Below are 56,951 nucleotides of genomic sequence, written 5' to 3'. Positions count from 1 at the left end.
AGCGCAAGACCCAGCGGGCGCTGGAGAAGCTGGAGCTGCTGGTGACCCTGGACGTCACCATGTCGCTCACCTCGCGGCTGGCCGACTATGTGGTCGCGACGAAGATGACACTGGAGACGCCCGGCATGACCCAGCGCTCCGAGATGCTGAAGTACTACACCAGCGGCATCGGCTTCTCCGCGCCCTACGCCCAATACAGCCCGCGGATCGTCGAGCCGCCGGCCGGCTCCGACCTGATCGAGGAGTGGGAGGTCTTCCACGGCCTGGCCAAGCGGCTCGACCGGGATCTCACCCTGACGGTCTACTATGGCTTCGGGGCCTTCATGGAGGCGCCGCCGGTGCAGATCCCGCTGGGCCGGAACGACGCCCCGACCACCGAGGAGCTGTTCGCCAAGATGTGCGCCAGCGCCCGCATCCCGTTCGAGGAGGTCTGCCGGCATCCGCATGGGCAGGTGTTCGAGGTCGACGAGCGCGTGCAGCCGAAGGACGCCGACTGCCGCGAGCGGCTGGACGTCGGCGCCGCGCACATGATGGACGAACTCGCCGAGGTCGCAGCGTTCGACTTCGTCGCCGAGCGCAGCGACCCGGACTTCCCGTTCCGGCTGATCCCGCGCCGGGCCAACAACTTCCTGAACTCGACCGGGCTCCGCGCCGCGAAGCTGCATCGCGGGAAGATGTACAATCCGACCTTCATGCATCCGGACGACATGGCGGCGCTGGACCTGCAGGTCGGCGACCGGATCACCCTCAGCTCCAGGCACGACCGGATCCCCGGCGTCGTCGAGGCCGACGCGAGCCTGCGGCGCGGGGTCGTCACCACCCACCACTGCTTCGGCGGCCTGGTCGACGAGGACGACCGGTTCATGGAGCAGGGCGGCAACGTCGGCCGGCTGGTCGCCAACGACGCCGAGTATGACCCGATCACCGGCATCCCGCGCATGGGCAACGTCCCCGTGCAGGTCACGCTCGGCTGGCCCTGAGCCGCCCGGCCACGCGACCGCCCCCCGCCGCCTGATGGAACCCGGCGGGGCGACGCTGGTTGGGCGGGGAACACGGGCTGGAGTGGAGACGGGCCATGGCCAAGGGCGTCAATCGTCGGGTCGTGGCCTTCGGCGCGGCGGCCCTGCCCGCCGTCCTGCCGATCACCGGGGCCTCCGCCGAGACGATCCGCGGGGCCGTTCCCTGGCGCGAGGGCGCCGCGGCCGCACCGCCGGCGGTCACCGATCTGGAAGGCTACGTCTACTTCACCGCCGCCGAAGCCGCCTTCGTGGCGGCCGCGACCGGACGGCTGATTCCGGCGGATGAGCTCGGGCCCGGCGCAGTGGAGGCCGGCGTGCCGCTGTTCCTCGATCGCCAGCTGGCAGGCCAATACGGCCACGCGCGGCGCTGGTACATGCAGGGCCCTTGGGCGAAGGGCGAGAAGACCCAAGGCTATCAGTTGCGGATGACCCCGGCGGAGCTCTACCGCGCGGCGATCGCGGCGATCGATCAGGTCGTCGCCCAAAACGACCCGCGCGCGGCCTTCGCGAACCTCGCCGCCGCCGACCAGGACCGGCTGCTCGGCCAGCTCGAGAAAGGCCAGCTGGCGCTGCCCGGGGTCGACGGCCAGGCCTTCTTCCAACTGCTGCTGCAGAACACCCTCGAGGGCTTCTTCTCCGACCCGATCTATGGCGGCAACCGCGACATGGTCGGCTGGAAGCTGATCGGCTTTCCCGGCGCCCGGTACGACAACCGTCCGTTCGTGACCCGTTACGGCGAGCCCTACCCGCTGCCGCCGGTCGGCATCTCCGGCCGTCCTGACTGGCAGGGCCGGGGCTAGGCGATGGCGCGCAAGCTGCCCGCCGTCGACGCGGTGCTGGTGGGCTTCGGCTGGACCGGCGCGATCATGGGCCAGGCGCTGACCGACGCCGGGCTAGAGGTCCTGGCCCTGGAGCGCGGGCCCTGGCGCGACACGCCGACCGACTTCCCGCCGACCTTCGCCCAGGACGAGTTGCGCTACTACTGGCGCCACGAACTGTTCGAGCGCCTCGCCCACGACACCCTGACGATCCGCAACACCGCGAACCAGACGGCGCTGCCGATGCGGCATCTGGGATCCTTCCTGCCCGGAACCGGCGTCGGCGGGGCCGGCGTGCACTGGAACGGCCAGGTGTGGCGGTTCCTGCCGAGCGACTTCCAGGCGCGGAGCCACAACCTCGGCCGCTACGGCCGCGCGGCGGTCCCACACGACATGACCATCCAGGACTACCCCGTCAGCTACGACGAACTGGAGCCGCACTACGACACCTTCGAGTACCTGTGCGGGATCTCCGGCAAGGCCGGCAACCTGAAGGGCGAGATCCAGCCCGGCTGGCAATCCCTTCGAGGGGCCGCGGTCGCGCGAGTATCCCACCCCGCCGCTGGAGATGCCCTGGCCGCCGAAGCTTTTCGGCGAGGCCGCCGCCAGCCTCGGCCTGCATCCGTTCCCGCACCCGGCCGCGAACTTGTCGCGGGCCTACACCAATCCCCTGGGCGTGCAGCTCGGCCAGTGCAGCTACTGCGGCTTCTGCGAGAAGTTCGGCTGCGGCAACTACGCCAAGGCCAGCCCGCAGACCACGATCCTGCCGGTGCTGCTGCGCAAGCCCAACTTCACGCTGAAGACCGGCAGCGAGGTCCTGAAGGTCAACCTTGATTCCACCGGCCGGCGGGCGACCGGCGTCACCTACATCGACGCCGCCGGCGAGACCTTCGAACAGCCGGCGGAGCTGGTGATCCTGTCGGCCTACATCCTGCACAACGTGCGGCTGCTGCTGCTGTCCGGGATCGGCCAGCCCTACGACCCGGCCACCGGCAAGGGGCTGGTCGGCAAGAACTACGCCTACCAGATCACGTCGTCGGTGAACGTCTTCTACGACGACAAGGTGCTGAACCCGTTCATCGGCGCCGGCGCGCTGGGGACCATCGTTGACGACTTCAACGGCGACAACTTCGACCACGCCGGCAAGGGGTTCATCGGCGGCGGCTTCGTCGGCGTGGTCCAGACCGGCGCGCGGCCGATCGAGACCCATCCGACCCCGGAGGGGACCCCGGCCTGGGGCTCGGCCTGGAAGAAGGCCTTCGCCCGCGACTACCTGAAGACCGCCACCATCTCGACCCACGGCGCGGTGATGAGCCATCGCGGCAACTACCTGGACCTCGACCCCACCTACCGCGACGTGCTCGGCCGGCCGCTGCTGCGGATGACCTTCGACTTCACCGACAACGAGCACCGGATGTCGGACTTCCTCACCGACCGCGCCGCCGAGATTGGCCGGGCGATGAACGGCCGCGAGATCCGGATCAACCGGCGGACCGGTTCCTGGGACGTGGTCCCCTACCAGACGACCCACAACACCGGCGGAGCGATCATGAGCGCCGACCCGCGTTCCGGGGTGGTCAACCGCTACCTGCAGAGCTGGGACGTGCCGAACCTGTTCGTCCTGGGTTCCGGGGCCTTTCCGCAGAACGCCGGCTACAATCCGACCGGAACGGTCGCCGCCCTCACCTACTTGGCGGCCGGGGCGATCCGCGACCAGTACCTCAAGGCCCCCGGCCCGCTCGTGGCGGCATGAGCAGGGCTGCGCCTCGGGATCGGGCCTGGCGCGCCGCGGCGGCGGTCGCGCTGGTGACGCTGGCGGCGCCGGCCGGCTCGTCCGCCCGCGCGCCGAACGCCGCGCCGCAGCCCAGCGCAGCGGCCCCGGCGCCCACCGCCGCGGGCGCTGACCTCGTCGAGCGGGGCCGCTATCTGACCGTTGCCGGCGATTGCGCCGGCTGCCACACCGCGCCGGACGGGACGCCGTTCGCCGGCGGGACGCCGCTGCGCACGCCGTTCGGCACGGTGCTGTCGGCCAACATCACCTCGGCGACCATGGCGACCTGGTCGCCGGACCTGTTCTACCGGGCGCTGCACAGGGGGGGCGGCGGCAAGGGCGGCCACCTCTACCCGGCCTTTCCCTACGTCTACTATGCGCGGGTCACCCGGGCCGACAGCGACGCGATGCTGGCCTACCTGAAGACCACCCCGCCGGTGCACAACAAGCTCGACCGCAACCAGTTGCCGTTTCCGTTCAACAACCGCGGGCTGATGGTCTTCTGGAACGCGCTCTTCCTGCGCGAGGGCGAGTTCCGCCCCGACCCGGCCCGCTCGGCGGAGTGGAACCGCGGCGCCTATCTGGTCGAGGGCCTGGGCCATTGCGGGGCCTGCCACACGCCGAAGAACCCGCTCGGCGCCGACCGGCAGACGGCGCGCTACCAGGGCGGCGTGCTCGACAACTGGCTGGCTCCGGACCTGACCGCCAACCCGCGCTGGGGCCTGGGCGGCTGGAGCACCGAGCAGGTCGTCGAGTTCCTGAAGACCGGCCGCAACGCCCGCAGCGCCGCGAGCGGGGCCATGGCCGACGTGGTCACCCACTCCACCTCGCAGATGACCGAGGCGGACCTGCGGGCCATCGCCGTCTATCTGAAGAGCCTGCCGGCTTCGCACGGTCCGAGCCCGCCGGCGTCGAAGGCCGCGGCCATGCGGTCAGGCCAGGCGATCTTCGTCGACGCCTGCTCGGCCTGCCACCGGATGGACGGCAGCGGCCAGCCGGGGTTCTTCTCGCCGCTGCCTGCGAACGCGACCGTGCAGCAGCGCGACCCCGCCACCGTCGTCAGGATCGTCCTGAACGGCGCCCGCGCCGCGCCCACCGACACCCGGCCGACGCCGCTCAGCATGCCGGCGTTCGGCTGGAAGCTGGACGATCGCGAGGTCGCCGCGGTCACCACCTATGTCCGCAACAGCTGGGGCAACGCCGCGCCGCCGGTCAGCGCCGCCCAGGTCGCCAAGATCCGCAAGCGCACCCAGCCTGAACCGGCCACGACCCAGGCGCAGCGCTGACGCGCGCGGCGTCAGCGTCCGGGTTCGGTCATCGACGGCGGATCGCTGGCGGGAAAGCTCTCGTCCAGCGCCTCGTCGAGGCTGGCCTCCTGGGCGGCCCGCAGCCGCTTGTTCAGCGCCACGCTGGCGTCCATCCGGGCGAGCTGGTCCGGCGTCGCCTCGCTCTGGTGGCGCGCCTTCCACTCGGACTGCGGCATGCCGTAGATCGCCTCCCGCGCCTGGTCGCGGTCCAGCGCCCCCTCCGACGCCTCGCTGACCCAGTCGGCAAGGCAGTTCCGGCAGAAGCCCGCAAGGCCCATCAGGTCCACGTTCTGCACATCGGACCGCATCTGGAGGTGCTCGACGAGGCGGCGGAACGCCGTCGCGGCGAGGTGATCATCGATCTCGGCCATGAGGAGCCTCGGAAAAATGGGAGGTGGAATTGCTGTCTCGGCGTTATCCGACTCCGGCGACAGACGGAAGTTCCGCTTCCATCGCGGGGGCGGGGTCGGAGAACTACCCCCTCGACAACGGGCGGCTGATGCGCTGTTTGGCGGTGCAGATTGAACACCTGATCAAGTAGCCGAACGCCGGTCCGCTAGGATCGTGTCGTCGAACAGTCAGGCCGCAACAGGCCCGAGGAGAGGATCCCCCATGAGCGAACGCACACTCGATACGTCGGATATCGACCAGTACCTCGGCAAGCCGGTCGACTCTTCGCCGCTGCGCGAGGTGATCGCCAACAACGACATCCGGCGCTGGGCGCACGCGATGCACTACCCGAACCTGCTGCACTTCGACCCGGCGTTCGCCGCGGCGAGCCGCTTCGGCAAGCTGGTCGCGCCGCAGAGCTTCCCGATCGCCGCCGACGACGGCCATGGCGCCGCGCCGGCCTGCGTCGGCAAGATCCCGGATTCGCACCTGCTGTTCGGCGGCGATGAATGGTGGTTCCACGAGCCGCGGGTGTTCGCCGGCGACGTGATCTCCAATGAGCGGATCCCGTTCGACTACGTGGTCAAGCAGACCGGCTTCGCCGGGCCGACCTGCTTCCAGCGCGGCGACAACTTCTACCGCAACCAGAACGGCGAACTGGTCGCGCAGCAGCGCTCCACTTCGATCCGCTACTCGGCGGCGGCCGGCGGCGAGAACGTCAACCAGGACGATATCGAAGAGCCGGTCTGGACCGACGAGGAGATCGCGGCCCTGGAGGAACGCAAGTTCACCTGGATCCAGATGCTGCACGACCTCGGCCACAAGGAGCGCTGGTGGGACGACGTGAAGGTCGGCGACCAGCTGCCCGAGCGGGTCTTCGGCCCGCACTCGGTGGCCAGCTTCACCACGGAATGGCGCGCCTTCATCGTCAACACCTGGGGCACCATCAGCCTGCGCAAGAACGACCTCGAGGCGCTCGGCTTCACCCGCGAGATGGCGGGCTACGAGAACGATCCGGACATGATGCTGATCAATCCGGAGCTGACCGACGGCGCCTATTACGGCCCGTCGCGAGGCCACCTGTTCCCGCGCTGGGCGCGGCGGATCGGCATGCCGCGGGCCTACGGTTACGGCGCGTCGATGGGCGCCTGGGTGACCGACTTCCTGGGCGGCTGGGCCGGCGAGCACGGCATGGTCGTGCACTCGATCGCCAACTACCGCGGTCCGGCGCTCAGCGGCGACATCACCATCCAGACCGCCGAGGTCGTCGACAAGCTGGTCGACGACAAGGGCCGTCACGTGGTCCAGGTGAAGCACAAGATGGTCAACCAGAAGGGCACCACCATGTGCACCGGCACGGCCGAGATCCAGCTGCCGAAGAAGGCCGGCTGAGGACGGCCCGGTCCGCCAGCTGAGTTGAGCTGACGGAGTAGATCATCAGCCCCCGGCCTGCGGTCGGGGGCTGAATTTTTTGTCGGTCAGTCGACGTCCTCGACCATGTCGCGACGGATGTAGACCGCCGCAACCAGGAACGAGAGCGCGGCCAGGACCAGGCCGACGGGGACGATCAGCAGCGCGCGGCCGAGCGCCTCAGGCCCGAGGGTCGGGGTCAGCGCGTCGCTGATCATGCCGGCGAACAGCGGCCCCAGCCCGCCCATCATGGCGGTCCAGAACAGCAGGATCGCAGAGCTGCGCGCCCGCACCGCGACCGGCACGAGGCTGTGCAGGCAGGCCACGGTCAGCGCCAGGTAGGCGGTCGAGACGAGATTGCTCAAGGCGACGCAGAGGAGCGCCGCGCCACCCTGGGCGAACAGATAGGCGGCGATCCCGAACGGCACCGAGAACAGCGTCAACACCGTCAGCAGCGCCAACGGCCAGCGCGGATCCAGCCGTACGAGCCGGCCGCCCAGCCAGCCGACGCCCAGCATGGTGGTCATGCCCAGCGCCCCGTTCAGCAGGCCCAGATGCAGGCCGACGGTCCCTACCGACATGCCGTGCACCCGCATCAGGAAGGCCGGCGAGAAGGCGCCCGAGGCGTAGCCGCCGAAGGAGATGAAGCCACTCGCCGCGCAAAGCGCCAGCACGCTCGGCTTGCGCAGGATTCCGCGCAGGCTCGCGGTTTCCTGCTCGGCCTCGCGCTTGGGCAGCGGCTGCCCGCGGCCGATCGCCAGCAGCACGATCGGCGCCAGCACCAGGCCGATCGCGCCCATCAGCATGAAGGTGTAGCGCCAGCCGATCAGCTCGCCGACCATGCCGCCGGCGATCATGCCGGCCATCCCGCCGAGCGGCGCGCCCAGGGTCAGCACCGCCAGGGCGCTGGCGCGTCGCTCCGGCCGGAAGTTGCGCGAGATGTAGGCGTGGGCGGCGGGCGAGCTGCCGGCCTCGCCGAGCGCCACCCCGGCGCGGGTCGCCGCCAGCTGCCAGGCCGTGGTGACGAAGCCGCCGAGCAGGGTCATCAGGCTCCAGCCGGCCAGCGAGGCGCTGATCACCGTGCCGAAGCGGCCACGGTCGGCGAGCTTGGCGATCGGGATGCCGGCGACCGCATAGATCACCAGGAAGCCGACGCCGTTCAGCACGCCCAGGAAGGTGTCGCTGAGCCCGAGTTCGCGCTTCATCGGCTCGGCGAGGATCGCCGGCAGGAAACGGTCCAGATTGTTGAAGATCATCACCACCATGAGCAGCCCGACGGCCGCCCATGGATAAGCGGCCAGCACGCCCGAACGGGCGGGCGGGCAAGTCGCCTCTGCAGGCGAACGCGGGGCGCACGCTGTAATGGTTCGATCCTCCCCGGGCGCGTGCCGGACTGAGCGGATCGCCGCCCGGATCTTCGCGCCGTTATTGGTGGCGGCCTCGCAGGCCGGCCATCCTTTGGAGCGATATTGACCCGGTTATGATTTCCGCCACAAGGCCGCGCGACGATCCGCCCGCGAAAGGTTAGACTGGTCGTTCCGCCATCTGGGCAAGGCCGGTCGAGGGGCTGATCTGTTGTCGCAATGGGTGACCCGCGCGCCGGTGCAGCCACCGCTTCTCGAGGCGGTGATGGACCTCGACCAGGTCGTGCTCGATGCGCTGCCGATTGGCGTCTACGCCTGCGACCCGGACGGGTGCATCGTGCGCGTCAACCGCAAGGCCATGGAGCTATGGGGACGCGCGCCGCGCCTCCACGATGCGGCCGAGCGGTTCTGCGGCGCGTTTCGCGTCGAAAACCTGGACGGCCAGTACGTCCCGCCCGATGAGAGCCCGATGGCGCGCGCCGTTCGTCACGGCGAGAGCTTCGACGGCGCTGAAGCCGTCGTACAGAACGCCGATGGCCGCCGCTGGGTGGTGCGGGCCAATATAGCGCCGCTACGGGGCGCGAACGGCGCGGCCTTGGGGGCGATCAACTGCTTCCAGGATGTGACGCGCGAGCATGAGATGCAGTTGGCCGTCGAGCGGCAGCAGCGCAACTTCGACCTGGCGATGGTCGCGTCGCAGATGGGCACCTGGCGCTACAACCTCGCCGACAATATCTGCGTCTATGACGAGAACGCTCAGGGCCTTTACGGCCTGACCGAAGCCCGCTTCTTGCATGACGAGGCGGGCGTCAAAGCCAAGTTCCATCCGGACGACATGGACGAGATGTGGGGGCGCGTGGCGCTCGCGCTCGCCCCCGGCGGCGACGGCCGCTACGACGTCGAGTACCGGGTCAAACAGCTGGACGGATCTTGGCGCTGGCTCAGCGCCTGGGGCCTGGTGGAGTACGAAGGCCACGGCGCCGAGCGCAAGGCCGTCGCCATCGCCGGGGCCAGCCGCGACCTCACTGAGGTCAAGCAGGCCGGCGAGCACCAGGCGCTGCTGGTCAACGAGCTGAATCATCGCGTGAAGAATTCGCTGGCGACGGTGCAGTCGATCGTCAGCCAGACCCTGCGCGGCGCGACCGATCTGAGCGTGGCGCGCTCGGCGATCGACGCACGCATCGGATCCCTAGCCCGCGCCCACGACCTGCTGACCGAGCGCAACTGGGCCGGCGCCGAACTGGGGGATGTCGTCGCGCGCGCCGTCGAGCCGTTCGCGGCCAGCCAGGTCCGGCATGTTGGGCCCTCCATTCAGGTCTCGCCGCGACACGCGCTGGCGCTCTCCATGGCCTTGCATGAGCTGGCGACGAACGCTGCGAAGTACGGCGCCCTATCCTGTCGCGACGGCCTGGTGAATCTTGCCTGGACGGCCTCGGCGGGGGCGCTTGAAGTGCGCTGGCAGGAATGCGGCGGGCCGCCCGTGATCCGGCCCGAACGCCGCGGCTTCGGCACGCGGCTGCTGACCGAGGGGCTGGTGCGGGAGCTCGGCGGCGGGACGGAGCTCGACTACCGACCCGACGGCGTCTGCTGCACGATCACCGCCGCCCTCTAGCTTCGAACCGCGCCGCAGCCCCCTATTCCGCCGGCGGCAGAGCGATCGGCCGGCGCTCATGGTCGATGGCGACGAAGGTGAACACCGCCTCGGTGACCTTGCGCCGCTCCTCCGCGTGCCGTTCGCGCCGCCAGGCCTCGACCGCGATGCGCATCGAGCTGCGCCCGCGACTAACCAGGTCGGCGTAGACCGACACCTCGTCGCCGATCGCCACCGGCGACAGGAAGGTCATCGCCTCGACCGCGACCGTCACGGTCCGGCCGCGGGCGATCCGCATGGCGACCAGCCCCGCCGCAAGGTCCATCTGCGCCATCAGCCAGCCGCCGAAGATGTCGCCGCTGGGGTTGGCGTCGGCCGGCATCGCCGTCACCCGGATCGCCGGCTGGCGGTCGGCGCCGGGCGCCGGGGAATCGTCGGGCATGGTCGGACCTCAGGCGCTGAGCCGCGCGGCGTGCGCTGCAACCTGCGAACCCTTCACCGCCGAGCCGGCTTTCGCAACCGCTCACGTCCTGGGAGCACGACCGTGCGGCTTTGCCGTGCGTTGATGCCCATGACGACGACGCGGAGAGGACGATGGCTGAGATCTCCGGGACGATTGGGCGCGACGCCCTGACTGGGACGGCGGGCGCCGACATCCTGTCGGGCGGCGACGCGGGCGACCGGATCCTCGCCGGAGCCGGCGACGACGTCGTGCTTGGCCATAGCCTGGCCGATTTGCAGGCCGGCTCGGAGCGGATCGACGCGGCGCTGGTGGCCAGCGGCCTGGCGGCGCCGCTGTTCGCGGTCTCCCCGCCCGGCGATCCCGACCGGCTGTTCATCGTCGAACAGCGCACCGGGCGCATCCGCATCCTCGACCTCAACACCGGCCAGCTGAACGGCGACCATTTCCTCGACCTGCCGGACTCCGGCCTGGCCACCGGCAGCGAACAGGGCCTGCTGGGGCTGGCCTTCCATCCGGACTACGCCGCCAACGGGCGCTTCTTCGTCAACCTGACCAACGCCGCCGGCGACACCGAGGTGCGCGAATACCGCGCCGCCGACGCCAATCACGCCGACACCGCCTCCGCGCAGCTGGTGCTCGCTCTCGACCAGCCGTTCGCCAACCACAACGGCGGCTGGATGGCGTTCGGCCCGGACGGGATGCTCTACATCTCCAGCGGCGACGGCGGCTCGAGCGGCGACCCGAACAACAACGCCCAGAACCCCGACAGCCTGTTCGGCAAAATCCTGCGGATCGACGTCAACGGCGGCGACGCCTTCCCGGCGGACCCCGGCCGCAACTACGCCATCCCCGCCGGCAATCCGTTCGCCGGTCCGGCGGCGGGGGCCGACGAGGTCTGGCTGTACGGCCTGCGCAACCCGTGGCGGGCCAGCTTCGATGCGGCCACCGGCGACCTGTGGATCGGCGACGTCGGCGAGCGCGCGCGCGAAGAGATCGACGTCGCCCTGGCCGGACAGTCCGGCCTGAACTTCGGCTGGCGCTTCCAGGAAGGCTTCCAGCCATTCAGCGGGACGGCGCCCGGCGGGCTGACCAATCCGATCGTCGACTACGACCGCTCGACGCCGCTCTACAGCGGCTTCTCGGTGACCGGCGGCTACGTCTACCACGGGCCCGGCGGCATGCAGGGGCTGTACATCTTCGGCGACTTCGGCAGCGCCAACCTGTGGTCGCTGCGGCTGGAGAACGGCCAGGCGCAAGAGTTCCTGAACCGCAACGAACAGCTGGCGCTGACCGCCGGCGACTTCGATCAGCTGGCCTCGTTCGCCGTCGACGGCCGCGGCCGGCTGTACGCGATCGGCCTCGACGGCGAGATCCACCGGCTGACCCCGGGGGCCACGGTCGCCGACGGCGGCGATTTCCTACGCGGCGAGGATGGGAACGACCAACTGTGGGGCGGCCTCGGGCCCGACGACCTGCAGGGCAACACCGGCAACGACACCGTCAGCGGCGGCCTCGGCGGCGACTGGGTGGTCGGCGGCAAGGACGACGACTCGCTGTTCGGCAACGCCGGCGACGACATCGTCCTCGGCAACCTCGGCCAGGACAGCTGCGCCGGCGGCGCCGGAAACGACGTCGTGCGCGGCGGCCAGGGCCAGGACGTGGTCCGCGGCGGCCTGGGCGACGACTTCATATCCGGCGACCGTGGCGACGACGTGCTGACCGGCGGCGCCGGCGCTGACCTGTTCAACAGCTTCGCCCAGGCCGGCCTCGACCGGATCGAGGACTTCAACCGCGCCGAAGGCGACCGCCTGGTGCTGGAGGACCGTGCCGCCTTCGTGCTCACCCAGGAAGGCGCCGACGCCGTCGTCACCGTCGGCGGCGCAGCCCGGGTGGTGCTGGTGGGCGTCCAGGCCGCCAGCCTCACCGGCGACTGGATCATCGCCGGCTAGCTGTCGATCCGCCTTAGGTGACCACCACCCGCACCCGGCCGAGGTTCTGGACCCGGGCGAAGGGCGTGCCGTCGGCCTTGCGCTGGGCGGCGACCCGCAGGGTCGGGAAGTAGACCCCGGGCTTGGCGAAGCTATGGGTGCGCGTCAGCACCAGCTTTGGCGAGTGGGGCTTGGCCAGCGTCTCGGCGACCGGGAAGGCCCCGGCCCCGTCGAAGTCCCAGGCGGCGGAGACGATGACGCCGGCGTTCGGCGGGACCTCAGCCTCGGCGGTGAGCGTCACCGGCTGGCCGACTCGGACGTCGGCTCGCGTCTGGCCGTTCGCCCGCACCTGCACGACCGGCTGCACCGCCTTGCGCGCGGCGGCGGTCGCAGGGACCACGACCTGGCCGTCGTCGATCCTGTAGGCGGTCGACTCCGGCGGGGCGACGCCCTTCTCGACCCAGGCCGACACGTCGCGCAGCGCCTGGTGCAGCACGCCGAGGTAGCTGACGGTGCGGGTCGGATCCTCCTGCTGCTCGGAATCGCCATGCAGCGCGCGGTCGGTGAACCAGACGCGGAAGTTGCCGTCGAACCCGTCGCCGAGGTTCGCCTTCACCCGCTTGAGATACCAGTCGGCCTGCCAGGGGAAGGCCTCGCGGTCCCAGAGGCTTTCGACCAGGATCATCTTGCCCTGGAACTTGCCGCTCTGCGACGGGCCGCCGGCGGCGTTGGCGGCGAAGATCGGCCCCAGCAGCATGCGCCGCTGCGGGTAGATCGGCTGGCCGTCCGGCCGCAGGAACTGGTCCCAGACGTAGAAGTCGCGGCTCGGCGCCTGGTGGCGGTGATAGGTCTGCGCGGCGAGGAAGTTGCTGTTGTCGACCCGCACCTGGTCGCCCGGCTGGATTAAGCTGACGAGCTTGGCGCCCGGCGCGCTGAGGATGACCGTGTCGCCCTGGATCGCCCGCAGTTGCACGGTCTTGCCGGCCGCAGCCCCACTGAGGATCACCAGGTCGCCGCCGAGGAAATTCACCTCCGGCGGCGCGCCGGCGAGTTGGAAGGCGGCCGGAGCCTTCGCCGCCTGTTCCTGCATCGCCTGCCAGGCCTTGTCGGCGGTGCCGCGGGCCTGTCCGGGCATTCGGGCGACCGGCAGGCCGCGGCTCGCCGCCTCGCCGGCGGTGATCACCGCCTTGACCGTGCTGGGGTATTGCAGCCGCGCCTTGACCAGCGAGGCCGGCGGGTTGGCGCCGAGGTAGCCCGGGACCGTCCAGAAGTCGGTGAAATAGCTCGGGTCGGCCATGACGATGCCCGGATAGAGCACCGAGAAGGCGTGCACGCCCATGGTCTTGTAGCCGAACCACGACGGCGGCGGGAAACCCATGCGGGTGACCTCGCGCAGGGCGTCGCGCTCCTCCTCGTTCAGCCCGGCGTACATGTCGCCGCTGCCGCCGGCGTCGGTCGCGTCGACGATCTGCGGGAACTTGTCGTGCAGGATCCGCATCGCGTGCATGCGCACGGAGAACAGGTTGGGGATGGCGATCGGTGAGCCCATCACGAAGGGCACCGCCCCGTCCCAGACGCCGGTGGTCTTCTCGAAGCCGCCGATCGTGCGGAAGGCGCCGCCGCTGCCGCCGAAGACGTAGCCGTAGGGCCGGCCGCCGCCGAAGAACTTCTGGGCGACCAGGCGCGAATACTGCGCCGCCGCGGCGTTGGCGCGGTAGCCGCCGATCGTCTGGTCGGCGCCCATGCCCGGCATCTGCGCGCCGCCCGGCCCGCCGCCGTTGGTCTCGATCAGATAGGCGCCGCTGGCGACGGCGAAGCCGATCTTGTCTTCCTCGCCCTTGCCGTTCTGCGAGAGGTTTTCGCTGTCGGGAACCGGGGTGATGTATTGGAAGAAGCGGCCCTCGTACTTCTCCTTCGGCGGGAAGTAGAACGAGAACCGCGTGTCGGTGCCGGTGAAGCCGCCGTGCACGTAGCGGTGCCGCACCGGCGCGTCGCGCCATTCGTCGACGTCGATGTAGGGCTGGTTGAACAGCGGGTCGTTCAGCCCGCTCGACGGCGCGGCCGCCGCCTCGGCGGCGAACGCGCGGCCGGCGCCGGACAGGCCGAGCGCGGACGCTCCCAGCAGAAAGAGCGATTTGCGACGACTGATCACGGCGTCTCTCCTCAAAGCGAACCGAAGGTGTCGCGGGACGACTGTAGTCGCCCCGCCGAGGTCGAGGTCAGAATTTCTTGCTGACGCCGAGTTGGACGACGCGTCCGATGCTGGAGACCGCGTAACCGTCCAGCGAGTTCAGGACGCCGTTGTAGGCCGGCGGGTCCTCATTGAAGATGTTGTCGACGTTGAAGGTCAGCGACAGGTCCTTGGTCATCCCTTGGCCGTTGAAGTCGTATTCGACGAAGGTGTTGACGACGTTGAACGACTTGATGCGGCTCTGATTGAGATTGGACGCCAGCGGCGCGACGTCCCATCCGCCCAGGTGGTTGAGCGTGGCCTGGGCCCGCAGGTTGCCGACCACGGCGCCGAGCGTCGTCGACAGCTGGAACCGCGACTGGTTGTCGACCGTGTTGACGAAGGGCGCGCCGGCGACCGCCTTTTCCTTGCGGTCCAGCACATAATTGCCGCCGATGTTGCCGTAGACCGAGCCGAAGCTGGTGTCGGCCGTATAGCCGATCGAGAAGTCCAGGCCGTCGGTTTCGACTTCGGCTAGGTTGGTCCGCCGCCCGTCGGCGATGGAATAGACCTGTCCGGGCGCCACGGTGTAGGGCGCGACCATCGCCAGCCCGCCCGGCGCCTGCGCGGCCAGCGCCTGCACTTGGGCGATGGTCGGGTTCATGATGTAGTTGCCGGTAAACAGCGTGTAGAAGGTCGACGGATTGAAGACCGGCGGGATGTCGATCAGGTTCTTGAACTTGATGTTGTAGTAGTTGACCGTCATCGAGAGCCCCTCGACGATCGGCGGCTTGACGTCGAAGCCCAGCGACCAGGTGGTGGATTTCTGCGGCTTCAGGTCGGTGCCGCCGCCGCCCAGGAAGACCTGCGCCTGACCGGGAACCGGCGCCACGGCGGGGTTGGCGAACAGGATCAGCGGGAAGGCGAAGATGGTCGGCGGGGCCGCACTGGCGCCGTCGGCGAGGCTGGGCGCCTGGAACGACTTGCCCCAGGTGCCGCGCAGCTGGAGCCAGTCGATCGGCTCGTAGTTCAGGCCGAACTTCGGATTGAAGGTGCCGCCGAAGTCGCTGTAGTGGTCCCAGCGGCCCGAGGCCGACAGGCTGAGCGAATAGACGCCGCCGAAGCGGTTGCCGTCGCCGACGATCGGCACCTGCATCTCGCCGAACACCGCGCCGACGTCGCGCCGGTCGGCGTTCAACGGGATGGCGTCGACCTCCCAGGGGGCGACGGTGCCGTCGATCTGCGACTCGTACTTCTCGTGGATGTACTCCGCGCCGACCGCGAGCTTGATCGCGCCGCCCGGCAGGGTCGCCAGGTCGCCGTCGAGGATCACCCGGCCGTTGACCAGCTCGTTCTTGCCCAGGCCGTAGTCGAGGGCGGGCAGGCCGGGCAGCAGGGCCGCGTTGGCCGGATTGCTCAGGTTGTACGGGTCGAAGGCGCCGGTCAGCACCAGGGTGGAGAGCGTCCCGTCGTCGAGCTTCTCGTTGGCGACCTTAGAGCGGCCCTTGCCGAAGTTGCCGAGCACCCGCAGCTGCCAGCCGTGGCCGAGGTCCGCGGCCATCGACGGCGTGACGCCCCAGGTCTCCAGCTGGGTGCGCTGGTTGGTGCTGCCGCCGAACACCGGCGTGAAGTCCATCGACACCGATTGCGCGGCGAAGGCGTTGGCGCCGCCAACGCTGCGGTAGAACGGGTTGAACACCAAGCCCGGTGCGAACGGATTGACCGGGGCGATGGTCGCCGTGCCGGTCAGCGGCCCGCCGTTCCCCTCGTTCACCCGGTGCATGTAGAAGCCCTTCAGGTCGAAGGTGACCGGGCCGCCGTTGTTGTAAGCCGCGCCGCCGAACAGCGAGTGGCGCTTCTCGGTCGGATAGAAGGTGCGGTTGTCGCTGAGATCGCAGCGGTTGCCGTTGCCCAGCGTCAGGCCCGGCAGCGCATAGACCGAGGCGCCGATGGAGACGTTGCCCGGGGCGCAGGTCAGGTCGAGCGGCAAGCCGGTTTGGTAGTCGAGCCGGCGGACATAGTCGCGGTCCCGCCCGTACAGCGAGTCATGCCACGCGTAGTTGTAGCTGAGGTAGGCCGAGGCCGGCCCCCAGATCTTGCCCACGGTCAGGGTGGTGTCGGCGCTCTGGTAGTCCTCGCCGAAGCCGTAGCGGGCCTTGGCTTCAGCGCCGTCGAAGTTCTTGCGGGTGATGAAGTTGATCACCCCGCCGACCGCGTCGGCGCCATAGATCGACGAGCCGCCGTCGAGCACGATCTCGACCCGGTCGATCGCGCCCGGCGCGATGGCGTCGGGGTCCGGCACGGTCTGGCGCACGCCCATGCCCGGCAGGCGATGGCCGTCCACCAGCACCAGGGTCGACGAGCCGCCGCCCGAGGCGCCCGGCAGGTTGCGCAGGTTCGGGCGATTGATGGTGATCTGGGTCGACGACACCGCCGAGACGATCGGCGCGCTGTTGAACGAGGCGGCCTGCGGCACCGTCGCCAGCAGTTGCGCCGTCGAGGTCGCGCCGGTCGCGGTGATCTCCTCGCGGCCGACCGAGACCACCTCGGAGCCGGACGGCGCGACGCCGCGCAGCAGCGTGCCGGTGACGACGATCTCCGAAAGCTCGGTCGAACCGCCGGCCCCGGTCGGCTGGTTCATTCCGGTGGTCTGCGCCGTCGCCGATCCGGCGATGGCGTACACGCTCGCAGCGCCAAACAGCGCCAAGACAGCCCGCTTCGACATTTCCTGCCCCGATGTATTCGCGGTGGCGCTGACGGCCACGCTTCTTATTTCTGTTATTTAAAAAACTTGCTGAAAAAAGCAAGCCTCACCGGCGGGGCGGAGCCGGAGAGGAACAAGGCAGGCAGACGCGGGCGTCGCCGACGTCAGAAAGCGGGACTTTGACCTAGCGCGAGGTTGGGGAGCAGCTTCCCCAACCCTATTGGGACGCTAGCCGCCGATGACGATCTCCACCCGCCGGTTGCGCTGACGCCCGGCCCCGTCGTCCGATCCGTCCGGCCGGGTGTTCGCCGCGACAGGTCGCGTCGCGCCAAAGCCCTTGGCCGTGAGTGTCACGGGCGCGCCGGCCAGCTGGGTCTTCAGCCAGGCCTCCACCGCTCGGGCGCGGCGCTCCGATAGCGCCTGATTGTAGGCTGCGCCGCCCTTGGCGTCGGTGTGCCCCTCCACCCGGATCGGCTTTCCAAGACGCGCAGCGCCGGCGGCGATGGCCTCCAGCAACGGCTCGGCGTCCTTGCGGACCTGGGCCTTGTCGAAGTCGAACAGGATGTCGCTCTGCAGGTTGAGTCGCAGCTGCTCGCCCTCGACCCTCGCGCCCAGGCCTGGGAACCGGCCGCTGAGATCCGAAGCCAGGTTGGCCAGCGGCTCGGAGCGTCCGGTCGTCGCCTGCTGCATTCCGGCGAGCGGATCGATCCGCGCCTTCAGCAAATCGACGCGGCCGCGGGTCAGGGCCTCCTGGGCGACGGCGTCGGCCCGCGGGGTGTCGGCGTCCTGCGGCCCCCATGGCTGGGCCGCGGCCGGCGCGGCGGCGGCCAGCGCTCCGACGGCGGCCATCGCCGCCAGGCCGCTCATGCTTGCCATGGCCAACCTCAGCGGTCGCTCAGGGGAATGTTCTCGATCGCCTCGACCTCGGGCAGGGTCAGGCTGATGGTCTTGATCTCGGCGGGCGGCGCCGGGAACTTGCCCCACCAGGTCCCGGCCAGAGGCGCGTCCTGGGTCACCTTGACCATCATGTCCGGGGGCGTCAGCGGCATGCCGTCCGCATCGGTCAGCAGAAAGTACTTCCGATCCCCGGCGACTACGGCGATCTCTTGCTGGGCTTTCTTGGGGTTGGGGTAGAGCGTGTGGAAGTCGGTCGCCCCGCCGGGCGCCCGCACCGGCCCGAAGCGGATCTTCACGGTCAGTATGCCGTTCTGCCGCACGGCCTCGACCACCTGGGCCTCGGCCGTTCCGTGTGAGGTCATGCCCCGCGCAATCACCGTTTCCGTCTGCGCCGCGCGAACGTCTCGCGCCTGGGCGGTGTCTAGAGCCGTGGGCGCGGCGGCCACCGGCCCAGGCGCGCCGCCCTGCGCCGGTTTTTCGCCGCACCCGGCAAGGCCCAAAGCCGCGCCGACAACAACCAGAACGATACGGGACGCCATGCCCACTCCCCAACTGAACGCCAAGCCGAACAAGGCCGAGAGCCTTGTGAAAGCGCTAGCGGGCGATTTGGTTGTAAAAGCGGCGATCCTCACAACGCCTGGTGGCGATGGAGCCTCCGCGGCGCGAGCGAAACGGTCCATCCCACCCTTTGCCGAACGGAACTTCCTTCAGGTGGGAAACGCCAGTGGAAAGCGCGCCACGACCGAGTGGTCGCGCCAATCCTGATTGGCGCGCCCGGCAGGACTCGAACCTGCAACCGTCCGCTTAGAAGGCGGATGCTCTATCCGGTTGAGCTACGGGCGCCTTGAGCCATTCCGATCGGGAACGGCTCGACTTGAATAACCGGACCGCGTGCGACCGCCAAACCGGCGGGCGCGCGCCGACAGGCTCAGTGCGTCCAGGGAAACTTGCGGCCGAAGGCGAAGTTGTCGGCGTAGGCCTTGATGATTCGGCGGGCCGGCTTGTCGTCGAACAGCTGGAAGGCGATGCCGTGCTGATCGGCGTAGCGCACCGCCTCTTCCTTGGTCTCGAATGACAGCTGCACCTGGCTGGACGCGGTGTCGGTGGTCTGGGTCCAGCCCATCAGCGCATCGGGACGCCGCGCGGCGCTCGGCTCGAACTCCAGCATCCAGTCCTTGGTCTTGGCCTTGCCGGACTGCATGGCGTTCTTCGACGGCTTGAAAATGCGCGCGAGCATCTAAATCCCTTAAAACCCGTCAGCCGGTGTGGTGGTCGGGGCGGCAAGATTCGAACTTGCGACCCTCTGCTCCCAAAGCAGATGCGCTACCAGGCTGCGCTACACCCCGAAACCACAACTCATCCAACCCATCGACGCAGGCGCCCCGGCCAGGCGCTGCGTCGGCTCGCGTGATAGCCGCATCTTCCCCAATCGCCAACCGGCAGGATCGCCGACTACGACGTCCCCATAAGCTTGAACACCCCGGTGGCGCGCCCCACCAAATGACGGCCGATGAACGCGCTGCCTTCGGCGAAGGCGACATCCCGCGTCGCATGGTTCATCCGCGCTTCGCCGCGCAGCCATTCGCCCTTGCGCGCCATGCGCAGGAAATCGACCGACAGATGTATGGTGACGCCGGTGCGGCCGGCCGCGCGGTAGACCGCCGAGCCCAGCAGACTGTCCAGGAAGGCCGACAGCATGCCGCCGTGCAGCAGGCCCAGCCCATTGGTGTGCCGCGGCAGGATGAACAGCGCGTGCTCGACGCCGTCGGCCTCCGGCCGGTGGAACACCGGGCCATTGTGGCCGGCGAACTCGCTGCGGGGCGGCATCCGCACGAACCCCTCCGGCGGGGCCGGAATCAGGCTGTCGTCGCTCACTGCGGGAAGATCCGGTGGACCACCTTGTCGCCCGGCAGCAGGCCGATCTGCGCCGCCCGTCCGGCCGCCAGCTCGAGCACGGCGCGAATCTGCCCGCCGGCCGGCAGCGGCGTCTCGTCCAGCGGCCGCGCGCTGCGGGCGATCGACAGCACCCGGCCGTCCGGGCGGATGAAGACGATGTCCAGGGGAATGAGCGTGTTGCGCATCCAGAAAGCGACGTTGTTGGTCGGCTTGCCGAAGTCGAACAGCATGCCGCGGTCAGCCGCCAGCCCCTTGCGGCACATCATGCCGATCTCCCGCTCCTGCGGGGTGTCGGCGTTCTCGACCTGGAAGTTGAAGCGGCCGCGGCTGGTGGTCACCGACAGCGGCTGCAGCGGCTTGAGCTCCGCCTGCCCGGCGCCGGCCTCACAGGCGCGGCTGCTCGGCGCGGGCGCCGCATAAGCCGCCCCGGCTCCGGCCAGCAGCACAGCAGCGGCGATCAGCGACCGCCGGACGGCGCGCGGAATGTAGGGCAAAGAGAGGCCTCCGTATGGGCTCAGCCCAGGCTGGAGGACTCGATCTCGGCGACGACGAGGCCCTTCGGCCCCTCGGCGAACCGCACCCGCACGTCCTCGCCCGGCTGCAGGTCCTCCATACCAGACCGACGCAGAGTCTCGATATGGACGAAGATGTCGCCCGGCTGGCCGTCGCGGACGACGAAGCCGTAGCCCTTGGTGCGGTTGAACCACTTCACCTTGGCCGGCTCCAGCGGGCCGGACGCCTCGGTCGGGCGCCGCGGGCGGCTGATCATGCCGTCGAAGCCGTCGCGCTCGCGCCGCGGGCCCTCGTCGCGGCCCCGGCGCTCGCTCGGCGGCGGGGCGGAACTCTCGTCCAGCTCGACGACCTCGGCCACCTGCCACCCCTTGGCCCGGCGGACGACGTCGCAAGTAATGGTGGAGCCTTCGAGCGCGTGTTCGCGCCCGGAACTGCGCAGGCAGGTGACGTGCAGCAGGACGTCCTTCAGATCGGTCTGGCCTGGATCGTCTGGAACGATGAATCCATACCCCTTCGCCGCGTCGAACCACTTGACGCGACCGGAGATCCGCACGGCCAAGGCCGTCGCATCCACCTGCTCAAATTCGTAACCAGCCATGTGCCCCTCGGCCCGTTACCCCCGATCACCATCGGAAAAGGCCAACTATAACAGTGTTCGAGGAAAACGACGGACGTCAATGGGGATTTACGCGGCGGCGCATGACCGGCGCCCGTCTGATGGGCAAATCCGGAGAAGCGCGTGGCAGTCCCTAGGGGAGTCGAACCCCTCTCTTCAGGTTGAAAACCTGACGTCCTAACCGATAGACGAAGGGACCGCGGCGCGGAGGGCGGCTCTATAGCCAGCTTCCGGGGGGGCATCAAGGCCCTGTTTCGAAACTTTAGACAGAACGCGGATCCGCCGCATCCTCGATCTCGAACTGCACGCCCTCGCGCCCCTGCCAATCGTCAGGCTTCAGACGACCGGCGACATGAATCGCCCCGCCCTCCTGCAGCAGCCGGCGTCCCATCTCCGAATCCTCGACCCGCCAGGCCACCGCCTTCAGCTTGCCGCCGGTGCGGTCGACCAGGGTGCAGCGCACGTGGCCGCCGCGCATGGCCATCGGCCGCTCGATTCGCACGCTGGCGGCGGCGAACAGCGGCTCCGGATTGCCCGGCCCGAACGGGGCCAGCCGCTGGAAGTCCTGCCACAGCCCGCGGTCGCAGCCGGCGGTGGTGACGACCGCGTCGATCTCCAGCCCGTCGGCGGCGCTGGCGATCTCCATCTCGCCAGCCAGCCGCTCACAGAGGAACTCGCGCAGCTCGGGAATCGTATCGGGCCGCACCGACAGCCCCGCGGCCATGGCGTGGCCGCCCCCGGCCAGCAGCAAGCCCTCGTCGTAGGCGGCCTGCACCGCCCGGCCGAGGTTGACGCCCGGCTGCGACCGGCCCGAGCCCTTGCCGACGTTGGCGCCCCGGTCGACGCCGATGACGATCACCGGCTTGCGGTAGCGCTCACGAAGCCGCCCGGCGACGATGCCGATCACCCCGGGGTGCCAGCCGTCGGCGCTGACCAGCAGCACCGGCGCGTCGGCCTGGTTGCTCTCGCGCTCGATGATTCGCACCGCCGCCTCGATCACCTGGCGCTCGACCTCCTTGCGCGAGGCGTTCAGCTCGTCGAGCTCCTGGGCCAGCGCCTGCGCCTCCACCGGATCGTCGGTCGACAGCAGCCGCGCGCCGAGGTCGGACCGGCCGATCCGGCCGCCGGCGTTGATTCGCGGGCCCAGCACGAAGCCGACGTGGAACACCGTGGCCGGGCCTTGGCTCTTGGCGACCTCCAGCAGGGCCTTCAGGCCCGGATTGCGCCAGGCGGACATCACCTTCAGCCCCTGCGCCGCCAGCGCCCGGTTGAAGCCCACCAGCTGGGTCACGTCGCAGATCGCGCCCATCGCCGCCAGGTCCAGCCACTGGCGCAGGTCCGGCTCCGGCCGGTCGCCGAACAGCCCGCGGCGGCGCGCCTCGCGGTTCAGCGCCGCCAGCAGCACGAAGGTCACCCCGGCCGCGGCCAGCCGCCCCTGCCCCGACTGGCAGTCCGGGCGGTTCGGGTTCACCAGGGCGGCGACCTTGGGAAGCTCTTCGTCCCGCATCAGGTGGTGGTCGATCACCACCACCTCGAGGCCGATCTCGGCGGCGCAGGCCAGGGCGTCGTAGGCCGCCGCCCCGCAGTCGACGGTGACCACCAGCTCGGCGCCGTCGGCCTTCAGCTGGCGGAAGGCGGCCGGCGACGGGCCGTAGCCTTCGGCCACCCGGTCCGGCACATAGATCGACAGCTCGTGGCCGAGCGTGCGGAACCAGCGGACAAGCTGGGCGGCGGAAGACGCCCCGTCGACGTCGTAGTCGGCGAACACCACGACCGCGCGGCGCCGCTCCAGCGCGTCGACCAGCACCGCGGCGGCCCGGTCCATATCGGTGAAGCAGGACGGGTCGGGGAACAGCGCCTTGAGCGTCGGATTGAGATAGTCCGGCCCCTCGCCGTGACCGACGCCGCGCGAGGCCAGCGCCCGGGCCAGCGGCTCGGAGAGCCCCAGGCTCAGCTGGTGGCGGCGGACCAGGTCGGAATCGGCCGCGCGCGCGCGCCAGGCGCGGCCGGTGAGCGAGCGGTGGACGCCGAGATAGGCCTCGGCGTCGAGTTCATCGAGACTCATGGCGCCGTTGTCGCACGACTCGCCGCCAGCACGCCCCCCGCACAGAGTCGCGGCGCGGCGGCGACGTCAGACCGGCCGGCGCATACGCACCTCGCGCACGGTGCGCGTCGCGGAGTTCATCACCAGCGAGTGGGTGTGCAGGAAGCCGTGCTGCACCTTCACCCCGTCGAGCAGTGCGCCCTTGGTCACGCCGGTGGCGGCGAAGATGGCGTCCTCGCGGACCAGCTCGTGCAGGTCGTACTTCTTGTCGAGATTCTCGATCCCGACGCGACGGGCGCGCGCCCGCTCGTCGGCGTTGCGGAACACCAGCCGCCCCTGGAACTGACCGCCGACGCATTTCAGCGCCGCGCAGGCGAGCACGCCTTCCGGCGCCCCGCCCTGCCCCAGATAGAGGTCGACGCCGGTCTCGGGATCGGCGGTGTTGATCACGCCGGCGATGTCGCCGTCGGCGATCAGCGCGACCCGCGCGCCAGCCTCGCGCACCGAGGCGATGATCTCGGCATGGCGCGGCCGGTCCAGCACGCAGACGGTGATCTCGGAGGCGGCCACGCCCTTGGCCGCGGCCAGCGCCACGACGTTCTGCGCCGGGGTCCGGTCGAGATCGATCACGCCGGCCGGGTAGCCCGGCCCGCAGGCGATCTTGTCCATGTAGGCGCCGGGGAGTTTCAGCAGGGAGCCGCGCGGCGCCCAGGCCATCACCGCGAGCGCATTGCCCATGGCCTTGGCGGTGAGCGTCGTGCCCTCCAGCGGGTCGAGCGCGATATCGAGCTGGAACGGCCCGCCGCGGCCGACCTTCTCGCCGATGTAGAGCACCGGCGCCTCTTCGCGTTCGCCTTCGCCGATGACGATCTCGCCGTCGATCTCGAGTTCGTCGAGCGCGGCGCGCATGGCGTCGGCGGCCGCCCGGTCGGCGGCCATCTCGTCGCCGCGGCCGGACAGGGTCCAGGCGGCGACGGCCGCGCTCTCGGTCACCCGGACGGCGGCCAGGACCAGGCTGCGGTCGAGAAGCTGCTCGCTCATAGTCCTACTCGTCTCCCGCTCGCTGGCGCGACTGCGTGATCGCTCAGATATTGGCGATGCGCAGCAGGCGCGGCCGTTCGAGCACCGCCGGCAGGCCCGCGATCCGTTCGATGGCCGACTTCAGCACCGATTCCGCCACCGCGTGGGTGGTCAGCACGATCGGCACGCCCTCGGCCTTCTCGACGGGCTTCTGCAGGAAGCTTTCGATCGACACGCCCGCCTCGGCGAGCGTCTCCGAAACGGCGGCGATGACGCCGGGTTCATCCTTCACCAAAAAGCGCAGATAGGCCCGGCCCATGCTCTTGGACGGGTCGACCGGGGTGAAGGCCTCGAGCGCGCCGGCCGGCGCCTGGAAGACCGGCCGCACGGCGGCGGTCATCACGTCGGCGATGTCGGCGGCGACCGCCGCGGCGGTCGGCCCGGAGCCGGCGCCGGGGCCCTGGACGAAGATCCGCCCGATCCGCTCGCCCTCGATGAACAGGGCGTTGAGCGCCCCGCCGGCCTGGGCCAGCGGGTGAGCCAGCGGCGCGAGCGAGGGATGCACCCTGACCAGCACGCCGTCCGGCGACCGGTCGGCCGAGGCCACCAGCTTGATCCGGTAGCCGAGATCTTTGGCCATCTGGATGTCGAGCAGTTCGACCTGCTCGATGCCTTCGATCTCGGCCGCGGCGTAGTTCGGCGCGCAGCCGAAGGCCAGCGCCGCCAGGATGGAGATCTTGTGCGCCGCGTCGAAGCCGCCGACGTCCATGGTCGGATCGGCCTCGGCGTAGCCCAGCCGCTGGGCCTCGCCGAGCACGTCGCCGAACGAGCGGCCGGTGGCCTCCATCTCGGTTAGGATGTAGTTGCAGGTGCCGTTGAGGATGCCGGCGACCGACTTCACGTCGTCGCCGACCATCGCCTCGCGCAGCATCTTCACGGCCGGCGTGCCGCCCATCACCGCGGCTTCAAACAGCAGCGGCGCGCCCTTCGCTTCCGCCAGCGCGGCGAGTTCGGCCCCATGCTCGGCGATCAGCGCCTTGTTCGCGGTGACCACGGGCTTGCCGGCGGACAGCGCCGCCTCCACCGCCGCCTTGGCCGGGCCGTCGGACCCGCCGATCAGCTCGACGAAGATGTCGACGTCCGGCGAGGTCGCCAGCGCCACCGGGTCGTCGAACCACGGCAGGCCGGAGATGTCGAACGGCCGCGGCCGCGAGCGCGAGCGCGCCGACACCCCGGTGACGACCACCCGGCCGCCGGCCGGGGCGAAGTTCGGCCGTTCGGCAATGAACTTCAGCAGTCCCGTGCCGACGGTGCCAAGGCCTGCGACGCCAACGCGCCAATCTCGACTGCTCATTGGGCCGCCATATTGTTGTGGGCGCGGGCGAGGATCTCTTCGCTTTGCGCCAGAAACTTTTTCACGTTGCGCGCGGCCTGCCGGATGCGGTGCTCGTTCTCCACCAATCCGATCCGCACATAGCCTTCACCGTATTCGCCGAAGGCGATGCCCGGCGCGACCGCCACGCCCGCCTCTTCGATCAGCAGCTTGGCGAACAGCATCGAGCCGGCCTCGCGGTACTGCTCGGGCAACGGCGCCCAGGCGAACATCGACGCCGGCGGCGCCGGAACGTCCCAGCCCGCGCGATGCATCGATTCCACCAGCACGTCGCGCCGCTTCTTGTAGATCGCGCGGATTTCGTCGACGCAATCCTGCGGCCCGTTCAACGCCGCGGCGGCGGCCACCTGGATCGGCGTGTAGGCGCCGTAGTCGAGGTAGGACTTCACCCGCGCCAGCGCCGAGCACATCCGCTCGTTGCCGACCACCATGCCGACCCGCCAGCCGGCCATGGCGAAGGTCTTCGACAGCGAGTTGACCTCGACGGCGATGTCCTTGGCGCCTTCGACCTGCAGGATCGACGGCGGCGGATTGTCCTCGAAGTAGATCTCCGAATAGGCGATGTCCGAGAGCACGAGCATGTCGTGCTTCTTCGCCAGCGCGATCACCTCGCGGTAAAAGTCGACGTCGACCCATTGCGCCGTCGGGTTGGACGGATAGCTGACGATCAGCACGCTGGGCGGCGGCGCCGAGTGCTTCACCGCCCGGCTGATGCCGGCGAGGTATTCCTCGGGCGAGCCGGCCGGCACGTGGCGGATCACCCCGCCGGCCATGATGAAGCCGTAGGCGTGGATCGGATAGGCCGGGTTCGGGCAGATGATCACGTCGCCCGGCGCGGTCAGCGCCTGGGCGAGATTGGCGAAGCCCTCCTTCGACCCGAGGGTGGCGATCACCTCGGTCTCCGGGTTGAGCTTCACGCCGAAGCGGCGGTCGTAGTAGCCGGCCATCGCCTTGCGCAGGCCGGCGATGCCCTTGGAGGCCGAGTAGCGGCCGGCCTTCGGATCGCGAGCGGTCTCGACCAGCTTGTCGACGATGTGCTTCGGGGTCGGCATGTCGGGATTGCCCATGCCGAAGTCGATGATGTCCACGCCGTCGGCGCGAAGCCGGGCCTTGATGCGATTCACCTCCTCGAAGACGTAAGGCGGGAGGCGACGGATCCGGTGGAATTCGGGGGTCATGTCGGTGAGCTCTGGCGCCGCGAGCTGCCCTGTGCGGCTGAAGGGAGCTGAAGCCGGGCATGGATAGACTCCGGGCGGGAGTCAGCCAAGCCAGTGAATGCGGGTTTTTGCGCCTCCGCGGCCCCTATCGATTCGCCGGCGGAGGCGGGGTAGCTCGCTTGCGCACCGCATTAGCGAAGGCTTCGGTGTCGGCGGCGGTCGACGGGCCGAGGTCCGGCCCCGCAGCGCGGCGCGCACCAGCGGCAAAGGCGGTGGTGTTGCCGGTCAGCGCCCAGGTGTTCGGCGCGGTCGCCGCCTGGAGCCGGTCGCGGGCGGCGACGACGGTCTGGGCGCGCTGGCCATAGACCTGCACCGGCCGCAGATCGGTCGGCGCCGGCGGAATCTCGCTGAACGTCGGATAGTCGCGATCGTTCTTCGTCAGCTTCGCCACCTCGGCGGCGATCGGCGAGTTCGGATCGACCTTGGCGCTGGCGACCGGATTGGTGACGCAGCCTGACAGCAGGGCCGCAACGGCGGCGACGCCCAAAAACCGTGCAGCCATCATGCTTTTGCCAACGTTCATAAATTTGCGGTCAAGCGCGTTCATGTCCCAAGTGGTCTTATGCGATGATGCGCAAAGGCGAAAGAGCACGCGCACTTTCACCGGCGGAGGAAACCTCGATGAGCGAACGGACCGTCGGCTCCGAACCGATCCCCCCGAAGGCCACGTCGGGGCGGTCGCGCGGCAAGGCCGAGGATCCGGACGCCCCGCTCACCCCGGAAGGCTCGCCCAAGCCGCCGCTGCCGGAATCCGCTGAATTCCTGATGATCGAGACCGCCGAGCCGAACGTCGTCAAGGACGGCGTGGCCGAGGACGACGCCGCGGTGAAGCCGCAGGCCCAGGCTGCGCCCGGCTTCGACTTCGCCGCCTTCAGCGTCGAGCAGCAGGCCCAGGTCGAGCGGCTGTCGACGAATCTGGCGCGCGCGGCGCTGGCCGCCCAGGGCGCAATCGCCGAGGCGACGCTGCGCCAGGCCGACCGGGCGCCGGGCGGCTCGCCGGACCCGTTCAACATCATTCCGGCGCTGACCGACGTGATGGGCCGGCTGGCCGCCCAGCCTGACCGGCTGATGCAGGCCCATACGGACCTGTTCAACCGCTACATGGACCTGTGGCACGCCACCGTCCGCAAGGTCGCCGGAGCGCCTTCCGAAGCGGTCGTGGCGCCGGCCAAGGGCGACAAGCGGTTCAGCGCCGCCGAATGGCAGGACAATCCGCTGTTCGACGTCATCAAGCAGTCCTACCTGCTGTCCTCGAACTGGATGAACGACTTGGTCGCCAGCGTCGACGGCGTGGACCCGCTGGAGAAGCGCCGGGTCGAGTTTTTCACCAAGATGCTCACCGACGCCTTCGCGCCGACCAACTTCCTGGCCTCCAACCCGGTCGCCCTGAAAGCGCTGATGGACACCGACGGCGAGAGCCTGGCGCGCGGCATCGAGAATTTCGCCGCCGACCTGCGCCGCGGCGAAGGCGGCGGCCTGGCGATCAGCCAGACCGACTACGGCCAGTTCGAGGTCGGCCGGAACGTCGCTACCGCCCCCGGCAAGGTGGTGTTCAAGAACGAGATCATCGAGCTGCTGCAGTTCTCGCCGGCGACCGAGGACGTCCACCAGATCCCGCTGGTGATCTTCCCGCCGTGGATCAACAAGTTCTACATCATGGATCTGCGGCCCGAGAACTCGCTGATCCGCTGGCTGACCCAGCAAGGGATCACGGTGTTCCTGGCCTCCTGGGTCAATCCGGACGCCCAGCTCTCGCACAAGACCTTCGAAGACTACATGCGCCAGGGCGTCTACGAAGGGACCGCCGCGGCGATGAAGCAGTGCGGCGTCAGCCACGTGAACGCCGTCGGCTACTGCATCGGCGGCACCCTGCTGGGGGTCAGCCTGGCGCACATGGCCGCCAAGGGCGTCACGCCGATCCAGTCGGCCACCTTCTTCGCCGCCCAGCAGGACTTCTCCGAGGCCGGCGACCTGCGGCTGTTCACCAACGAGGCCTGGCTTTCGGAACTCGAACGCCGGATGGACGCCGGCGGCGGGGTGCTCGACGGTCAGGCGCTGGCGGAGACGTTCAACGTGCTCCGCTCGAACGACATGATCTGGTCGTTCTTCATCGACAACTACCTGCTCGGCAAGACGCCTAAGGCGTTCGACATGCTGTACTGGAATTCCGACCAGACGCGCATGCCGAAGACCCTGCACCTCTACTATCTGCGCAAGTTTTACGCCGAAAACCTCTTCGCCAAGGGCGAGCTCGAGGTCGACGGCGTCACCCTGAACCTGAAGGACGTCAAGGTTCCGGTCTACGTCCAGTCGTCGCGCGACGACCACATCGCCCCGGCGCTGTCGGTCTACAAGAGCGCACAGCTGTTCGGCGGGCCGGTGTCCTTCATGATGGCCGGCTCCGGGCACATCGCCGGCGTGATCAACTCGCCCGCGGCCAACAAGTACCAGCACTGGACCAACGAGCAGTTGGGCGAGACGCTCGAGGACTGGCGCGCCGGCGCCGTCGAGCATCCCGGCTCCTGGTGGCCGCACTGGATGCACTGGCTGAAGGAACGCTCCGGACCGCTGGTCCCGGCCCGCGATCCCGCCGCCGGCCCCCTGCCCGTCCTCGGCGAGGCGCCGGGCGAATACGTGAAAGTGCGGTCCTAACCTCTACCTCCCCCGCGAAGCGGCGGGAGGGGGACCACGCGCCGGAGAGCGCGTGGTGGAGGGGGCAAGCGGCCGGCAGGGCCACACAGCCCCAACCCCGAACTCCAACAACGAAGCGGAGCAGCCGTGCGCGCGGCTTGCCCCCTCGACAACCGGCTCTTCGGCGGGCGGGGGAGGTAGACCCTGCGCCTAACTACCTTTTAATGATCGCTATCTTGCGACGCCAGGTACCTTGCGGTACTTAGGGGCTCGGAAGGAGCCGCCGCGTGCCCGAAGCCATCGACATCCAGCTTAAGAAGGGCGCGCTCGAGCTCTGCGTGCTGGCGCTGCTCTCGCAGCACGACAGCTACGCCTACGAGATCGCCAGCCGCCTGGCCGACGCGATCGGCATGGGCGAAGGCACCATTTATCCGTTGATGCGACGGCTGCAGAACGACGGCCTGGTGGAGACCTATCTGGTGGAATCCTCATCCGGCCCGCCGCGCAAATACTACCGGCTGACCGCCGCCGGCCGGACGAGCTTCGGCTCGCAGAAGGCCGCCTGGGCCTCGTTCTCCCAGGCGATGCAGGACATTCTTGGAGGGGCCCAATGACCCGTCAGGCGTTCATCGCCAGGCTGCGCGCCGGACTGCGCGGACTACCGCCGCAGTCCGTCGACGAGATCGTCGCCGACTACGAAACCCACTTCACCGACGGCGAGGCCGCCGGTCGGAGCGAGGCCGACGTGGCCACGGCGCTGGGCGATCCCGGGCGGCTGGCGCGCGAACTGCGCGCCGAGATCGGCCTGAAGCGCTGGGAGGAGGAGCGCAGCCCCTCCGGCGCGATCGCCGCCCTGTTCGCGGTGATCGGCCTGGGCGCGCTCGACCTGTTCGTGCTGCTGCCCATCCTGATGACGGTCGGCGGCGTGCTGTTCGGCCTGGCGATGGCCGCGATCGGCGGCCTGTTCGCCGGCGGCGCGCTGTTCGCCGCCGGACCGTTCGGCGACGTGCCGGGCGGGCCGGCCGCAGCAATCCTCGGCGGGCTGGGCATCATGTCCGGCGCCACCGCGCTTGGCGCCCTCGTGATCCTCGTCGGCGTCGGTCTCGTCAACGCGCTGGTCTGGTACGGGCGGCTGCACTACCGCCTGCTGAAGCCGGCGCTGAAGCCCCAGTCGGAAGGAGCCGTCTGATGGTCCGCGCCCTCATCGTCATCATCATCGCCGGCTTCCTCACCTCGGTGGCCTGCATCTCCGCCGCCGTCGCCATCGGCGGCCCCGAAGCCATGGCCCGCGGCGTCTGGAGCTGGGGCTGGGACGGCGTCTGGGACGACGACCACGGCCCGCACACCTGGCGCAGCTCCACGCACGACAGCGGCCCGCAGACCCAGCGCGACCTGCCCTGGAGCGGCGACCGGCTGGAGGTCAACGCGCCGGCCGAGATCGATTATGTGCAGGCCCCCGGCCCGGCGAAGCTGACGATCCGCGCGCCGGCCCACACCCTCAACCGAGTGCGCGTCGAAGGCGGCCGGATCACCCTGCCCAACGGCGGGCCACGCGGGGCGAAGCTGCACATCACCCTGACCGCCCCCGCCGTCACCCGCTTCGAGCTGAACGGCGCCGATGAGCTGAGCATCACCGGCTACCAGCAGGATGAACTCACCCTGGTCGCCAACGGCCACGCCGAGATCAAGGCGGCCGGCCAGACCCAGACCGTTCGCCTCAGTGTCTCGGGCCACGGCGAGGCCGACCTCGCCGACCTGAAGACCACCGGCGCCGACATCAACATCAGCGGCGCCGGCGAAGCGACGGTCGGGCCGACCGATTGGGCCCGGGTGCAGATCTCCGGCCTGGGCGAAGTCGACCTGCTGACCCGGCCCAAGCGGCTGGAGACCCAGATCGCCGGCGCCGGCCGCGTGCGCCAGCCCGACGATCAGGCCGCAAGCGACGGGGATATCGACGACGGCCGCGGCCCGGTGCGGCCGACCTGACCTCAGGCCGGCGCGAACTTCAGCGCCGCGCCATTGTTGCAGTAGCGCAGGCCGGTCGGCTTGGGGCCGTCGTCGAAGACGTGGCCCTGGTGCCCCAGACACTGGGCGCAGTGGTATTCGGTCCGCGGCAGGCCGATCTTGTAGTCGGTCTTCCGCGCCAGCGCGCCGGGCAAGGCGGTGTAGAAGCTTGGCCAGCCCGTGCCGCTCTCGAACTTCCAGTCCGACTTGAACAGCGCCAGGCCGCAACCGCCGCAGACAAAGACGCCCTTGCGGTGTTCCTTCAGAAGCGGGCTTGAGCCCGGCCGCTCTGTGCCCTCGTGGCGCAGCACCTGATAGGCGGCCGGCGCGAGCTTCTTCTTCCACTCGGCGTCGGACAGCTTGCGCCAGGGCGAGCTGGCGTACTTGTCGGCGCAGACCGCGGCGCCCGGAACGAGCGCGGCGACCGCAGCGGTCAGCACGAAGCTACGTCGATCGAGGCTCATGCGCCGATTACGCGCCGGCCAGATGGCGGATGCAAGGCGTCGCGCGAACGTCATTGTTCTCGTCATCCCGGCCGAAAGCCCGCTCGCGGGCTGAAGAGGCGGGATCCAGGGCGGTGCGCACGGCCCCTGGGTCCCGGATCGGCCTTGCAGGCCGTCCGGGATGACGAAGCTGGTTGACCTAAAGCCCCGCGGCCTCGTCCAGGCCGAGCATCAGGTTGAGGTTCTGCACCGCCGCGCCGGACGCCCCCTTGCCGAGGTTGTCCAGCAGCGCCACCAGCCGCGCCTGGTCGCCGCTCATGTTGCCGAACACGAACAGCTTCATCCGGTTGGTGCCGTTCAGCGCTTCCGGATCCAGCGCGCCGACGAAATTCGCCGCGCCCGCGCGGGTCTTCTGCAGTTCGGCGCATTCCGGGCCGCTCGCCACCTCGACGAAGGCCTCGCCGGCGTAGGCCGCGGCGAGCTCGACGTGCAGGTCCGACGGACTGGGCTTCCCGGGCATCGCCCAGAGCTGCAGCGGAACCTCGACGATCATGCCCTGGGCGAACCGGCCGACCGACGGCGCGAACAGCGGCGGATGGGCGAGCCCGGCGTAGGCCTGCATCTCGGCCAGGTGCTTGTGCGCCAGGTTCAGACCGTAGGTGCGGAAGGCGTCGTTCGAGCCCTCGGGCGCCGCCTTCTGCTCGAACTCCTCGATCAGGCCGCGGCCGCCGCCGGAATAGCCGGAGATGGCGTTGACGGTCGCCGGGAAGTCGGCCGGCACCAGGCCTGCGGCCACCAGCGGCCGCATCAGGCCGATGAAGCCAGTCGGATAGCAGCCCGGGTTGGATACCCGCGTTGCGGCGCGGATCTCGGCGCGCTGCGACTTGGCCATCTCCGCGAACCCGTAGCTCCAGCCCGGCGCAACCCGGTGCGCGGTCGAAGCGTCGACCACCCGGACCTTGTCGCTGGTGATCATCGCCACGGACTCGCGCGCGGCGTCGTCCGGCAGGCAGAGGACCACGGCGTCGACGCCGTTCAGCAGCTCCGCCTTGGCCGCCGGATCCTTGCGGCGCGCCGGATCGATGGAGACGATCTCCAGGTCCTGACGGCCTTCCAGCCGCTGGCGGATCTGCAGGCCGGTGGTGCCGGCCTCGCCGTCGATGAAAACCGTGTGGGCCATGGGTTCGCCTCACCAACAAACAACAAAAAGAAAGGGCGCTTCGGTTGCCCGAAGCGCCCTTCCGAAACGCGACTGATCGCGCGCGGCCTTAGCGCTTCGAGAACTGGAAGCTGCGGCGGGCCTTGGCCTTGCCGTACTTCTTCCGTTCGACGACGCGCGGGTCGCGGGTCAGGAAGCCGTGCGGCTTCAGGACCGAGCGAAGGGCCGGCTCATAGTAGGTCAGCGCCTTGGCGATGCCGTGACGCACCGCGCCGGCCTGGCCCGACAGGCCCGAGCCTTCGACCGAGACGATGACGTCGAACTGGCCGAGACGGTCCGCGATCTCCAGCGGCTGGGCGATCATCATGCGCAGCACGGGGCGCGCAAAATAGATCTCCTGGTCGCGGCCATTGATCGTGATCTGGCCCTTGCCCGGCTTGATCCAAACGCGGGCGACCGCGTTCTTCCGCTTGCCGGTCGCGTAGGAGCGGCCTTGCGCGTCGATCTTGGGCTCGCGGACGATTTCCTCGGCCGCTGCAGTGCCCAAGCCGCGCAGGGCATCGAAGCCCTCGCCCGTGGTGGTGGGGGTTTCCGACATTACTACGCGCTCCGCACGTTCTTGGCGTTCAGATCGGCGAACGCGATGGTCTCGGGGTTCTGTGCGGCGTGCGGATGCTCCGCGCCGTTGTAGATCCGCAGGTGCGTCAGCTGCTTGCGAGCCAGCGGGCTCTCCTTCGGCAGCATGCGCTCCACGGCCTTCTCGAGCACGCGCTCCGGGAAGCGGCCGCCGAGGATCTTGCCCGCGGTGCGTTCCTTGATCCCGCCCGGGTGGCCGGTGTGCCAGTAGTAGATCTTGTCGGTCAGCTTGCGGCCGGTGAACTTCACCTTGTCGGCGTTGACGACGACGACGAAGTCGCCGCAGTCGACGTGCGGGGTGTAGTCGGGCCGATGCTTGCCGCGAAGACGGTTGGCGATGAACGACGCGAGGCGGCCGACGACGGCGTCCTGGGCGTCGATCACGATCCACTTCTTCTCGACCTCGGCGGGCTTCAGCGAAGCCGTGGTCTTCATCATGGGGTGCGATCCGTTAGCTTGTCGGGACTGATACACGCCCCGAGTTGAGGCGCGCATATGCCCAGACCGGGCGACGAAGTCAAGGCGACGAGAATCCTCCGCCCGCCAGTTTCGTCAATGTTTTCCGCACCTTGTGATATGCGGTAATATCATACCGCGCTTTTCTTGCCTCACACCCGGCGAACGCGCCAGGAGAAGGCCACGGCCAGACACAGGGTTGCGGCGGCCATCACCTGGTGGGCGACCCCCAGGCCGATCGGCACGACGGCCATCAGGGTGACGATTCCCAGCAGCGCCTGGACCAGCACCGAGACGGTCACCGCCAGCGCCAGCAGCTTGGAATCCCGGGCCAGATAGCTCGAGCGCCAGGCGGCGACGCCGAAGACGATCGCGACCCCGGTCAGCAGATAGGCGACCAGGCGGTGATGCAGCTGCACCGCGGCCTGGCTGTGCGCGACCGTCGGCCAGAACCCCGGCCCGGCGTAGTCGGCCGGGAAGAAGCGGCCGTTCATCAGCGGCCAGTCATTGTAGATCAGGCCCGCATGGTTGCCGGCGACCAGCGCGCCCAGCAGCACCTGGAAGAAGATCAGGCCGGTGAGCCACAGCCCCCGCCGGCCCCAAGGGCTCGGCAAGGTCTGGCGGGCGCCGCCGGCCCAGGCGTCGAGCGCGGTCCAGACCAGCGCGCCGAGCAGCGCGAACGCCAGCCCCAGGTGGATCATCAGCCGCTCCGGCGCGACATAGACCCGGTTGACCAGCCCGCTGGCGACCATCCACCAGCCGACCAGCCCCTGCAGCCCGCCGAGCACGAACAGCCCGGCCAGCCGGAGCAGCAATCGCCGGGGGATCTCCCGGCGGATCATGAAGACGACGAAGGGCACGAAGAACACCAGCCCGACCAGCCGCCCGAGCAGCCGGTGGCTCCACTCCCACCAGTAGATCCCCTTGAACTCCGCCAGGGTCATGCCACGGTTGAGCTGCTGGTACTGGGGGATGTTCCGGTAGCGGGTAAACTCGGCTTCCCAGTGGGACTCGCTGAGCGGCGGAATCGCCCCGGTGACCGGTTTCCATTCGGTGATGGAAAGGCCGGAGCCGGTGAGGCGAGTCGAGCCGCCGACGACGACCATCGCCAGGACCAGCGCGGCCACGGCGAACAGCCAGATCGCGACGGCGCGCGAACGATCGGAACGCAGGAACGAAGTCATGGGGCGGAAGCGGCGCCCTTTCCGTCTGAACGTGGCCGGCTGGCTACCCGGAAAATGCCGCCGCGTCCACGCTTCCGCCGCAGCCTGCGCCCCGCTATGAGGCGGGCATGACAGCGCGCGTCCGCAAATTCATCGGTGTTTTCGGCATTATCGCCTTCGTGGCGGCCTACGCCGTCGTCGCCTCGAAAATCGCCGATCACCTGCCCGACAACATGCTGGTGCAGACGATCTTCTACGTGGTCGCCGGCCTCGGCTGGGGCGTGCCGATCCTGCCGTTTATCCGCTGGATGAACAGCGGGCGCTGATTTCTAACCCCGCGTCCGGCCCGCCGCAGTTTGCGCTTGCCCTGCTCAGCCGACCGGTTAGAAGAGCCGCCTCGCCGCTGGGCCACGGAGCGTAGCGCAGTCTGGTAGCGCACTTGACTGGGGGTCAAGGGGTCGTGGGTTCGAATCCCGCCGCTCCGACCATCGGCCGGCGGCGAGATTTTCTTTCCAATTCAATAGGTAATGCGCCCTCCCGGGCGGCTGGGGCGCAGTCTGGGCGAGCACCCCAGGCGCGGCCTAGGCAACGTCCTAGGTAACTAGGATATTGTGGAAGGCGCACACGGCCGGATGCGTCGGAAGCATAGAACCGCCCCCTGCCAGTGGGGGCGAAACCGTCGGCGGCTGCTGTCAGAGCGGCGAGCATCCCCTCCTCTACGGGTACATCCACAGGGGACTAATGGGGTCGCGCTGCGCCAGAAGCCGAAGTTTGGACAGGCGCAGCCGTCGCTGCAGTCGGCGCGCCCCGCCGCGCAGACAATCACCCTGCCAGCGCGCTCCGAGTGTTCAGGCCACGGCTCTTCATCGTCGTGGTGTTTGGCCATGTCGGAAAGCGCAGCGCCCGCTGACAAGCTTGTGGTCGCTCTCTAACCTGCCGGCGTACCCGACGGTGCGCAGGCCCAAGGCGGATTCAACATGGACAGGTTGGGCATCGAATTCATCAGCGTCTTCGGCATGCCGCCGGTCGCCTTTGTCGAACTCGCCCGCGACCTCGGCGTGCGGCACATCACGACCGGTCTGCAACCGATGGACTACAACCCGCACGGCTACGCCGGCTGGTCGCTGCGCGACGCCGGCGCCCGTCGCGAGATGATCCGGGCGATGGACGACTGCGGCGTCTCGCTGTCGGGCGGGGAAGGCTTCCTGGTGCAGCCCGGCGCCGACGCCCGCGCGGCCAATCTCGCCAACTTCGAAGCCATGGCCGAACTCGGGGCCACGCGCGTCAACTCCGTCAGCTTCGAGCCCGACTTCCAGCGCAACGTGGAGCAGTTCGGCGTGCTCGCCGAGACCGCCGCGGAGTTCGGCATCGAGACCATGATCGAGTTCGTGCCGATTTTCGCCGTGGCTGACTTGGCGACCGCGCACCGGATCGTCCAGGCGGTGGGCCGGCCCGACCTGCGGCTGATGATCGACACCATGCACGTCGGCCGCTGCGGCGCGGCCGCCCAGGATCTTGCGGCGATCAAGCCGGAGGCCATTGGCTACGTCCAGCTGTGCGACTGCCCGCTACAGCCGGTCATCCCCGACTACCTCGAGGAAGCCATGTATCAGCGCCTCGCGCCGGGCGACGGCGAGCTGCCGCTGCGCGAGATGCTGGCGGCCTTGCCGCGCGACCGCATCGTCGGCCTGGAGATCCCGCTGCGGTCCGAGGCCGAGGCCGGCGTCGAACCGCGGGAGAGCCTCGCCCGATGCGTCGCGGCGGCGACGCGCCTGCTTTCAGACCTGGATAGTTGATCGCCCGGCCCCGGTCGCCCGCCGATCACCGGCTTGCGGATGAGGCGTACGGCAATAAGATAGCAGTCACTATCTAACCGCCCGGCGAAACCAGCCGCGCACTCGCTGACGCCGAGGAGGCTTCCAATGGGCGACGTTGTCGGCAGGCCTGGATGAACCCGAACTACGATCCCCCCGTGCAAACCGCCCCGCCCGTCCTCGTCGTCGGCACAGGCTTCGGCTGCCGGATCCAGGTCCCCGCCCTCAGGGCCGCCGGCTTCGAGGTGGTGGGCCTGGTCGGCGCGGACCCCGCGCGGACCGCGGAACGCGCTGCGGCCAACGGGGTGGCGCAGGCCTTCGTCGATCTCGACGAGGCGATCACCCGCACGAATGCGGTCGCCGTGGCCGTCGCGCCCCCGCCGCACCTGCACGCCCCGCTGGTCCTCACGGCCCTCGCGCGCGGCTGTCACGTGCTTTGCGAAAAGCCCTTCGCCAGGGACGGGGCGGAGGCGCGGACCATGCTGCAGGCGGCCCAGCGCGCCGGCGTCGTCCACCTGGTCGGCCACGAGTTCCGCTGGACGCCCGAGCGGGCGACGCTCGCCCGGGCGATCTCCCAGGGACGCATCGGCGAGCCACGCTTCCTGACGCTCACCCAGTTCCTGCAGTACGCCTCCAGTTCCGATGTGCAATTGCCGCCCTGGTGGCTGGATCCGCAGGCCGGCGGCGGCTGGCTCGGCGCGGCGGGTTCGCACTGGGTGGACTGGATCCGCAGCTGGGCCGGCGAGTTCGCTTCGGTAAGCGCCGCCTTGCCGCGGGTCACCTGCCCGCAGGAGGGGGCCGAGGATTCCTTCGTGGTGCGGTTCCGTCTCGCCAATGGCGCGGAAGGCGTGCTGCAGCAGACTGCGGGGGCGTTCGGCCCTCTGGCGAACACGGTCCGCATCGCCGGGACGGACGGTACGGCGTGGCTCGACGGCGAGACGGTCTGGATCGCGGATCGCCAGGGTACGCAGGAGGCGCAGACCCCGCCGGACCTCGCACTGCCGCCCCCGCCGCCGGCGAGCAGCGACCCACGCCAGCAGACCGCCGAGTGGCAGATGCTCTCCTACGTCGAACTCGCGCCCTACACGCGTCTCTGTGAGGCATGGCGAAGCCTGATCGAAGGTGGCGCGCCGGCGAGCGGCGTGCCGCTACCGACCTTCGCCGACGGCGTGGCCTGCATGGAGGTGCTCGACGCCATCCGCGTCTCGGCGGCGAACGGCGGCGCGCTCGTCAACCTTCCGGCAGGCTGAGAGGCGGACGCCTCGCGTCCTCTCACCAGCGTCGGCGTCGCTGACAGGCGCGGATCCGGCGGCGCAGTTCCTCCGCGCGCTCCGCCGGGGTCACGACCGGGGTGTCGGCCGGCAGCTGGTCGCGCAACTCCGCGAGCTTCACGCGCTTGATGGTCGGCAGGGGTTCGCTGTCGCAATCGAACCAGCGTCCGTAGATGCCGCCCTCCTTGTACCCGGCCGGATCGAGCCAGTTGGGCACGCCCGGGTCTTCTAGCGCGATCACGGCGCGGAACCGGCCATCGGAGCTGACCTTAGCGAAGTGGCCGTTGGTGCTGGACAGGCGGTAGACGTATTCCAAGGCGTTGAAATAGGGGTCGTTGAGCTGGATGTTCCAGTAGGGCCGCCGCTCCGGCAGGTCGGTCTCGATGATCAGGGCCTCGCCGTCGTCCAGCTGGAAGCAGGCCGGCCAGTAGACCTGTTTGGCGAGCGCGCCCTTCATGCGGATCGGCTCGAAGACGTTGAAGCCCACGCGCGCCTTCACCCCGTTCTGCATGCGGTAGTAGCTGCGGGTCTTGCGGGCCGGGAACTTGGCCATCTCGGTGATGCGCGCGAGGATCTCGTCCGGCGTCAGGCGCGGCTTGGGCGGGACCGGATCCAGGCATTCGATGCTCAGCGTGGGATCGACCTCGGTCTCCCAGTCGTAGCTGCGATAGCGCACCATCATGCCGCCGGCCCTCGGATCGATCCGCGCCCAGTTGCCGGTGTGGCCCGTGGGCCGTTCGGCGCTGAAGATCACCTCGAAATCCCCGTTGGGCGCGAAGACGAGGTCCTTGTCGTCGATCTCGTTGTGCCCGCCGATCAGCGAGATATCGTCCACCATGCCCGACATGAAGGTCTGGGTGGTGAAGCTCAGGATGTGCACCGTGCCGCGGTTGCCGGAGACCCGATAGGTCAGGTCGCCGCGGATCGGGCTGTAGAGGTAGATGTCGTCGGGATTGGGCTGCAGCGTGTAGACGGGGTTCCAGAGCGGCGCCCAGTCGGGATGTTCCGGCGTCGCATGGAAGTAGGCGAAATAGCTGTACGACAGGCTCGTCATCGTCTGGGGGTAGACGTCGGCGCGATAGGCCGGATCATCAGGCCGCCAGGTGTTGGCCAGCTCCGCAACGGCGTCCTCGAGCGGCGCGAGATAGGTCCGCAGGCTGGGATCGATCTCGGCGCTCATCGGGCGCTCCGCAATGATAGCGTTCACTATCTTTCTAGGCCGGCACCGCGCGGCGGAGCAAGCGCGACAGCAATTTGTGAGCCTCTTGCGAGCGAGTTTCGGCGCGCGCTTGCCGGCTCCTAGAGAGACGAGGGCAATAGTCCCGCCTCGGCGGCTCTGCCCGTACACAGCCGGGCATCCTAGCCTCGAACCTGAGGCCCACGCGATTAAGCCCGCGCGTAGACGTCCTCGAAGCGGACGATGTCGTCCTCGCCCAGGTACGGCCCGGACTGCACCTCGATCAGGTTGAGCGGCACCTTGCCGGGATTGCCCAGCCGGTGCACCGCGCCCAGCGGGATGTAGATGCTCTGGTTTTCGCCGAGCAACTTCTCCTCGCCGTCGAGGTGCACCACCGCCGTGCCGTTCACCACCACCCAGTGCTCGGCGCGGTGGAAGTGCTTCTGCAGGCTAAGCTTGTGCCCCGGGTTGACGGTGATCCGCTTGACCTGGAACCGCTCACCTTCGGTGACGCCTTCGTAGGAGCCCCACGGGCGATAGACCCGGCGGGTCTGCACGGCGCTGTTGTGGTTCGAGGCCTTCAGCCGCTCGACCAGCGTCTTGACGTCCTGGTCGCGGTCGCGATGGGCGATCAGCACCGCGTCCTGGGTGGCGACGACGATCAGGTTCTCGACGCCGACGGTGGCGATCAACGGGCCTTCGCTGCGGAGGTACGAGCCGCGGGTGTCCTCGGTCAGCACGTCGCCGAGCTCGACATTGTCGTCCTCGTTGCGGTCGGCCAGCCGCCACAGCGCCGACCAGGCGCCGACGTCGCTCCAGGCGAAGCTGGAGGCTACGACCGCGGCCTGCTTGGTCCGCTCCATCACCGCATGGTCGATCGAGATCGACGGGCTCTGGGCGAAGGCGTCGGGATCGAGCCGCAGGAAATCCATGTCGCGCTGGGCGGCGTGGAGCGCGGCCCGCACCGCGGCCAGCACCGCCGGCGCGTGGGTCTCCAGCTCGGCGATCACCGACTTGGCCGGCAGCAGGAAGATGCCGCTGTTCCAGGAGTAGCGGCCTTCGGCCAGATAGCCCTCGGCGGTCGCCAGGTCCGGCTTCTCGACGAAGGCGTCGACCTTGTGCGCAGCGCCGGTCAGGGTCGCGCCGGCGCGGATGTAGCCGTAGCCGGTCGCCGGGCTGTCGGGCTGGATGCCGAACAGCACCAGCGCGCCGCCTTCGGCGGCTGGCACGCCGGCGTCGATCGCGGCCAGGAAGCCGGCGGCGTCGGGCACGGCGTGGTCGGCGGGCATCACCAGGATCAGCGCGTCGGGGTCCTGCTGGCTGGCGATCAGCGCCGCGGCCGCGACCGCCGGGGCGGTGTTGCGGGCGACCGGCTCCAGCACGATCGTCGGCTGGCCCTGGCCGATCTCGCGCAACTGCTCGGCGATGACGAAGCGGTGCTCGGCGTTGGCGATCACCGTCACCGGATGGAACCGGGCCGGATCGGCGACCCTGAGCGCAGTCTCCTGCAGCATGGTGCGCTCGCCGGCCAGCGGCAGCAGCTGTTTGGGGAAGCTCTCGCGCGACAGCGGCCACAGCCGCGAGCCCGAACCGCCGGACAGGATTACCGGAAAGATCGCCATCGGCCGCGCCCAAGGACGCGCCGCCAGCCCGCGGCGCGCCCCAAGCTAGGCCCGCAAGTCCGGCAGCGGCGCGATCGGCATGGCTCGACGCCGCGCCGCGCCGCGGCGAGCGCCCGGATTCGGGCTTCGGTCTCGCCGGATGCGGCGATCGGGGCATCTCGCGGACGGCTCGCCGCGGCGCGCCGGTCGGCGTTGACGGCGCGCCGTGCCGTAGCGCCGGCTGGCGGCTCGACTGCAAAGAGGCTGCCCCGGTGAAGCTGCGCTTTGAACCTGAGGCGATCGATCTCGTCAGCGTCGACCTCTTCGACACCATCCTGCTGCGCGACCACCGCTGCGAACGTCGCCGCTTTCTGCTGACGGCGCGCCTGGCCGGCGAGAGCCTGGCGCGCGTCGGCTACGCGACCTCGGTCGCCGCCCTGCTCCAGTCGCGGCTGGACGCCCAGCGGCTGACCTACCGCGCGCTGCAGATCGCCTGTCCGCACGGCGACGTGCCGCTGGCCCGGATCCTTGAGCTGCAGACGACGATCCTCGGCCTGCCGCCCTGCGCCGCCGAAATTCTCGCGGCCGCCGAGTTGCGGTTCGAGGCGTCTCACCTGCGCCCCAACCGCCGGCTGCTGCGGCAGCTTGCGGAGCTGCGCGCCGCGGGCACGCGGATCATCGCCATCTCGGACATCTATCTGCCCCGTGACAGCTTGTGCGAGCTGCTCGACCGTCTGGCGCCCGGTCATCCGCTGGACGCCGTCTACTGCAGCGCCGAACTCAACCTCACCAAACGCAGCTCCCACCTGTTCGGAGCGGTGCTGGAGATGGAGCGCGCAGCCCCGCACCGGGTGCTGCATCTCGGGGACGATCGGACCGCCGACCTCGACATGGCTCGCCTGGCGGGCCTGCAGTCCCGCTGGCTGCCGCGGCGGCGCATGAAGCTGCTGCGCAAGCTCGATCGCCTCCTGCTGCGCTCGGCTCTGCCAGTCATCGGAATGGCCGTATGAGCCGGACGCCGGATGATCCGGTCGAAGCCTTCGGCCGGTCGGTGCTGGGGCCGGTCTTCGGCGAATTCGCGCTGCGCCTGCACCTGTTCCTGCTCGCCAGAGAGCCGGGCGAGACCGCCACCCTGCTGTTCTGCGCGCGCGGCGGGTTCAGGCTGCGGCTGATCTATCAGGCCTTCCTCGAGGCCGCGGAGCTGCCCTGCCCGGTTCCCTGCGCCGACCTCATGGTCTCGCGGCTCGTCGCGGCGCGCACCGCGCTGGCGAACGGCTCGGCGGCCGCCTACGAGGAGCTTGGCCGGGAGTTCGCCGGCGACACGCTCGGAGGTGTGGTCCGGGCGCTGACGCAGCGCGACCTGCTGCTGGACGCGGCGGCCGACACCCCGTTCACGCCCCGCGCCCTCGCTGAGCTGCTCGCCGAGGAGAGCGCGCGGGGGCGGATGCTGCGCGCGGAGCTGGCTGAGCAGAACCGCCTTTTTCAGCAGCACCTCACCACGGTCGCCGGTGCCACCTGCAGCGTCCTTTTGTGCGACACCGGGCTCTACGGCAGCACCGTACGACTGCTGCGCGCCGGCCTGCCGGACTACCACTGGCTCTGCCTGCTGTTCGCGCGTTGCAACTACAAGGGCTTCTCCGAGAGCCACTTCCCGGTCACCGTCGGCCTCTCCGTCGAGGCGGGTGGCTACCGCGGGTTTGCGCCGCGAACGGCGGTGCTGCGGCATTGGCACCTGATCGAGTCCTGCCTCGAACCTGCCCTGCCCAGCGTGGTGGCGTTCGCCGAGCACGGCCAGAGCGCCCGCTCCAACCTCGAACGTGACGGGTGGCAGGGGAGACTGGAGGGCCAGGCCGGCGAGCTGTTCGCCGGGGTCCTGAGCTATCTGCGGGCGCTGCCGCCCAGACGCGCGGCCGAGCAGATCTACGCCGACGCGCCGGCCGCCTGGCAGCGACTGCATGACGCCATCGTCTGGCCGGGCCCCAAGGACCGGAAGATCCTCGGCCTCGGCGAGCGGTCGCGCGACTTCGGCCGCGACGAGACCGTCTCAATCGTGAGCCGACCGGGGCTCCGCGCCCGTCTCGCCGAGATCAAGCACAGCCTCTGGCGCGAAGGCGCCGTCGTCGATCGCTTCCCGGCCTCCCGCTGGCTTTGGCTCGGCGCGCTGCAAACCGGCCACCTCGCCCGCGGCGCGCTCGCCGTCGCCCGACCCGGGCCGGCCGGCGGGCCGGACTGAGGGGTGCGACATGCGGGTCTCGGCCATCGCGGCGCTCGCCGCCGCCTCGCTCACCTCGGGCCCGGCCGGCGCGCCGGAGGCCGCGACCGCGAGGCCCTGCGCGCTGCATCCGGTGCTGATCGAGGACTTCGACGACCTCAGCATCCACCGCAACCGGATCGGCCCGGCCCGCTGGACGGCCCACACCCCCTGGTGGGGCGACTTCGGCGACGCCCGGTTCGCCGATCCGGGCCCGGACGGCCCCTTTTCGGTGAAGGATGGAGTCCTCTCGATCACCGCCTCCAAGGACGCCGAGGGCCGCTGGCAGTCCGGACTGATCGCGGCGGCGGACTCGACCGGCGCCGGGGCCGGAACCCGCTACGGCTATTTCGAGACGCGGATGCGGATGCCGACCGGCGCCGGCACCTGGCCCGCCTTCTGGCTCGCCGCCTTGCGGCCGGCGAAGACCACCAAGGACGCGCCCGTGGAAGTCGACGTCATCGAGTATTACGGCCACCTGCGGTCAGGCTACCGGGCGGTGCTGCACGTCTGGTATCGCGACAAGGCGCTGCGCCGGGGCAAGGGTCATACGGTCGAGGTGCCGGAAGGCGCGCTCGAACGCGACTTCCACACCTACGGCGTCGACATCTCGCCCCAGGCGATCGTCTTCTTCCTGGACCGCAAGCCGGTCTGGAGCCAGCCGACGCCGAAGGAGCTGGACGGCCCGCTCTACCCGCTGGTCAACCTCGCCCTCGGCAGCGGCTTCCCGATCGACAAGACGCCCAACCCGTCCGTGCTGCGGGTCGACTACGTCCACGTCTATGGCCGCGGCCCGGGCCCGCCCGGCGGCTGCCGACCGGGATTGCCGCCAGCGTCCGCCTGAACGGCGTCCGCTCCCGATCAACGCGCCGCGGCGCCAGCCACATCAGGAGGTGCGATGCTCGCCACCAAGACCGTCCGCGGCGCGAGCTGGCTCATGAGCTCCCGGCTGACCGGGCGGCTGATCGACTTCGCCACCGTCATCATCCTGGCGCGCATCCTGAGCCCCGCGGACTTCGGCCTGACGGCGCTGGCCGCCAGCCTGATGGCCATCCTCGACACCGCCCTGGAGATCCCGCTGTCGCAGGCGCTGACCCGGCTCAAGGTCATCGACAAGCGCCACCTGGACACCGCCTTCACCCTCGGCCTGTGCCGCGGCGCGGCGCTGTCGCTGATCCTCTGCGCGGCGGCCTGGCCCTTCGCGCTGGCCTTCCGCGATCCGCGGCTCGCGCCGTTGGTCTGCGCCTTCGCGATCGGCCCGGTCGCGCGCAGCCTCTACAGCCCAGCGATGGTGCAATATGTCCGCCAGATCAGCTTCCGGCAGGCGTTCGCCGCCGAGATGACCGGCCGGACCCTGGCCGCCGCGACCGCGATGTCGCTGGCCTTTCTCGGCGCCGGTTACTGGGCGATCGTCGCCAACAACGCCGTCGCCTCGCTGGTCACCAGCGCGCTGTCCTACGTCATCGCCCCTTACCGGCCGGCGCTCTCCTTCGCGCGTTTCGCGGATTTCCGCGCCTTCCTGGGCTGGTTCAGCTCCGCGCAGCTGGTCGCCGCCGCCAGCTGGCAGGTCGATCGCGGCGTGCTGGGCTATTTCGTCAGCAAGGCGGCGCTCGGCCGCTACACCATGGCCAGCGACCTGGCCGTCCTGCCCACCCAGAGCCTGATCGGGCCGGCCATGGCCCCGGTGATGGCGGCCTTTTCGCGCATCCAGGACGATCGCGAGCGGTTGGCGCGAGCCTATCTGCGGGCGGCCAACGTCACCATGATGATCGCCGTCCCGACCGGCCTTGGGATCAGCATCACCGCCGATCTGATCGTCAGGGTGATGCTCGGCCCGCAGTGGACCGACACGATCTTCTATCTGCGCTGGCTGGCGATCGCGACCCTGCTCAGCGCCGCCTACCAGCCGCTCTACTCGGTGGCGCTGGCGATGAACCGGCCGACGGTCGTCTTCCGCCTGAGCCTGGTCGAGATCACCTTCAAGGCCCTGCTGGTGGCGCTCGGCTTCTACGCCTTCGCCATGGCCGGCGTGGTCGCCGCCCGGTGCCTGGTCTCTCTGGGCATGTTCGGCGTGATCGTGCTGACGGTCCGCAGCATGCTCGGCGTTTCGGCCCTCTCGCAGCTGGCCAACCTCTGGCGCGTCGCCCTGTCCTGCGCCGCCATGGCCGTGCTGGTCCTGCTGTTCCGCCAGCAAACCGCGCACTGGGGGCTGCCGGCTCCGGTGGAGCTCGGCGCCGCTGCGGCGTTCGGCGTGGCGGTGTACGCCGGCGCGCTGTTCGCCCTCGGCGTCAGGCCGCACGCCATCGGGCTCGGCCGGCTGGCGCCGCCGGCGCGCGGCGAAGTCGGCAACTGAGCCGTCCCGCGCCGGATCGTCGAGATCCGGGCACAACCGGCCGCCCGAGGAGCGCCTTTGCGGCGATCCCGACATGCGGATCGCATTTCGGGGACGCCGCCCCCGCCGGCCGTGGACAGCTCGCCTACGCCTCCCGACGCTCAACTCCCCAGGGCGGACACCCTGCCGCCGCAGGCGTGGGCCAATTGCGATGGGCGTTGTCGACCTTCACCACAGCCGCAGCCTGGGCTCGTCCGAGCCTGATGAGTGCGACGTCTGCATCGTCGGGTCCGGCCCGGCGGGCAGCACCTTGGCGGCCGAGCTCTCGGGAACCCGCCTGCGCGTCACCCTGCTCGAAAGCGGCGGCTTCACGCGGACCGCGGCCGCCGATGCCCTCGACGAGATCGACAACGTCGGACGGCCCCGGGCGGCCAGCGCCTGGTCCGTGCGCAACCGGATCGTCGGGGGCTCATCCCACACCTGGGGCGGCCGCTGCGCGCCGTTCGACGAGATCGACTTCGCGCAAAGGCCATGGACGCCGCATTCCGGCTGGCCGCTGTCCTACCCGGAGCTCGCGCCCTACATGGCGCGCTCGGCCGCCCATCTCGGCCTGGGCGTCGGGGACGGCTATTGCGACCAGCGGTTCTGGCGCCTGGCCGGACGCGCACCGCCGGCGAACGACCCCGATCCCTCGGTATTGCTGCCCTTCTTCTGGCAGTTCAGCCGCGACCCGGATGAATCCTACCCCTACGAGTACATGCGGTTCGGCCGCGGCCTGGCGCAGCGGCTCGGCGACAACGTCACCCTGATCGCCGGCGCGACCGTCCTGCGGGTCGAGCCAACCGCCTCCGGGGGGGCCGTTCAGGCCGTGCTCTTCGCCGATCCCCAGGGAAGGCTGCGGCGGCTGCACGCCAGCCATGTGGTGCTCTGCGCCGGCGGGATCGAGAACGTGCGCATCCTGTTGTCGTCCGACACGGTGACGCCGAACGGCCTCGGCAACGATCGCGACCTGGTCGGCCGCTTCCTGATGGATCACCTGCGCGGCGTCCTCGGCGAGATCGCCGAGGACCCGGCGGGCCGGCTGAAGAAGCGCTTCGGCCGCTACAACGTCGGGCGCAACTTCTTCCGCGCCGGCCTGCGGCTCAGTCCGGAGGTCCAGCGGGACGAACAGCTGCTCAACTGCGCGGCCTGGCTCGGCGAGGCGCTCTCGCCGGACGATCCCTGGGCGGCGATGCGGCGCATCGCCGGCGGCGCCGGGAAATGGCCGCAGGACGCCATCGCGGTCGTCGGCAACGCCGGCCTCGTGCTGGGCGGCGCCTTCGACTACTTCGTCCATCGCAACGGGGTGCCGCGCAAGCTCGAGGCGCTGGAGCTCGTCTGCATGTGCGAGCAGCTGCCCGACCCCGACAGCCGGATCACGCTCTCGGAGCGCCGCAATCCGTTCGGCGTGCGGCTTCCGCGGGTCGACTGGCGCGTCCACGAGCTGGAGACCCGGACCCTGGTGCGGACGGCCGAGCTGGTCGCGGCGGAGTTCGCCCGGCTGGGACTGCCGCCGGTGAAGCTCGCCGACTGGGCCCGCGAGGGCGCGGAGCTCCCTTCAAGCTTCGTCGACGTCGCCCATCCATCAGGCGGCACGCGGATGTCCGAGGATCCAGCCTGCGGCGTCGTCGACGCCAACGGCCAGGTGCACGGGGTCGAGGGCCTCTACGTCGCCGGCAGCTCAGTCTTTCCGACCGTCGGTCACTGCAATCCGACCCAGACCATCGTCGCCCTCGCCATCCGGCTGGCCGACCGCCTGAAGCGCCGGAGCGTCCAGCAACCCATCGCCGTCCGCGCGAAGCCCGCAGCCCCACGCCCGCAGCGGGTGCTGGTGACCGGAGCGACCGGGCGGATCGGCCGGTGGGTGGTCGCCGACCTGCTCGAGCGCGGCTACCGGGTCTGTGCGGTCTCGTCGAAGTCGCCGCCGGCCGCCGGCCCCTGGGGCGGCGAGCTGGAATGGCGCCGTTTCGACTTCGCCACGGCCGGGCCTGCGGACTACGACGCGCTGGTCTCCGGCTGCGACGCCGTCGCCCATCTGGCCGCGGAGCTCGGCAAGAAGCAGCTGATGTGGCGGGTCAACGTCGAGGCGACCCGCTGGCTCGCCCAGGCGGCGGCGCGCGCCGGCCTCGGGGCGTTCTGCTACGTCAGCTCGATCTCGGTCTACGGGTCCGGGCGACGGCGCGCGATGGACGAGGACGCGCCGGTGCTCGCCACCGACCGTGACGTCCCGTCGGAATACCTGGCGATGGACTACGTGCGCGCCTACGGCCGGACGAAGCTGGCCGGCGAACGCGCGTTACGAAAATCGGGCGGCCGCCTCCCTTGCGTCGTCCTGCGCCCGAGCGTGGTCGTCGATCTGCCGCAACTGATCGGCATCCGCGACTGGAGCCTGGCCAAGCGGACGCTGCACGCGCACCGCCACGCCCATCACGTCTACGTCCGCGATGTCTCCGCAGCGATCGTCTGGGCGCTCGAACGCGGCTGGAGCGGCGAGGCGCCCGGCGAGATCGAGACCTACAACCTCGCCGAGGACGCGATCCCCGACGCCACTTACGCCGCCTTCATGCGCCGGGCCTATGCGGCGAGTGGCGACCGGCGCTGGCGGGTCCTCCCGGCCCCGGGCCTCGGCGACTGGCTGGTCGACCTGGCGCGGTTTCGCCAGCTGACCCTGCGCCGGCCGCTTTGGCGCATGCGCTTTCCGAACACCCGGCTGCTGGCCGCCGGATACCGCTTCGGCCACGGGATGGCGCGCGCCCACGACCTGGCGCTGGCGAGGCTGTGCGAAGCCCCGCAGCCGCCGCCGCAGACCCTGGCCAGTCCCATCCCCTGCCGCCCGCAAGCGAGCGCCGTCGGCCTGGAGCCGGCGCAGGAGACCGCCCTATGACCAGCCGCCTCGATACGCTCGACGGCATGCGCGGGGTCGCGGCGCTGGCGGTGCTGATCCTGCACGCCTGCGTGCTGTTCGACCTGCCCTACGCGCCGCCGAACGCTCACCTCGGCGTGGACTTCTTCTTCCTGCTGAGCGGGCTGGTGATCAGCCACGCCTATGAGCGACGGCTGCAGGCCGGCTGGTCGTTCTGGGCCTTTGCGCAGAAGCGGATCATCCGCCTCTTTCCGATGATCCTGGCCGGCGGGGCCCTGGGCCTGGGCCTGCTCGGACTTCGACAAGTGCTGAACCAGGACCTGGGATGGGGATCGGTGGCGCTGGCCGCGGCGTCGAACCTGGTCCTCGCGCCGACCGCGGCTCTGCAGCACTTCCGCCCCTACGCCTTCCCGCTCAACATGCCGTTCTGGTCGCTCTCCGTCGAAGTGGTGATCAACTTCGCCTACGCCGCCGCCGCGGGCTTCCTCAGCCATCGCCGGCTCGGCGCAGCCCTGGTGGTCGCCTTCATCGGGCTTGCGGCGCTGGTGACGTTGAACGGCGGCTTCAACCTCGGCATCTACTGGCGTGACTACGGCCTGGCCTTCGTGCGCGCGCTGTTTCCCTTCCTGCTCGGCGTGGCGCTGTACCGGCTGACCCGCGGGCTGCGCCCTGGACCGCCGCTCGCCGCGCCCTGCCTGGCCGGGTTCGCCGTGATCCTGCTGACGCCGCTCGCCAGCCAGCATGTCGCCGCGCACCTAGCGCTGGTCGCCCTCGGCTTCCCGGCCCTGCTGGTGCTCGGCCTGATCGCCCGCGCGCCGCCGCCGCTGGACCGCCTTTGCCGCGGCCTCGGCGAGCTCTCCTACCCGCTCTATGCGATGCACTACCCGATCGTCGTGGCCTTCGCTCAGCTGTCGAAAGGCGCCGCGCCAGGGGGCGCGGCTCAGTTCGGCCTGGCGGCAGCCGCCGCAGGCACGGCGATCGTCGTCGCCTGGCTGGCGCTGGTCCTGTTCGACAGGCCGCTGAGGACCTGGCTGGCGGCGGCGCCGCGCAAGCTGCGCGCCGCACGGCCGCGCCCGGCCGAAACGCCCGCGCGCTAGCCAACGGCGGCTACGGGGACCGGGTCGAGCCGGTCCTGCGCGGCCGCCCTGCCGGCGAACGGCCAGCAGAGCGCGCCGGCCAGCCCGAACAGCACCGCCCCGCCCAGTCCGAACCCCGTCGAGGTGCTGACCAGCGAGACCATCAGCAGGTAGGGCAAGAGGGCGAGCTTGGCGGACCTGGCCAGCCCTCGGTCCGCCGGGTCCGGCGCCCGCGCCAGCGCGATCTGCGCCATGAAGACGCCGAGGCTGAGCGCGCCCGGCAGGCCGATGTTGCTGAGCACCGAGTAGATCCAGCTGGACGCCCGCGCCCCGCCGATGCCGACGCCCAGGAAATCGGTGCCGAGAAAGGCCTGGTAGGACACCCGGTTCCAGCTGGAGCGCTCGACGTAGGACCGCGAACTGGTCTTCTGCAGGACGACCTCGTCGATGACCCGCCACAGCGGCTCGAACACGGTCGGATGGAACATCAGCACCAGCGACGCCGCCGCCAGGGCGATCAGCGCCCCATAAGCCCCCCACCAGGCCGAGGCGCGGCGCTCGACCAGACCGCCCAGCGCCAGGCTGCACGCCAGCGTCAGGCCGAGCCCCGCCAGCGCGACGTAGCCGCTCGACGACGTCGACAGATAGCTCATCGCCAGCAGCATCGCGCACAACGGCAGACGCCAGGGGCCCCAGACCGACTCCCGGGGCGGGGTGAGCGCCATCAGCGCCAGAAAGGGCGCCGTGAGGCCGGCGTAGGAGGAGGCCTCGCTCATCAATCCGACCACCCGGTGCATGCCGGCCGTATGGTTCTCGAGCAGCAGCGCGTACTGGGCGTTGCGGAACGGCGTCAGCAGGCCGCCCGCCCCCACCGCGCTGGTGGCGAGATCGAGCACGCCGGTCAGGACGGCGACCGCCGCGCCGAAGCCGAAGGCCTGGAGGAACTGCCGCCGCCGCGCCGGGTCCTGGCAGATCAGGTAGACGCTGACGACGGCCAGGGTGGTGATGACGAAGTAGAGGCCCTGGGTCAGGTTGGCGGTGTCCGGGCGGAGCGGCACCGCGCCGCGGAAATCGCTCGGCCGCATGGTGATGACGTTCACCCGGCCCTCGAACAGGCGCGGCAGGAAGTAGGCCGAGGCGGCCGCATAGAGCGTGCACAAGCTGAGGAAGCCGAACCGCCGGGGATCGGCCAGCGCCTGCAGGTACGGTCGCAGGCCGAGCTGGAGGATCACGCGGCCGGTCAGCAGGCAGGCGGCGATCCACGGCGGCGTCAGATTGCCGATCGCCACGCCGGGCGGCACGACCGCCAGGGTGCCGAACGACCAGGCGGCGAAGAAGACGTAATAGAAGACCGGGCCGCGCGCGAAGACGGTCGCCAGCGCCAGAAGCCAGAAGAGCACGCCAGGATAGGTCAAGGTCAGGACCTCGCCGCGCCAACACGATCGCCGGCGGCGTCGGCGGCGGATTGTCCGCGCCGGACCACGGCGTCCTCAGCGGGCACGATCGACGGCGCTCGCGCGCTGCGCCAGCGGGCTGCGACGTCCCGGAGCGGCGCTGGCGCCGGGATGCCCGATCACGAGCATCCCGGCGGCGGCTTAGCCCCCGGAGCGGCCGAACACGGCTGAGCGCATCGGCCGGGCGCCGGCCGCTTGCCGGCCCCGGCGCGAAGCTCTGTCGTGTCGACGACCGCCCGCAAGGCGCGGCCTCATCCTCGGCAGCATGCTGGGCGGCAGCCATGACCACGAAGCGCACATCGGCCGGCGTGCGGGACCGTCCGGCAAAACCAGCCGCGGTCCGCGCCGAGCCCTCCACGGCCTACGACGCCATCATTCTCGGCGCCGGGATCAGCGGGCTCGTGGCGAGTTCCGTGCTGCTGCAACAGGGCTGCAAGCGCCTGCTGGTCCTCGACGACTACGAGCACATCGGCGGCAACCACATCGACCGGGCCATAGGCCCCTACACCTTCGACGTCGGCAGCTTCATCTTCCAGGACGACTCGCCGCTGCTCCGGCACTTCCCCGAGCTCCTGCCGCAGTACGTGCCGATCAACCCGAGCTGGGGGCGGCTCAATCCGCAGGGCGTGGTGACGCGCTATCCCATCTCCTTCAAAACCGATCTCATCGACGCCGGCCCCATCGAGTGGTGCCGGATCCTGGCCTCCGTGGCCTGGGCGCGGGTCGGCCGCCGCAAGCTCGCCAGCGCCTGGGACTTCGCCCAGTACTGGGCCGGGGCGCATCTGCTGCATCGCTCAGGACTGGCGCGCTACATGGAGCGCTTCTACGGCGTCGCGCCGAGCCAGATCGACCTCAGGTTCGCCGAGAAACGGATGCTGTGGATCAAGGAGCATGGGCGTCTGCGGACGCACATCCGGCGGATCGGCAAGCCGAAGGGGCGCACCAACACCCAGCTCGCGCGGCCACGAAGCGGCTTTTCCGAGCTCTACCGGCCGGCCGCCGAGCGGCTCGAGGCCCGCGGGGTGAAGTTCCGCTTGGGCGCGGACATCCGCAGCGTGCGGCGGGACGGCGCGACATTCGTCGTCGAGACGGCGACAGCGCAGCATACAGCGCCCCGCCTGCTCTCCACCATTCCGCTCGAGATGCTGCAGCGGCTCTGCGGGCTCGAGGCCGACCCGGGTCTGCAGACCGTCACCTTGATGAGCCTGTTCTTCAGCTTCTCGGGCCGGCGCGGCTTCGACCAATCGGTGCTGTACAACTTCTCCAACCAGGGCGCCTGGAAGCGGCTGACGGTCTATTCGGACTTCTACGGCCGCAGCGGCGGCCGGGAGTTCTTCGCCGCCGAGGTCAACGCCCACAACGTCGATGGATCCGTGGCGGCGGCGGAGCAGGACTTCCGCGCCCATGCGGCGGCGAACGGGCTGTTCCACGGGGATCTTCGGCTCGAAGGCAGCCACACCCTGCCGCACGCCTATCCGATCTACACCGGCAACGCCTACGACAAGGTCGACGCCACGGTGGCCCGATTGAAGGAGCTCGGGATCGAGACGCTCGGGCGCCAGGGCCTGTTCGACTACCAGCCGACCGCCCGGGATACCACGCTGAAGGCCGAAGCGGCGCTGGGCGCCCGGCCCTAGCGGCCGGCGTTCAGGTCGGGGACGTTCACGTCGGGGCTTGGCCGTTCCGCACCGTCTCGCGGCCGATCGGGGACGGCCTCGCGCGCCGGGCGCGCGGCCGGAGCACCTCGTCGTAGACCGCGAGCGTCTCGGCGGCGACCCGTTGGACCGACAGCCGCCGAAGGTTGATCTGGCTGCGCGCGCGATGATCCGCCAGCGACCGGGCGTCGGCCAGGACGGCCAGCAGCGCCGCGGCGATCTCGGCGGGGGCCTGCGGCGCCACCAGCACGCCGGCCGCGCCGCCTTCGAGCAGCTCCGGAACGCCGTCGACGCGCGTGGCGATGATCGCCAGCCCAGCCTCGCGCGCCTCGGGAATGACCAGCGGCGCGGGGTCGGCGTGCGAGGCCAGCACGAAGACGTCGGCGCCGAGCATGTACGGCCGCGGATCCGCGTGCGACCCGCAGAAATGCACATGGCCGGCGTCGGCCGCCGCCACGGCGGCGCGGTATTCGGCGGCGCAGGGCCCGCCGCCGACCAGGTAGAGATGAAGCTCCGGCCGCGCCCGGCGCGCCTGCGAAAACCCGGCCAACAGGTCCAGCACGCCCTTGCGCGGGTGCAGGCCGCCCACGGACAGCACCGCAGGATACTCGAGCGTCAGCGGCTTGGGCGGCGGCTCATGGCGGTGACGGGCGTTGCCGAGGGTGCCGTTCAACACGACCCGCAACCGGCCGGCCGGAATCCCCCGCCGACGCATGCCGACGCCCACCGCCTCGCTCACTGCGACGACCCGGTCGCCGACGCCCATCAGGATCGCCGACTTCTCGAAGGCGTTGTGCACGGTCGTCACCAGACGGGCGTGGCTGAAGCGGGTGGCGGCCCAGGCGAGCCCGGCGCTCCGCATCATGTGCGCGTGCACGATGTCCGCGTCCCTGGCCGCAGCCAGCGCGCGGAGCGCCCGGCAGGCCTGCAGCAGCCGCCCCTTCGCCAGCAGGTCGGGAAGCGTCTCGACCGCGACCCGGTTCGCCCGCAGCAGCGGCTCGAAGTCCCCGCCGCCGCTGCAGAGGGTCACCTCGTGGCCGAGCTCGCTCTGGGCGCAGGCGAGATCGACCGCCGCATGGACGTTGCCGTTCTGCCGGCGCGTGTGATTGACGACGTGCAGGATGCGCATGAGGTCTGCTAGCCCGGCGAGCGCTGAGCGGCGCCCTGGTTGGATTGCAGCCGACGCCTGGCCGACGTCGCCAGGGCCTTCAGCCCGGCGCGCCACCGCCCGGCCCCGGAGGGGTTGGTCCGCGCCCTGATCAGCTGCGACGACAGCCGCACGGGCAGCCCGAACAGCGCCAGCGCGAAGACGATCTGGACGCCTCGCCTGAGGCCCGAGCGCTCGCGCATCACGCAGGTCAGATAGGACCAGGTCAGCGCCCAGCCCGGCCGCTGGCCGGCGGTCACGCTGCGCATGAGCTGCAGTTCGTCCGAATGGGCGTAGGCGCCCCTGGCCTGGAAGCCGACGCCCTTCTCGGCCAGCAGTTCCGCGAGATGGCTCAGGCGGTTCACGAACGATCGGTAGTAGAAGTCCATCTTCTCCGGGGAGGCGACGGCGAAGGCCGAGAGATTGGCGCCGTGGATCCTGTACGCGCCGAGCGGCCGGTCGATGGAGACCACCCGACCGACGAAGGGCGCGAGCAGGTAGGCGACGCCGTCGATCGCGCGATCGTAGGTCGGATCGCCGACGTCCTCGTAGACGTCGCGCCGGTAGACGTTCCCCGAGGTCGGCGGCGTCGGATAGCACCCTCGCAGCCGGATGGCCGCGATCAGCGCCGCGGAATCCACGCCGGCCTCGAGGCTCGGAAACGGCTCGCCGATCGGGTTCCCCTGATGGTCGACGGGCCGCAGCATGAACTGGATCTTCGACACGTCCGGCAGCAGGTGCGGGCGGATGAGCGCCAGGGCCCCCGGGCAGAGCATGTCGTCCGCATCCAGGAAGTAGATGAAGCGGCCGGTCGACCTGGCGAAGCCCGCCAGGCTGGCCCGGCGGCTTCCGGAGTTCTCGATCCGCAGCGCGGCGACGCGGGCTGCGTACTGCTGGATCACGCGCCACGATCCGTCGGTGGAGCCGTCGTCGACCACGATCACCTCGACGTCCGGTCCTGCCTGGGAGAGCACGCTCTCGATCGCCTCGGCGACGTAGTGCTCGTAGTTGAAGCACGGGATGACGACGCTCAGCAGGGGACGCGGCTCGCCCATCTAGGCCTCCTGCGGCCGGCTCGCCGACGCCGGCGACGCCGCCGACCGCGGCGCGCGCACCGCGCCGACGATGGCGGTCAGGGCTTCCGCATGGACGTGAACCACCCGCTCGACGTCGAAGCGCGCGACGTAAGCCTGGCGGAACGGCGCGCTCGCGCGCTCGGCCTCGAGGTTGTCGCAGTAGTACAACATGGCCTCGGCCAGGGCGGCCTCGTCGCCGGGCGGCGTCAGCCGGCCAAGCCGCCGGTCGGCCAGGATGTCGCTGGGTCCGAACTCACAGTCGGTGGCCACCACCGGCAGCCCGAAACGCAGCGCCTCGCAGATGGCCAGCGACCAGCCCTCCCAGCGCGAGGCGGAGACATAGACGTCAGTCTCCCGCAGCGTCGGCGCCGGATCGAAGGGGTGGTGCGCGATCTCGACCACCTCGTCGAGGCCGAGCGCGTCGATCTGGGCCCGCAACCGCGGCTCCTCGACGCCGTAGCCGACCAGCACCAGCCGGACGTCCTTGCGCTGCTCGTAGAGCCGCGAGAACGCCCGCAGCAGCTGGTCGTGGCCCTTCTGATAGGAGAACCGCCCGACCTTGGCGAAACGGATCAGGCCAGGCGACGGCGGCGCATCAGGCCCGTCGGGGTCGAACCGGCGCACCGGGTTGGGGACCCAGTAGTGGGGCGCCGCGCTGGGAAACATCCGCCGGAAGCTGGCCAGCTGCTTCGGCGAGGTTCCGAATACGCCGCCTAGCCGATGAACCACCAGGCGCCGCATCAGCGCGAACAGGATCTTCGCCTTGTAGTGGCTCCGTTCGCGGCGCGGATTGCCGTGCAGGTAGAGCACGAACCGGCGACCCAGCCCCAGGCACGCCAGCCAGAACAGCACCGTCGCCTCCACCTGCGGCGCGACGACCAGGTCATAGGGCTTGTGCGCGGCGACCCGCCTCACGGTTCGCAGCAGGTCCAGCCGGCCGCTGACGCGCTCCTGTATCCGGTTGTACCGCGGAGACGCCTGGGCCGCGTCGTAACTTGAGGTGAACAGTACATCCAGATCGATGCTCTGGTACTTGTCCGCGATCTCCGAGCAAATCTCGTCGACGACCCGCTCTACGCCAGCATACGACTTGGTCGGCGGCAGGACGTATAGAACCTTCAAGCGCATGCGAGACGACCCTTGCCTGTCTGGAGCGCACTCTCCCGCGCCGCACGGCGCCGATCCAACGCGCGCCGATCCCGCGCCCGCGGTTCTCCGTCGTTAGTCGAGATGTGGGCTAAGGCCGCCACCACTTGCCCGCCGCGGGGCGTGCGCGGGCGCTAGACGATCACCCGGCCCAGGCGGCGGCGCAGCGTGCTGGCCGCGTGCGGGTCGCCGAAGTGGTACAGCGCCGTCGAACGGATGTTGTCGGCGTCGCAGGCCTCGTTGGCATGCAGCGAACGGTAGCCCCAGAAGAGATACAGGCTGCCCGGGACCATCGCGACGCGCTGAAACCCGGCGCCACCCCACGCCAGCAACCGCCGCAGCGCCGCCTGGGTGAGCTTGTTGTCGACGAGCAGCTTGTCCAGCAGGTTCAGCCAATAGCAGCGCCGGATGGTCCGCACGTTCGGCGCGATGACCAGATGCCCGCGCCGGCCCTGCTCGGGGATCAGGATCGGCAGCAGCAGGCTCAGCACATAGGAGTCGTAGTGGAAGATGTAGGCCTGCTTCCGGCCGGTTTCGCCGGCGAGGCAGCGCAGGACCTGATGCAACCGCTGCCTGGGCGCGGGACGCCCGCTCGCGCCCTCCCACAGCCGTCGAACGAGGCTGTTGAACGCCGAGCTGTCGGCGAGCGCAGCAAAGACCGTGCCGGCTACCGCCGCCTTGCCGTTGAAGACGACGTACTCTCCACCGGCTCGCTCAACCGCCGCGCTGACGAACTGCTGCGCCTGCTGGAGATCCTCTGCACTGAGGTAGCCGGGCACGATCGCGACGCCCATGCGGTTGATGTCCCCCACGAGCCGGCTCACCGCGTCGTCGGACAGTTCAGGAAACCGCGGGCAGGCGCCCGCCGGATCTCCCGCGCTGTTCGCAAGCGGCTCGGCTGGCGTGGCCATGGCGGTCACGCCGCCGCCACGACCAGGTCATGCAGGCGCTCGGCGCTGCGCCGCCAGGAATATTGCGCCGCATGCGCCCGGACGCGCCGGCTGCGGCCCGCTCGACCGCTAGCGT

At 70.1% G+C, this 56,951-nt stretch carries 49 protein-coding genes, 4 tRNA genes and 1 pseudogene (2 of these 54 running past the window's edge); 22 read left to right on the top strand and 32 right to left on the bottom strand.

The features are described from left to right. From ACSQ14_RS23290 to ACSQ14_RS23275, 4 genes are all read left to right on the top strand, one after another. A protein-coding gene (locus ACSQ14_RS23290; RefSeq protein WP_436016999.1) for a molybdopterin-containing oxidoreductase family protein crosses the window boundary here: on the top strand, positions 1–980 show its 3' end. 1,216 nt of this gene lie to the left of the window's left edge; the window shows 980 of its 2,196 coding nt (coding positions 1,217–2,196); its start codon lies beyond the left edge, outside the window; the stop codon is at positions 978–980. 95 nt (positions 981–1,075) lie between these two features. Next, on the top strand, positions 1,076–1,819 hold the full coding sequence (locus ACSQ14_RS23285) for a gluconate 2-dehydrogenase subunit 3 family protein (protein WP_436016997.1): 744 nt from the start codon (positions 1,076–1,078) through the stop codon (positions 1,817–1,819). A gap of 664 nt (positions 1,820–2,483) precedes the next feature. Continuing rightward, positions 2,484–3,590 carry a GMC family oxidoreductase gene (locus ACSQ14_RS23280; protein ID WP_436016995.1) on the top strand — a complete coding sequence of 369 codons (1,107 nt, stop codon included), beginning with the start codon at positions 2,484–2,486 and terminating at the stop codon, positions 3,588–3,590. Then, on the top strand, positions 3,587–4,894 hold the full coding sequence (locus ACSQ14_RS23275) for a c-type cytochrome (RefSeq protein WP_436016993.1): 1,308 nt from the start codon (positions 3,587–3,589) through the stop codon (positions 4,892–4,894). Before ACSQ14_RS23280 ends, ACSQ14_RS23275 begins: the two co-directional genes overlap by 4 nt. Before the next feature lie 95 nt (positions 4,895–4,989). On the opposite strand, the pseudogene ACSQ14_RS23270 reads toward ACSQ14_RS23275, so the two are convergent. Continuing rightward, a pseudogene (locus ACSQ14_RS23270) lies at positions 4,990–5,286 on the bottom strand (DUF1244 domain-containing protein); the annotation flags it as partial. A gap of 241 nt (positions 5,287–5,527) precedes the next feature. Between ACSQ14_RS23270 and ACSQ14_RS23265 the strand changes: the two are divergent. Then, entirely contained in the window at positions 5,528–6,697 is a 1,170-nt protein-coding gene (locus ACSQ14_RS23265) for an FAS1-like dehydratase domain-containing protein (RefSeq protein WP_436016991.1), read from the top strand. 86 nt (positions 6,698–6,783) lie between these two features. On the opposite strand, the gene ACSQ14_RS23260 is transcribed toward ACSQ14_RS23265, so the two are convergent. Beyond that, positions 6,784–7,980, bottom strand: a complete 1,197-nt coding sequence (locus ACSQ14_RS23260; protein WP_436016989.1) for a spinster family MFS transporter — start codon at positions 7,978–7,980, stop codon at positions 6,784–6,786. A 310-nt stretch (positions 7,981–8,290) separates the two neighbouring features. Here ACSQ14_RS23260 and ACSQ14_RS23255 point away from each other — a divergent pair, with 310 nt between their 5' ends. Further along, complete coding sequence (locus ACSQ14_RS23255) at positions 8,291–9,691, top strand: sensor histidine kinase (RefSeq protein ID WP_436016987.1); 1,401 nt, start codon at positions 8,291–8,293, stop codon at positions 9,689–9,691. Between the two features lie 22 nt (positions 9,692–9,713). Here the strand turns inward: ACSQ14_RS23255 and ACSQ14_RS23250 are convergent, their stop codons facing one another. After that, a complete protein-coding gene (locus ACSQ14_RS23250) occupies positions 9,714–10,112 on the bottom strand; it encodes an acyl-CoA thioesterase (RefSeq protein WP_436016985.1) in 399 nt (132 codons plus the stop codon). A gap of 152 nt (positions 10,113–10,264) precedes the next feature. Between ACSQ14_RS23250 and ACSQ14_RS23245 the strand changes: the two genes are divergently transcribed. Continuing rightward, on the top strand, positions 10,265–12,082 hold the full coding sequence (locus tag ACSQ14_RS23245) for a PQQ-dependent sugar dehydrogenase (RefSeq protein WP_436016983.1): 1,818 nt from the start codon (positions 10,265–10,267) through the stop codon (positions 12,080–12,082). 13 nt (positions 12,083–12,095) lie between these two features. On the opposite strand, the gene ACSQ14_RS23240 is transcribed toward ACSQ14_RS23245, so the two are convergent. The 16 genes from ACSQ14_RS23240 to ACSQ14_RS23165 form a co-directional block, all read right to left on the bottom strand. Next, positions 12,096–14,213, bottom strand: coding sequence for a hypothetical protein (locus tag ACSQ14_RS23240; RefSeq protein WP_436016981.1), 2,118 nt, complete (start codon positions 14,211–14,213; stop codon positions 12,096–12,098). Between the two features lie 67 nt (positions 14,214–14,280). Next, on the bottom strand, positions 14,281–16,956 hold the full coding sequence (locus ACSQ14_RS23235) for a TonB-dependent receptor plug domain-containing protein (RefSeq protein ID WP_436016979.1): 2,676 nt from the start codon (positions 16,954–16,956) through the stop codon (positions 14,281–14,283). Positions 16,957–17,163: 207 nt separating this feature from the next. After that, positions 17,164–17,811: an OmpA family protein gene (locus ACSQ14_RS23230; RefSeq protein ID WP_436016977.1), complete on the bottom strand. Its 648-nt coding sequence runs from the start codon at positions 17,809–17,811 to the stop codon at positions 17,164–17,166. A gap of 8 nt (positions 17,812–17,819) precedes the next feature. Then, the gene (locus ACSQ14_RS23225; RefSeq protein WP_436016975.1) at positions 17,820–18,371 is read right to left on the bottom strand and encodes a hypothetical protein; all 552 of its coding nucleotides are present in this window, start codon (positions 18,369–18,371) and stop codon (positions 17,820–17,822) included. A gap of 227 nt (positions 18,372–18,598) precedes the next feature. Then, positions 18,599–18,675 (bottom strand) — tRNA-Arg (locus ACSQ14_RS23220). A gap of 85 nt (positions 18,676–18,760) precedes the next feature. Beyond that, entirely contained in the window at positions 18,761–19,069 is a 309-nt protein-coding gene (locus ACSQ14_RS23215; protein ID WP_436016973.1) for an ETC complex I subunit, read from the bottom strand. Positions 19,070–19,101: 32 nt separating this feature from the next. Beyond that, positions 19,102–19,178: transfer RNA gene (locus ACSQ14_RS23210), tRNA-Pro, on the bottom strand. Positions 19,179–19,284: 106 nt separating this feature from the next. After that, positions 19,285–19,707, bottom strand: a complete 423-nt coding sequence (locus tag ACSQ14_RS23205; RefSeq protein WP_436016971.1) for a PaaI family thioesterase — start codon at positions 19,705–19,707, stop codon at positions 19,285–19,287. Then, positions 19,704–20,222 (bottom strand): DUF192 domain-containing protein, encoded by a 519-nt coding sequence (locus ACSQ14_RS23200; RefSeq protein ID WP_436016969.1) that lies wholly within the window; start codon positions 20,220–20,222, stop codon positions 19,704–19,706. The genes ACSQ14_RS23205 and ACSQ14_RS23200 overlap by 4 nt, the downstream gene beginning before the upstream one ends. A gap of 20 nt (positions 20,223–20,242) precedes the next feature. Continuing rightward, complete coding sequence (locus tag ACSQ14_RS23195) at positions 20,243–20,839, bottom strand: cold-shock protein (protein ID WP_436016967.1); 597 nt, start codon at positions 20,837–20,839, stop codon at positions 20,243–20,245. Between the two features lie 142 nt (positions 20,840–20,981). Continuing rightward, positions 20,982–21,056 (bottom strand) — tRNA-Glu (locus ACSQ14_RS23190). A gap of 63 nt (positions 21,057–21,119) precedes the next feature. Continuing rightward, on the bottom strand, positions 21,120–22,922 hold the full coding sequence (gene recJ, locus ACSQ14_RS23185) for a single-stranded-DNA-specific exonuclease RecJ (RefSeq protein WP_436016965.1): 1,803 nt from the start codon (positions 22,920–22,922) through the stop codon (positions 21,120–21,122). 66 nt (positions 22,923–22,988) lie between these two features. Then, complete coding sequence (glpX, locus tag ACSQ14_RS23180) at positions 22,989–23,942, bottom strand: class II fructose-bisphosphatase (protein WP_436016963.1); 954 nt, start codon at positions 23,940–23,942, stop codon at positions 22,989–22,991. Between the two features lie 43 nt (positions 23,943–23,985). Next, a complete protein-coding gene (locus ACSQ14_RS23175) occupies positions 23,986–25,275 on the bottom strand; it encodes a homoserine dehydrogenase (protein ID WP_436016961.1) in 1,290 nt (429 codons plus the stop codon). Beyond that, on the bottom strand, positions 25,272–26,492 hold the full coding sequence (locus ACSQ14_RS23170) for an LL-diaminopimelate aminotransferase (RefSeq protein ID WP_436016959.1): 1,221 nt from the start codon (positions 26,490–26,492) through the stop codon (positions 25,272–25,274). Before ACSQ14_RS23170 ends, ACSQ14_RS23175 begins: the two co-directional genes overlap by 4 nt. 124 nt (positions 26,493–26,616) lie before the next feature. Further along, positions 26,617–27,135: a hypothetical protein gene (locus ACSQ14_RS23165; protein WP_436016957.1), complete on the bottom strand. Its 519-nt coding sequence runs from the start codon at positions 27,133–27,135 to the stop codon at positions 26,617–26,619. A gap of 17 nt (positions 27,136–27,152) precedes the next feature. Between ACSQ14_RS23165 and phaC the strand changes: the two genes are divergently transcribed. The 4 genes from phaC to ACSQ14_RS23145 all read left to right on the top strand — a co-directional run bounded on the left by phaC (position 27,153) and on the right by ACSQ14_RS23145 (position 31,148). Then, entirely contained in the window at positions 27,153–29,183 is a 2,031-nt protein-coding gene (gene phaC / locus ACSQ14_RS23160; RefSeq protein WP_436016955.1) for a class I poly(R)-hydroxyalkanoic acid synthase, read from the top strand. A 266-nt stretch (positions 29,184–29,449) separates the two neighbouring features. Beyond that, positions 29,450–29,776: a PadR family transcriptional regulator gene (locus tag ACSQ14_RS23155; protein WP_436016953.1), complete on the top strand. Its 327-nt coding sequence runs from the start codon at positions 29,450–29,452 to the stop codon at positions 29,774–29,776. Then, positions 29,773–30,351: a DUF1700 domain-containing protein gene (locus tag ACSQ14_RS23150; protein ID WP_436016951.1), complete on the top strand. Its 579-nt coding sequence runs from the start codon at positions 29,773–29,775 to the stop codon at positions 30,349–30,351. Before ACSQ14_RS23155 ends, ACSQ14_RS23150 begins: the two co-directional genes overlap by 4 nt. After that, positions 30,351–31,148, top strand: a complete 798-nt coding sequence (locus ACSQ14_RS23145) for a GIN domain-containing protein (RefSeq protein ID WP_436016949.1) — start codon at positions 30,351–30,353, stop codon at positions 31,146–31,148. The genes ACSQ14_RS23150 and ACSQ14_RS23145 overlap by 1 nt, the downstream gene beginning before the upstream one ends. A gap of 2 nt (positions 31,149–31,150) precedes the next feature. Here ACSQ14_RS23145 and msrB read toward each other — a convergent pair whose 3' ends face one another. The 5 genes from msrB to ACSQ14_RS23120 form a co-directional block, all read right to left on the bottom strand. Next, positions 31,151–31,630 (bottom strand): peptide-methionine (R)-S-oxide reductase MsrB, encoded by a 480-nt coding sequence (gene msrB / locus ACSQ14_RS23140; RefSeq protein ID WP_436016947.1) that lies wholly within the window; start codon positions 31,628–31,630, stop codon positions 31,151–31,153. Positions 31,631–31,808: 178 nt separating this feature from the next. After that, positions 31,809–32,789: an N-acetyl-gamma-glutamyl-phosphate reductase gene (argC, locus tag ACSQ14_RS23135; protein ID WP_436016945.1), complete on the bottom strand. Its 981-nt coding sequence runs from the start codon at positions 32,787–32,789 to the stop codon at positions 31,809–31,811. A gap of 88 nt (positions 32,790–32,877) precedes the next feature. Then, complete coding sequence (gene rpsI, locus ACSQ14_RS23130; RefSeq protein WP_436016943.1) at positions 32,878–33,366, bottom strand: 30S ribosomal protein S9; 489 nt, start codon at positions 33,364–33,366, stop codon at positions 32,878–32,880. A 2-nt stretch (positions 33,367–33,368) separates the two neighbouring features. After that, positions 33,369–33,842, bottom strand: coding sequence for a 50S ribosomal protein L13 (rplM, locus tag ACSQ14_RS23125; protein WP_436016941.1), 474 nt, complete (start codon positions 33,840–33,842; stop codon positions 33,369–33,371). Between the two features lie 170 nt (positions 33,843–34,012). Further along, positions 34,013–35,044, bottom strand: a complete 1,032-nt coding sequence (locus ACSQ14_RS23120; protein WP_436016939.1) for a COX15/CtaA family protein — start codon at positions 35,042–35,044, stop codon at positions 34,013–34,015. A gap of 107 nt (positions 35,045–35,151) precedes the next feature. On the opposite strand from ACSQ14_RS23120, the gene ACSQ14_RS23115 reads away from it, so the two are divergent. The 4 genes from ACSQ14_RS23115 to ACSQ14_RS23100 all read left to right on the top strand — a co-directional run bounded on the left by ACSQ14_RS23115 (position 35,152) and on the right by ACSQ14_RS23100 (position 38,087). After that, the gene (locus ACSQ14_RS23115; RefSeq protein ID WP_436016937.1) at positions 35,152–35,349 is read left to right on the top strand and encodes a DUF2842 domain-containing protein; all 198 of its coding nucleotides are present in this window, start codon (positions 35,152–35,154) and stop codon (positions 35,347–35,349) included. Between the two features lie 85 nt (positions 35,350–35,434). Further along, positions 35,435–35,511: transfer RNA gene (locus tag ACSQ14_RS23110), tRNA-Pro, on the top strand. A 489-nt stretch (positions 35,512–36,000) separates the two neighbouring features. Continuing rightward, positions 36,001–36,819, top strand: a complete 819-nt coding sequence (locus tag ACSQ14_RS23105; RefSeq protein ID WP_436016935.1) for a sugar phosphate isomerase/epimerase family protein — start codon at positions 36,001–36,003, stop codon at positions 36,817–36,819. A gap of 152 nt (positions 36,820–36,971) precedes the next feature. Then, the gene (locus tag ACSQ14_RS23100) at positions 36,972–38,087 is read left to right on the top strand and encodes a Gfo/Idh/MocA family protein (RefSeq protein WP_436016933.1); all 1,116 of its coding nucleotides are present in this window, start codon (positions 36,972–36,974) and stop codon (positions 38,085–38,087) included. Between the two features lie 22 nt (positions 38,088–38,109). Here ACSQ14_RS23100 and ACSQ14_RS23095 read toward each other — a convergent pair whose 3' ends face one another. Further along, the gene (locus ACSQ14_RS23095) at positions 38,110–39,288 is read right to left on the bottom strand and encodes a hypothetical protein (protein ID WP_436016931.1); all 1,179 of its coding nucleotides are present in this window, start codon (positions 39,286–39,288) and stop codon (positions 38,110–38,112) included. A gap of 206 nt (positions 39,289–39,494) precedes the next feature. After that, a complete protein-coding gene (locus ACSQ14_RS23090) occupies positions 39,495–40,907 on the bottom strand; it encodes a mannose-1-phosphate guanylyltransferase/mannose-6-phosphate isomerase (RefSeq protein WP_436016929.1) in 1,413 nt (470 codons plus the stop codon). 251 nt (positions 40,908–41,158) lie between these two features. Between ACSQ14_RS23090 and ACSQ14_RS23085 the strand changes: the two genes are divergently transcribed. The 6 genes from ACSQ14_RS23085 to ACSQ14_RS23060 all read left to right on the top strand — a co-directional run bounded on the left by ACSQ14_RS23085 (position 41,159) and on the right by ACSQ14_RS23060 (position 49,468). Further along, on the top strand, positions 41,159–41,896 hold the full coding sequence (locus ACSQ14_RS23085; RefSeq protein ID WP_436016927.1) for a hypothetical protein: 738 nt from the start codon (positions 41,159–41,161) through the stop codon (positions 41,894–41,896). After that, positions 41,893–43,119 carry a hypothetical protein gene (locus ACSQ14_RS23080; protein ID WP_436016925.1) on the top strand — a complete coding sequence of 409 codons (1,227 nt, stop codon included), beginning with the start codon at positions 41,893–41,895 and terminating at the stop codon, positions 43,117–43,119. The genes ACSQ14_RS23085 and ACSQ14_RS23080 overlap by 4 nt, the downstream gene beginning before the upstream one ends. Before the next feature lie 10 nt (positions 43,120–43,129). Continuing rightward, positions 43,130–43,981, top strand: coding sequence for a glycoside hydrolase family 16 protein (locus tag ACSQ14_RS23075; RefSeq protein WP_436016923.1), 852 nt, complete (start codon positions 43,130–43,132; stop codon positions 43,979–43,981). A 54-nt stretch (positions 43,982–44,035) separates the two neighbouring features. Further along, entirely contained in the window at positions 44,036–45,490 is a 1,455-nt protein-coding gene (locus tag ACSQ14_RS23070) for a lipopolysaccharide biosynthesis protein (protein ID WP_436016921.1), read from the top strand. Positions 45,491–45,680: 190 nt separating this feature from the next. After that, positions 45,681–48,392 carry an FAD-dependent oxidoreductase gene (locus ACSQ14_RS23065; RefSeq protein ID WP_436016919.1) on the top strand — a complete coding sequence of 904 codons (2,712 nt, stop codon included), beginning with the start codon at positions 45,681–45,683 and terminating at the stop codon, positions 48,390–48,392. Then, positions 48,389–49,468: an acyltransferase family protein gene (locus ACSQ14_RS23060; RefSeq protein ID WP_436016917.1), complete on the top strand. Its 1,080-nt coding sequence runs from the start codon at positions 48,389–48,391 to the stop codon at positions 49,466–49,468. The genes ACSQ14_RS23065 and ACSQ14_RS23060 overlap by 4 nt, the downstream gene beginning before the upstream one ends. Here ACSQ14_RS23060 and ACSQ14_RS23055 read toward each other — a convergent pair. Continuing rightward, the gene (locus tag ACSQ14_RS23055) at positions 49,465–50,862 is read right to left on the bottom strand and encodes a hypothetical protein (RefSeq protein ID WP_436016915.1); all 1,398 of its coding nucleotides are present in this window, start codon (positions 50,860–50,862) and stop codon (positions 49,465–49,467) included. The two genes, ACSQ14_RS23060 and ACSQ14_RS23055, sit on opposite strands and share 4 nt — an antisense overlap. A 320-nt stretch (positions 50,863–51,182) precedes the next feature. On the opposite strand from ACSQ14_RS23055, the gene ACSQ14_RS23050 reads away from it, so the two are divergent. After that, positions 51,183–52,538, top strand: coding sequence for an NAD(P)-binding protein (locus ACSQ14_RS23050; protein ID WP_436016913.1), 1,356 nt, complete (start codon positions 51,183–51,185; stop codon positions 52,536–52,538). Between the two features lie 25 nt (positions 52,539–52,563). Here the strand turns inward: ACSQ14_RS23050 and ACSQ14_RS23045 are convergent, their stop codons facing one another. From ACSQ14_RS23045 to ACSQ14_RS23025, 5 genes are all read right to left on the bottom strand, one after another. Further along, positions 52,564–53,685 (bottom strand): glycosyltransferase family 4 protein, encoded by a 1,122-nt coding sequence (locus ACSQ14_RS23045; protein WP_436016911.1) that lies wholly within the window; start codon positions 53,683–53,685, stop codon positions 52,564–52,566. Between the two features lie 8 nt (positions 53,686–53,693). Then, positions 53,694–54,758, bottom strand: a complete 1,065-nt coding sequence (locus ACSQ14_RS23040) for a glycosyltransferase family 2 protein (RefSeq protein WP_436016909.1) — start codon at positions 54,756–54,758, stop codon at positions 53,694–53,696. Then, a complete protein-coding gene (locus ACSQ14_RS23035) occupies positions 54,759–55,907 on the bottom strand; it encodes a glycosyltransferase (protein ID WP_436016907.1) in 1,149 nt (382 codons plus the stop codon). It abuts the gene before it with no gap. 152 nt (positions 55,908–56,059) lie between these two features. After that, entirely contained in the window at positions 56,060–56,845 is a 786-nt protein-coding gene (locus ACSQ14_RS23030; protein ID WP_436016905.1) for a hypothetical protein, read from the bottom strand. Then, positions 56,842–56,951, bottom strand: the 3' end of a protein-coding gene (locus tag ACSQ14_RS23025; RefSeq protein ID WP_436016904.1) for a glycosyltransferase family 4 protein. The gene runs 973 nt beyond the window's last position; the window shows 110 of its 1,083 coding nt (coding positions 974–1,083); its start codon lies beyond the right edge, outside the window; the stop codon is at positions 56,842–56,844. Before ACSQ14_RS23025 ends, ACSQ14_RS23030 begins: the two co-directional genes overlap by 4 nt.

Source organism: Phenylobacterium sp. LjRoot219 (assembly GCF_964252995.1).
Classification (GTDB): domain Bacteria; phylum Pseudomonadota; class Alphaproteobacteria; order Caulobacterales; family Caulobacteraceae; genus Phenylobacterium.
This window is presented reverse-complemented; position numbering and strand designations above follow the sequence as displayed.

Coding starts and splice junctions, on each gene's coding strand:
- ACSQ14_RS23285 (WP_436016997.1), top strand. CDS start 1,076: ATGGCCAAGGGCGTCAATCGTCGGGTCGTGGCCTTCGGCGCGGCGGCC.
- ACSQ14_RS23275 (WP_436016993.1), top strand. CDS start 3,587: ATGAGCAGGGCTGCGCCTCGGGATCGGGCCTGGCGCGCCGCGGCGGCG.
- ACSQ14_RS23265 (WP_436016991.1), top strand. CDS start 5,528: ATGAGCGAACGCACACTCGATACGTCGGATATCGACCAGTACCTCGGC.
- ACSQ14_RS23260 (WP_436016989.1), bottom strand. CDS start 7,980: ATGGTGGTGATGATCTTCAACAATCTGGACCGTTTCCTGCCGGCGATC.
- ACSQ14_RS23250 (WP_436016985.1), bottom strand. CDS start 10,112: ATGCCCGACGATTCCCCGGCGCCCGGCGCCGACCGCCAGCCGGCGATC.
- ACSQ14_RS23245 (WP_436016983.1), top strand. CDS start 10,265: ATGGCTGAGATCTCCGGGACGATTGGGCGCGACGCCCTGACTGGGACG.
- ACSQ14_RS23235 (WP_436016979.1), bottom strand. CDS start 16,956: ATGTCGAAGCGGGCTGTCTTGGCGCTGTTTGGCGCTGCGAGCGTGTAC.
- ACSQ14_RS23230 (WP_436016977.1), bottom strand. CDS start 17,811: ATGGCAAGCATGAGCGGCCTGGCGGCGATGGCCGCCGTCGGAGCGCTG.
- ACSQ14_RS23225 (WP_436016975.1), bottom strand. CDS start 18,371: ATGGCGTCCCGTATCGTTCTGGTTGTTGTCGGCGCGGCTTTGGGCCTT.
- ACSQ14_RS23215 (WP_436016973.1), bottom strand. CDS start 19,069: ATGCTCGCGCGCATTTTCAAGCCGTCGAAGAACGCCATGCAGTCCGGC.
- ACSQ14_RS23195 (WP_436016967.1), bottom strand. CDS start 20,839: ATGGCTGGTTACGAATTTGAGCAGGTGGATGCGACGGCCTTGGCCGTG.
- recJ (WP_436016965.1), bottom strand. CDS start 22,922: ATGAGTCTCGATGAACTCGACGCCGAGGCCTATCTCGGCGTCCACCGC.
- glpX (WP_436016963.1), bottom strand. CDS start 23,942: ATGAGCGAGCAGCTTCTCGACCGCAGCCTGGTCCTGGCCGCCGTCCGG.
- ACSQ14_RS23175 (WP_436016961.1), bottom strand. CDS start 25,275: ATGAGCAGTCGAGATTGGCGCGTTGGCGTCGCAGGCCTTGGCACCGTC.
- ACSQ14_RS23170 (WP_436016959.1), bottom strand. CDS start 26,492: ATGACCCCCGAATTCCACCGGATCCGTCGCCTCCCGCCTTACGTCTTC.
- phaC (WP_436016955.1), top strand. CDS start 27,153: ATGAGCGAACGGACCGTCGGCTCCGAACCGATCCCCCCGAAGGCCACG.
- ACSQ14_RS23150 (WP_436016951.1), top strand. CDS start 29,773: ATGACCCGTCAGGCGTTCATCGCCAGGCTGCGCGCCGGACTGCGCGGA.
- ACSQ14_RS23145 (WP_436016949.1), top strand. CDS start 30,351: ATGGTCCGCGCCCTCATCGTCATCATCATCGCCGGCTTCCTCACCTCG.
- msrB (WP_436016947.1), bottom strand. CDS start 31,630: ATGAGCCTCGATCGACGTAGCTTCGTGCTGACCGCTGCGGTCGCCGCG.
- argC (WP_436016945.1), bottom strand. CDS start 32,789: ATGGCCCACACGGTTTTCATCGACGGCGAGGCCGGCACCACCGGCCTG.
- rpsI (WP_436016943.1), bottom strand. CDS start 33,366: ATGTCGGAAACCCCCACCACCACGGGCGAGGGCTTCGATGCCCTGCGC.
- rplM (WP_436016941.1), bottom strand. CDS start 33,842: ATGATGAAGACCACGGCTTCGCTGAAGCCCGCCGAGGTCGAGAAGAAG.
- ACSQ14_RS23120 (WP_436016939.1), bottom strand. CDS start 35,044: ATGACTTCGTTCCTGCGTTCCGATCGTTCGCGCGCCGTCGCGATCTGG.
- ACSQ14_RS23115 (WP_436016937.1), top strand. CDS start 35,152: ATGACAGCGCGCGTCCGCAAATTCATCGGTGTTTTCGGCATTATCGCC.
- ACSQ14_RS23105 (WP_436016935.1), top strand. CDS start 36,001: ATGGACAGGTTGGGCATCGAATTCATCAGCGTCTTCGGCATGCCGCCG.
- ACSQ14_RS23100 (WP_436016933.1), top strand. CDS start 36,972: ATGAACCCGAACTACGATCCCCCCGTGCAAACCGCCCCGCCCGTCCTC.
- ACSQ14_RS23095 (WP_436016931.1), bottom strand. CDS start 39,288: ATGAGCGCCGAGATCGATCCCAGCCTGCGGACCTATCTCGCGCCGCTC.
- ACSQ14_RS23090 (WP_436016929.1), bottom strand. CDS start 40,907: ATGGCGATCTTTCCGGTAATCCTGTCCGGCGGTTCGGGCTCGCGGCTG.
- ACSQ14_RS23080 (WP_436016925.1), top strand. CDS start 41,893: ATGAGCCGGACGCCGGATGATCCGGTCGAAGCCTTCGGCCGGTCGGTG.
- ACSQ14_RS23075 (WP_436016923.1), top strand. CDS start 43,130: ATGCGGGTCTCGGCCATCGCGGCGCTCGCCGCCGCCTCGCTCACCTCG.
- ACSQ14_RS23070 (WP_436016921.1), top strand. CDS start 44,036: ATGCTCGCCACCAAGACCGTCCGCGGCGCGAGCTGGCTCATGAGCTCC.
- ACSQ14_RS23065 (WP_436016919.1), top strand. CDS start 45,681: ATGGGCGTTGTCGACCTTCACCACAGCCGCAGCCTGGGCTCGTCCGAG.
- ACSQ14_RS23060 (WP_436016917.1), top strand. CDS start 48,389: ATGACCAGCCGCCTCGATACGCTCGACGGCATGCGCGGGGTCGCGGCG.
- ACSQ14_RS23050 (WP_436016913.1), top strand. CDS start 51,183: ATGACCACGAAGCGCACATCGGCCGGCGTGCGGGACCGTCCGGCAAAA.
- ACSQ14_RS23045 (WP_436016911.1), bottom strand. CDS start 53,685: ATGCGCATCCTGCACGTCGTCAATCACACGCGCCGGCAGAACGGCAAC.
- ACSQ14_RS23040 (WP_436016909.1), bottom strand. CDS start 54,758: ATGGGCGAGCCGCGTCCCCTGCTGAGCGTCGTCATCCCGTGCTTCAAC.
- ACSQ14_RS23035 (WP_436016907.1), bottom strand. CDS start 55,907: ATGCGCTTGAAGGTTCTATACGTCCTGCCGCCGACCAAGTCGTATGCT.